Genomic DNA, 55267 nt, shown 5'->3' with positions numbered 1-55267 from the left:
GGGCTCACCGTTTCGCTGAGGCCGATCGTCACGACCCGCTGGCCGTCGTACGTGTATTCGGAATGCGGGCGCGTGACGAGCAGCGAGAAACCGAACCCCTGGCCGACCATCCCGCGCACCATCTCGATCGAAGGCGACCCGAACACGATGTTCGGCGTCAGCCCGAGTTCGTGAAAGAGGCTGACGAAATACGTGCGGCTCGGCTGCACGTCGAGCAGGATCATCGGCTCGACGCAGAGGTCGCGCAACGACACGTGCGCCTGGCCCGCGAACCGGTGGTTCTCCGGCAGCAGCACGTACGGCTGCTGCGGCGGCATCAGCGGCTCGGTCTCGATCGTGCCGTCGAGGTCGTGGTCGTACATGAGCGCGAGATCGAACGTGCCGGACGTCAGGCCCTGCACGAGTTCCTGCTGGTCGCCGTCGCGCAGCCGGATGTTTACGCCCGGGTAGCGCTCGCGAAAACCCGCGATCAGTTGCGGCAGGTAGAGCGGCGCGACCGTCTCGAAGCAGCCGATGTCGATCTGCCCGGTGATCACGTCGTTGTCGGCGAGCGCGTTCTGTTCGAATTCGTGCGAGATGCGCAGCAACTCCTGCGCTTTCCGGTAGAAGCGCGTGCCGCTCGGCGTCAGCGACACGCCCTGCGCGTGATGGCGGATGAACAGCTTCACGCCGAAGCTTTCTTCCAGCCCCTTGATCGCGCTGGAGATCGACGGCTGCGCGATGAAGAGCTGGCGCGATGCCTCGGCGACGCTGCCGGATTCCACCGTCGTCACGAAGTATTTCAGTTGCCGCAAAGTGTAGTGAGCCACACGCACCTCTGATGCACGGCCCCGGCGTGCTGCCGCGGGCGCAATCTGTCCATGGTTTTGGGTAGCACCTTACCTGAAAGCCCCTCGGTGCCGGAGGTTCCGCTGCAGAGCTTTTTCGTATGTCCCGGAAATATTTTTAGTATTTTCCGGCCGCGAGGCACGTGGCGCACCATCGTCTCCAACCTGGATCACGAAGTTCACGACGCGGCCGCGCATGCGCCGGCGGGATAGATCATCCGTCCCCGCCAAGCGCATCGTCCGCTTCGTGCGACACCGCCGCCCGTGCACGCGGTGCGTCGTCGTTCGCGTATCCGGACCCGATTGCAGGCGCGCACCCCGACGCGCGCCGGCTGACACGGCACGCGCGCATCGCCGCGCAGGACAGGAGACATCACCATGACGAACGTGGACCGCAATGCGTCCCCGATGATAGAGAAGCACACGATCGGCTACGTGCCGCCCGCGGAGCGCCACGGCAAGGTGCGCGACCTGTTCACGCTCTGGTTCGGCGGCAACATCGCGCCGCTGCCGATCGTGACCGGCGCGCTCGGCGTGCAGATGTTCCACCTGAACCTGATGTGGGGCATCGTCGCGATCGTCGTCGGCCAGGCGGTCGGCGGCGTGCTGATGGCGCTGCATTCCGCGCAAGGGCCGCAGATGGGCATCCCGCAGATGATCCAGAGCCGCGCGCAGTTCGGTTCGTGGGGCGCGCTGCTCGTCACGGTGATCGCGGCCGTGATGTACGTCGGCTTCTTCGCGTCGAACATCGTGCTCGCCGGCAAGTCGGTGCACGGCATCGCGTCGTCGGTGCCGGTGCCCGTCGGCATCGTGATCGGCGCGGTGGGTTCGGGGCTGATCGGCATCGTCGGCTACCGGTTCATCCACATCCTGAACCGGATCGGCACGTGGGTGCTCGGTATCGGGATCATGGTCGGCTTCTGGATGATCCTGACGCACGTGACGACCGACGATTTCCTGACGCGCGGCGGCTTCAGCTTCGCGGGCTGGCTCGCGACGGTGTCGCTGTCGGCGTTGTGGCAGATCGCGTTCGCGCCGTACGTGTCGGACTATTCGCGCTATCTGCCGGAAAACGTCGGCGTGGCGTCGACGTTCTGGGCGACCTATCTCGGCTGCACAATCGGCTCGACGCTCGCGTTCATCTTCGGCGCGGTCGCGGTGCTCGCGGTGCCGGCCGGCGCGGACACGATGGATGCCGTCAAGCAGGCGACGGGCCCGCTCGGCCCGCTGATGCTCGTGCTGTTCCTGCTGAGCGTGATCAGCCACAACGCGCTGAACCTGTACGGTGCGGTGCTCGCGGTGATCACGTCGGTGCAGACCTTCGCGTACAAGTGGATTCCGACCGCGAAGGCGCGTGCGGTGGTGTCGGTCGTGATCTTCGTTGGTTGCTGTTACGCGGCGATCGGCGCGTCGACGAACTTCGTCGGCAACCTCGTCGATCTCGTGCTCGCGCTGCTCGTCGTGCTGGTGCCGTGGACCGCGATCAACCTGATCGACTTCTACGTGATCCACAAGGGCAAGTACGACATCAAGTCGATCTTCATGGTCGATGGCGGGATCTACGGCCGCTTCAATCCGCAGGCGCTGCTCGCGTATGCGATCGGCATCCTCGTGCAGATTCCGTTCATGAACACGCCGATGTATGCGGGCCCGATTCCCGCGCATCTCGGCGGCGCGGACTTGTCGTGGCTCGTGGGGCTCGCGCTGACGTCGCCGCTGTACTACTGGCTCGCGAAGCGCGACAGCGCGTATCGGCGCCGGCAGACGGGCGCGACGATGCCGCCGACGGCGGTGCGCTGAACGGGGCATGCCCCGACGCGCGCGAGGCGGCCACGGTGGCGTCTCTTGCGCTGCGCTGTCGAGGGCGCGGGCATGGCGGAGGTCGGCATTCCGTGTGGTCGCAGCGTCGCGGCCCCGGCTCTGGCTCTGGCACCGGCACCGGCTCTGACTCTGACTCTGACTCTGACTCCGGGGCTCCGGCTCCGGCTCCGGCTCCCGCTCCGGCTCCCGCTCCTGCTCCCGCTCCTGCTCCTGCTCCTGCTCCCGCTCCCGCTCCTGCTCCTGCTCCTGCTCCTGCTCCCGCTCCCGCTCCCGCTCCCGCTCCCGCTCCCGCTCCTGCTCCTGCTCCTGCTCCGAAAGGCAATGCGCCGGTCGATCGTGACGAGATGGGGAAACCGCCGATGGAGTAGAGTGCATCGGCCGGTCCGGCCGGACGCGCGGGATACGCATCGATTCAGCCGCGCGTACTGCCACACACGACCGGATCGCACCTCTTTCCGCCGACGCCAGTACCCGGCCGACGCGAGCCCGACAAATCGATTGCGGAGCAGGAGCATGCCCCTTCAACTGCATCAACCGGCCGGCGTCGCCGTGCCGTTGTCCCGTTACAGTCATGGCGTCTCGGCACCGGTCGAGGCGCGCTGGCTGCACATCTCCGGCCAGGTCGGGATCGCGCCCGACGGCAGCGTGCCGGAAGACCCGGAGCGGCAGATGGAAATCGCCTGGGACAACCTGTTCGCCGTGCTGGCCGATGCGGGCATGGCGGCTTCGGATCTGGTCAAGGTGGACGGTTTCCTGACCCGTCCCGATCTGGTGCCGCTCTATCGCACGGTGCGCGAGCGGCGGCTGGGCGGCCACGCAAGCGCGTCGACCGTCGTGATCGTCAGCGGCCTGGTCGTGCCGTCGCTGCTGGTCGAGATCCAGGCGGTCGCGGCGAAGTAGCCGGACGAGGCGTTCGGCCCGCATCCGGCCAGACGTTCGCTGCGGTCACGACGTCGCGGGAAACAGGTGCCCGGCCATGAAGTCGACGAATGCCCGTACCCTGGGCAGCAGTTGGCGATTGGACGGCCACAACACCCAGAACGTGCTCGACGCGTTCGTCCATGCGTCGAGCACCGTCGTCAGCGTGCCGTCGTCGATGGCGCGCTGCACCGCGAAATCCGGCAGGCACGCGATCCCGTGGCCGTCGATGGCCATGTGCAGCAGGGTCTCGACATGGTTGCTGGTCATGCTGGCCGGCGGCAGGACGCCGGGGTCGCCGGGCTGCCGGTGCAACGGCCATTTCTCCAGCAGGCCGGTGGTCGGGAAGCGGTGCAGCAGGCACGCGTGCTGCGCGAGTTCCTCCGGCGCGGCAGGGGGCGCATGCCGCCGGAAATACCCGGGCGAGCCGACACACAGGAAGCGGCTCGCGCCCAGGCGCCGGCTCTGCAGCCGGGAATCGCTCAGCTCGCCGGTCCGCACCACCGCATCGAAACCCTCGTCGACCACGTCCACCAGACGGTCGCTGAAATCCAGGTCGAGTTCGATTTTCGGATGGCGTTCGGCGAAGGCGGACAGCACGGGCAGCATCAGTCCGCTGACGAGCGGCAGGCTCACGCGCAGGCGCCCTTGCGGGCTTGCGTGCGTACTGGCCAGTTCGTTCTCCGCGGCAGCGACTTCGGCGAGGATCCGGCGGCAGCGATCGAGGAACAGCGCGCCTTCCGCCGTCACGCTGACGCTTCGGGTGCTGCGCTGGAACAGCCGGACGCCGAGCTTTTCCTCCAGCCGCGCGATGGCCTTGCTGACCGCCGACGCCGAAATGCCGAGCTGGCGCCCGGCCGTCGCGAAGCTGCGCGTGTCGGCCACCTGCACGAAGACGGTCATGCCGTTGAGGCTGTCCATTCGATACTCCGATTCATGACAGATCCGTCATCTTAGTCCTGAAATGAGCGTGGATTATCGGCGACTGGTTCCTCGATAGAATCAATCGCCAGCGCCATCACGCAACTGCCGCCGCGCGATTCCAGATGCCGGGCGGGCGCGGATGGTCCCCGTGACTTGCAGGAGCGCGTCCGATGACGACCACGACTACCCCCGCCACGACGGCCGCCGCGACGCATGTCGCCACCCGCCGCGTGCCGTTGATCCTGACCGGCTGCCTGACGGCGGCGGTCATTCCGTTGAGCATCGCCGGCCCCGCGGTTGCCGTCCCGTCGATCAATCATGCGCTGGGCGGCAGCACGGCCGAGCTGACCTGGATCATCAACGCGTACCTCGTCACCTACGGCAGTGCCACGCCGGCGGCGGGGAGCCTGGCGGATACCTACGGACGCAAGCGGAGCTGGCTGGGCGGCATGCTGGTGTTTGCGCTGGTCACGGCGGCCATTCCGTTCATGCCGTCGGTGCTGTGGCTCGACATCCTGCGGCTGATCCAGGGGCTGGGCGCGGCGGCGGCGTTCGCCGGCGCGATGGCGGCGCTGACCCAGGCGTTCGACGGCCATGCCCGCACGCGCGTGTTCAGCCTGATCGGCACGACCTTCGGCGCGGGCGCGGCGTTCGGGCCGTTCGTGGCCGGCGTGCTGATCGACAGCGTGGGCTGGCAATGGGTATTCCTGCTGCCGGCGGCGATCGCCGCGCTGGTGTCGGTCATGGTCGCGCTGTTCGCGAGCGAATCGCGCGACCCCGATGCCACGGGCCTGGACTGGCCCGGCGCGCTCACCTTCACCGCCGGCCTGGCGGTGTTCACCTACGGCATCGTGCTCGTGCCGGAGAAGGGCTGGGGCGATGCATCGGTCCTGTCCGCGCTCGCGGGCGCCGTCGTGCTGCTGGGCACGTTCGTGTTCGTCGAGCGGCGGCGCGACAAGCCGCTGCTCGACCTGTCGCTGTTCGCGAACGTGCGGTTCGTCGGTGTGCAGGTGCTGGCGGTGGCGCCGGCCTATACCTACGTCGTCCTGCTCATCGTGCTGCCTGCGCGGTTCATCGGCATGGAGGGCCACGGCGCGCTGGAGGCCGGCCGGATGATGATTGCGCTGTCGGCGCCGCTGCTGGTGGTGCCGTTCCTGGCCGGGCAGCTCGCTCGCTGGATCAACGTCGGCGTGCTGTCCGGGATCGGGCTCGTCATCGCGGCGGCCGGCCTGGCGTGGCTCGGCGTCAGCATCCACGACCGCGCCCATGACGGCCGGCTGCTCGCGATGCTGGTGATCGGTACGGGGATCGGCCTGCCCTGGGGGCTGATGGACGGTCTTGCGGTGAGCGTGGTGGCGAAGGAGCGGGCCGGCATGGCGGCCGGCATCTTCAACGCGGTGCGTCTGGCGGGAGACGGGCTGGCGCTCGCGGCGGTGAGCGTGATGCTGTCGGCGCGGATCGGCACGGCGCTGGCGGCGTCCGCGCGCGACGGCGTGCCGGGACTCGCGCCCGGCGGCCGTCTCGTGGAGGTCGCGAACCGGCTCGCCTTGAGCGATCTGAGCAACGCGATGGCCGGCGTGCCCGAGACGGCGCGCGCGGCGCTGCTGCGCGCGTACGAGAGTGCGTTCGGGTTTCAACTGTTCGTGCTGGCGGCTGCGGCAGCCGTGACGGCACTGCTGGTCGTTCTGTTGCTCGGCAAGGTGAGGAATACGAACGACGTGCATCAGGCGCAATAGGCGACAGCCGGCCACGTCGCGTGCGGACGCGGCCGAGCCGCACGCGGCGCGGCGTCGCGCGCCGGCGGCAGACGCGCGGGGTACATCGAGCCGCGCCCGCGCGCGCCCGCCGCTGGATCAGACTACCGCTGACCGCGCGACATGCACCGGCACCGACTTGTACGACGGCGTACCGCTTTCCTTGTCGATGTAGTCGAGCGGCACGAGCACGTTCGCTTCCGGGTAGTACGCGCCGACCGAACCCGGTGCGATGTCGTACTCGATCGCGGTGATCTTCTCGAGACGCAGCGTGCGACCCGATGCGGTGATCGTCTCGATGTCGACGAGGTCGCCGTGTTCGAGCCCGTACTTCGTGAGATCGGCTGGGTTCATGAACAGCACGTCGCGCCGCCCGAACACGCCGCGATAACGATCGTCGAGCCCGTAGATCGTCGTGTTGTACTGGTCGTGGCTGCGCAGCGTGATGAGCCGCAACACCTGCTCGCCGCCGAGCACGTCGGCATCTTCCTTCACGCCCTTGTAGACCGAGAACATCGCCTTGCCGGTCGGCGTCGGCCACACGCGCTCGGTGGGCGGCAGCGGCAGCCGGAAGCCGCCCGGCGTGCGGATGCGCTCGTTGAACGCCTCGAAGCCGGACACCGTACGGTCGATCAGGTCGCGGATGCGGTCGTAGTCGGCGATCAGGTCGAGCCACGCGACCTTGCTCGTCGGCAGCGTCGCATGCGCGATCCCCGCGACGATCGCAGGCTCCGAGCGCAGCTGGTCCGACGCCGGCTTGAGCTTGCCGGCCGACGCATGGACCATCGACATCGAATCCTCGACGGTGATCGACTGCCGGCCGCTTTCCTGCATGTCGAGCTCGGTGCGGCCGAGCACGGGCAGGACGAAGGTTTCCTTCGCGACCAGCAGGTGCGAGCGGTTCAGCTTCGTGCCGAGATGCACGCTCAGGTCGAGCTTCGCCATCGCCGGGAACGACTGCTCGGGATCGGGCAGCGCGACCGCGAAGTTGCCGCCGAGGCACAGCAGCGCCTTCGCGGTGCCGTCGATCATCGCCTGCATCGCCTGCACGGCGTCGTGCCCGTGATGCGCGGGCGGCGTGAAGCCGCACACGTCCTCGATCTTCTTCAGGAACTCGGCCGACGGCTTCTCGGTGATGCCGACCGTACGGTTGCCCTGCACGTTCGAATGGCCGCGCAGCGGGCAGACGCCGGCGCCGGGCTTGCCGATGTTGCCGCGCATCAGCAGCAGGTCGGCGATCAGGCGCACGGTTGCCGTGCCCTTGTTGTGCTGCGTGACGCCCATCCCGTACGTGATGATCGTCGCGTTCGACTTCGCGTAGGCGAGCGCGACCTGTTCGAGCTGTGCCTGGCTGAGCCCGCTCGCGCGCTCGATATCGTTCCACGACGTGGCTTCCAGGTCGGCCGAGAACGCATCGAAGCCGTCGGTATGCTGCGCGATGAAGTCGCGGTCGAGCACGTTGCCGCGTTCGGCTTCGAGCTGCAGCAGCGCCTTCATGATGCCCTTCAGCGCGGCCGCGTCGCCGCCGGCGTCGACCTGGTAGTACGTCGATGCGATCCGCGTCGAGCCGAACGACGCCATCTCGATCATGTCCTGCGGATCCGCGAAGCGTTCGAGCGCGCGCTCGCGCAGCGGGTTGAACACGATGATCGGCACGTTGCGGCGCGAGCACTCGTGCAGCGTGCCCATCATCCGCGGGTGGTTCGTGCCGGGGTTGTGGCCGATCGAGATGATCAGCTCGCACTTGTCGAAATCCTCCAGCGACACGGTGCCCTTGCCGATGCCGATCGACTGCGGCAGGCCGACGCTGGTCGGCTCGTGGCACATGTTCGAGCAGTCGGGGAAGTTGTTGGTGCCGAGCTCGCGCGCGAACAGCTGGTACAGGTACGCGGCTTCGTTCGATGCGCGGCCCGACGTATAGAACTCGACCTGCTCGGGCGGCAGCGCGCGCAGCACTTCGCCGATGCGCGCGAACGCGTCGTCCCATGTGATCTCGCGGAACGTGTCGGTCGCGCGATCGTAGACGAGCGGATGCGTGAGCCGGCCCATGTTCTCCAGTTCGTAGTCCGACATGCGCAGCAGCGACGACACGGTGTTCGCCGCGAAGAACTCGGGCGTCACGCGCTTGGTCGTCGCTTCCCACGTGACGGCCTTCGCGCCGTTCTCGCAGAACTGGAACGTCGACTTGTGTTCCTTGTCGGGCCATGCGCAGCCGGGGCAGTCGAAGCCGTCGGGCTGGTTGGTCCGCATCAGCACGATCGGCGCCTCGATGGTTTCCATCTGGGTGCGCACCGCGTCGGCTGTCGCGCGAAGCGCGCCCCAACCGCCGGCGGGCCCGTCGTACTTCCTGATGCCTGGCACTTCGCGTCGATTTGTCATGTGAATCTCCAATTGCCGGACCCGGTGCGGGCGGCTCGGTTGCGCCATGTCGCGGCGTGGGGCGGCTCCGTCCGTTGGACGGAGCCGGTCATGCATGCCCCGGATTGCAGGGCACGCGTTTTTTAGTGCGCGTCCTTCTTCGCGCCGGACGACTTCTTGCCGGACGGCTTCGCGGCCGGCGCGCGCGGCGGCGCGTCGGCGGGTGCGTTAGCGGGAGCGTCGGCGGCTTTCGCGTCGCCGGCGGCCTTGGCTGTCTTGCCGTTCGGTTTCGCGTTGCCGCCGGCGTCCTGCTTCGTGTCCTTCGCCTCCTTCGCTTCAGGCGCCGCGAGCTTGTTGAACTTCACTTCGTCGCTGGCCTTGTCGTAGTCGACCTCGCATCGGTCGCCCGACTGCAGCCGGTCGGCAAGGATCTCCTTCGCCAGCCGCGTCTCGATGGTCTGGCGAATCTGGCGCTTCAGCTCGCGTGCACCGAACTCCGGCTGGTAGCCGGCTTCGGTCAGGTGCTCGACGAGCGAATCGCCCATCACGAGCGTGATGTCCTGCGCGGCGGCCGTACGCACCACGCGGTCGAGCTGGATCTGGACGATCGAGCGGATGTTTTCCTTCGACAGCGCGTGGAAGACGATCACCTCGTCGATCCGGTTCAGGAACTCGGGGCGGAAATGGCCCTTCAGCACCTGCATCAGTTCCTCGCGGATCGCCTTGTCGGTCTTGCGCGCGGCCTCCGGTTGCGTGAGGTTGTCCATGATGATCGCGGCGCCGAGGTTGCTCGTCGCGATGATGATCGTGTTGCTGAAGTCGACCACGCGGCCCTTGCCGTCGGTCAGGCGGCCGTCGTCGAACACCTGCAGCAGCACGTTGTAGACGTCCGGGTGCGCCTTCTCGATCTCGTCGAGCAGGATCACGCTGTACGGGCGCCGCCGCACGCGCTCGGTGAGCTGGCCGCCTTCTTCGTAGCCGACATAGCCGGGCGGCGCGCCGATCAGCCGCGCGACCGCGTGCCGCTCCATGTACTCGGACATGTCAATCCGGATGATCGCCTGCTCGTCGCCGAACACGGTCTCGGCGAGTGCCTTCGCGAGCTCGGTCTTGCCGACGCCCGTCGGCCCGAGGAACAGGAACGTCGCGATCGGCCGGTTCGTCTGGCCGAGCCCCGCGCGCGACAGCCGCACGGCATCGCTGACGGCCACCACCGCGTCGCTCTGGCCGACCACGCGCTCGCGCAGTTGCTCTTCCATCTTCAGCAGCTTCTGGCGTTCTTCCTGCGTGAGTTCGGACACGGGGATGCCGGTCAGCCGCGACACGACCTCGGCCACCGATTCGACCGTCACCTCGAGCGTCTCGGAGCCCGTCTTGCGCTGCCACGCCTCCATCATCTCGTCGACGGCCTTCTGCTTCGCATTGATCTGCTCCTCGAACTGCTTCGCTTCGTCGAAGCGCTTGCGCGAGGTCGCGTAGTCCTGCTCGCGCTTCAGTTGCGCGATCTGCGCTTCGCCTTCCTGGATGTCGACCGGGCGCGACGTCGCGCCGATCCGCACACGTGCGGCGGCCTGGTCGATCAGGTCGATCGCCTTGTCGGGCAGGAAGCGCGACGTGATGTAGCGGTCGGCGAATTCCGCGGCCGCGACGAACGCGTCGTCGGCGAACGTCACCTGGTGATGCGCCTCGAGGCTGTCGCGCAGCCCGCGCAGGATCACGATCGTCTGCTCGACGCTCGGCTCCGGCACGAACACCGGCTGGAAGCGCCGCTCGAGCGCGGCGTCTTTCTCGATGTACTTCTGGTATTCGTTGAGCGTCGTCGCGCCGATCAGGCTCAGCTCGCCGCGCGCGAGCGCGGGCTTCAGCACGTTTGCGATGTCGAGGCCGCCTTCGCCGCCGCCCTGGCCCGCGCCGACGATCGTGTGCAGCTCGTCGATGAACAGGATCAGTTCGTCCTGCTTCGCAGTCACTTCGTCGATCAGCTGCTTCGCGCGCTCTTCGAATTCGCCGCGATACTTGGCGCCGGCCACCATCGAGTTGATGTTGACTTCGACGAGCCGCTTGCCGCGCAGCACCTCGGGCACGTCGCCGTTGACGATCCGCTGTGCGAGCCCTTCGACGATCGCCGTCTTGCCGACGCCCGGTTCGCCGATCAGCACCGGGTTGTTCTTCTTGCGGCGCGCGAGCACCTCGATCGTGCTCTCGATTTCCTGCGCGCGGCCGAGCACCGGGTCGAGCTTGCCCTGGCGCGCGATCGCGGTGAGGTCGCGGCCGAACTTGTCGAGGTTCGGCGTGCCGGTCGGTGCATCGACGCGGCCGTCCTCGGCACCTTTGCCGACCACCTTCACGACTTTCTGGCGCAATGCCTCGGGCGTCACGCCGTATTTCTTCAGCAGCGTGCCGGCGACGCTGTCCGGCACCGACGCGAGCCCGATCAGCAGGTGCTCGGGGCCGATGTACGAGTGGCCGAGATCGCGCGACGCCTGGAACGCGTACTGCACGGCCTTTTTCACGCGCGGCGAGATCGACAGCTTGTCGAGCGGCGCATCGGCGGCGGCCGTGCCGGTGTGTGCGTGCTCGTCGATGTAAGACCGGATGTCCTGCGGTGACAGCTTCAGTTCCTTCAGCAGCGCGGCGCACACGTCGGTGTCCGCAAGCGCGTAAAGCAGGTGTTCGGAATCGAGCTCGCTGCGACGCAACTCGTGCGCCTTCTCGGCCGCGCGCTGCAGCAGCTCCAGCGTCTGCTCGCTGAACGCGTCGGTCGGGTCGACCGATTCGCGCGGAACCTCGGCGGCGAGCGGCGATTCGTCGCCGAGCCCGCCGAACAGCGACGACGAGCCGCCACCGCCGAGCAGCGAATCGAATGGGTTCAGCATGCTCTGATGCCGCATCAGCTGACGGAAGTGGTAATCGCAGATCGAGATCGTCTTGCGCTCGCCGTCCTGCATCACGGTTGCGCGCGCGACGGCCGGCCGGGCGTGGCAGATATCGCAAAGTGCGGGCATGGTGGTCTGGCTCCTGTCGGTGAAAGTGGGTCGAAGGGTGAAGTCCCGATGCGGTGCGGCGCTTGCGCATCCCGACCGCGAACGCACGTCATGTGGCACGGCGGCGCGGCGGCGCGCGGGCCGCGACCGGGCTGTCGCGCAGCGCGCGCCGACGTCGTGCAAGGTCGCGGTCAGGACGGCAAGCGTGCGTGCCGGGAGGAGCCCACGGCATCGCTTCGACTGCGTTCAAAATAGCGAATCGGCGGAGGCCATCCAAGACACAGTTCCGCGCCGGCTCGGCCGTGAATTGCACCCTCGGATGCGGGTGCGAACGGGTGGCAAGGAGTACAGACGGGCAGGTACGCGGCGGCACGGGCGTGCGCGGCACGCGTAACGTGCGGTGACAGGAAAGAGGGGCGAGTGCCACGCGAACGGCGCGCGGTGCGACATGGGCGCGCAGGGCGCCGGTTGCCGGTGGGTGGAGAGCACCGCGGGTGGGCGGGCGTGACGGAAGCGCCGCAGGGGGGACGTGCGTCGACCGGCCAAATGCGATCACGCACGCACCGCAGACGATGCGTGTGTGGCGGCTGAAGGAGCGGGCGGGTTGCACGGTCCGGGCCGGACACGGCGCAACCGTGGTGTGCCGCGGTCAGTCCGGGAGTGTCATCGCGAGCCGTTGCCGGGCGATCTGTTTCACGTCCGTTGACAGTGCCGCATCCGGCAGGCCATTGGCCCAGACGGAGAACGAATCCTCGATCAGGTTGCGCGTGTCGGGCGGCAACTCGGCCAGGACCAGCGACATGACGGTGAACAGCACGGCGGTGTCGCCGGCCTGGCTGCCCGCGTTCGCGTCGACCGCCTTCTTCAGGTGGTCGACCGACGCCTGCAGCGCCTGCAATGCCTCATTCGACTCGCTCATCACACACTCCATGCAAAGTGGGTTCGATCGGCGACGAACATGCGGCCGGCGGTGCGGCTGGTCGCGCGCGACGCCGGGCGGGCATCGCGCGCAGGCAACCGCGGTCAGGCCGCCGTGCTGCCCTGCGGCGCCACGGCCACCGATGCTTCGCTCGTCAGCATCAGGAACGTGAACGTTTCGCGCAGGTACAGGCGGACGACCTTGTCGGTATGGCTCGTGTAGCCGATCGATACGTCTTCCCCGAGATGCAACTCGTAATCGCCGCCGCGCGTGGACAGCACGCAGCCGCCGCTGATCGCCGGCGCCCAGATGATCTCGCCGCTGACGATCCGCTTGATATGGCCGAGGACCGGATAGCCCTGGTCGCGCGCTTCGCTGAGCGCCGTGTATGCATCCGAGCCGAGCACGACCGAGTAAGGGCCGTCCACGCCGGCCAGCCGCAGTGCCTCGAGCGCGTCGCTGATCGCGTCGGGATACGCGCCGACGTCCGCCGGCAGCGTGAGCTTGCGGTTCGACGTGCCTTCGCGGATGCCGACGATGCCTGCCGCGTGGTAGCCGTCGAAGATCGCGTTGTCTTCGGCGAACGCGAGCCGCTGCGCGGCGTCCTTCGCCGGTTGCCAGTCGGCGTCGCGCGCGCCACGCTCGACGCTGTCGATCGCATCGCGGCTCAGCTCGAACGGCACCGTCAGCTCGACGATCGTGCGCACTTCGCGCAGCCGCGCATGCACGTGCTCGCGCGGCGCGTCGACTGCGACCAGGTGCCCGGTGCCGACGGCCGACAACTCGGGGCCTTCGGGGCCGTCGACATCGACCACGCGGCGGCCGGCCACCGATCGTTTGAACGTGCGTGCCACTTCCTCCTCGATTTGCTCCCAGGCGGAAGACGAGATCGGGGCGAGTTCGCGGTGCAGGTTATTCATGGATTTGGATTGCCTCACGTCAGCGGAAACACTTCATGGCGGGCCGATCGGCTGAGGGGCTGTGCGTGATGTCAGGCCAGCCGATCGCGGATGAAAATGCATATTAGCAGGCTCGATCGACACCACTGCAGCACAAATCGAAACGACACCGTGCGGTGGCGCAACTGTTATGCAATTCGCGCGGCGCGGGTGTGGGCGAGTGCGGAATGCCGCGACTGGATTGCCGCGATACAGGGGGCGTGCCGGTGGCATCGTCGCTCGGGCCGCGTTCGACGCTGTGCGGAATCAATTCCGGTCGACGTCCTGTCGCGAGTCGTGCATTCTTACGAACATTCATCCAGCCGGGTTTCTGCCAGCAGGAGGGGTTGGGCGGTCGTCGGCGCCGGGCCCGGATGAATCATAGACGCAGCCTATTGAAGCTTCACAACAAGTGGAGGTCGTTCATGGCATTACAACTCGTCTCGCCCGAAGACAAATACATGCTGAAGACGGGCGTCATCAATCACGAGGATGTCATCGGGCATTTGCGGCAGGTGTTGAACGCGTTTGCCGCGAAGCCGGAGTACAGCAAGTTCTATATCGGCATCACCAGCGACCTGTACACCCGGCTGGCGAAACATCGCGCCACCAAGCCTGACTTCAAATTGATGGCCCCGATCTATCTCGAAGCGCACAACCTGGTCGGGAACGCGTTCGACCGTCTGGAGCGCAAGGCCATCGAGACATTCCGTACCGGTATCACGCACCCCCAGTCCGGCGAACGGCTGCTGGCATGCAGCAACGGCCCGGGCGGGGCGCTGCCGAAGAACTGGCTCTATATCCTGGTGGGTTGATTCGCGTGGGCGGCGTGCAGGGAATGCAAGCCTGCGCGCGTAGCGGCCCATACGCGGTGGCACGGCGGAAGGGGCTGTTGCGCAGCGCCGCACGCGTGCGCGCCGGCCGACTGAACCGCGGCCGTTCCGGACAAGCCCGGCGCGCGGTTGCGCGCCGGACGGCCATCGGACCCTTGCGTTACGACGGGACGCCTTTCAGCGAGCCGATTTTCAGCGAACCGTCGCGTTGCGGCGCGGACGGCGAGGCTTCCGGCTGAGCGGCATCGGCGGCCGGCGCCGCGCGATCGGCGAGCGCTTCGAGCAGGTCGGCGGACGGCACGAAGAACAGCGAGCCGGTGACCGCGCGGCTGTAGTCGAGCAGGCGGTCGTAGTTGCCGGGCGGGCGGCCGACGAACATGTTCTCGAGCATCTGCTCGATCGGCGCCGGCGAGCGCGCATAGCCGATGAAATAGGTGCCGAATTCGCCTGAACCCGGGCGCCCGAACGGCATGTTGTCGCGCAGGATCTTCACTTCCTGACCGTTCTCGTCGAGCGTGGTCAGCGAGCTGTGCGAGCACGACGGCTTCACGTCCGGTGCGAGTTCGATGTCGGACAACTTGGTGCGGCCGATGATGCGCTCCTGCGTCTCGACCGCGAGCGCGTTCCAGCCGGCCATGTCGTGCAGGTACTTCTGTACGATCACGTAGCTGCCGCCCGTGAATTCCGCGTCTTCGTCGCCGATCACCGTGAAGTCGACCGCCTCGCGGCCTTCCGGGTTCTCGGTGCCGTCGACGAAGCCGATCATCGCGCGCTGGTCGAAATTGCGGAAGCCGTGCACCTCGTCGACCACCGTGACGGCATCGCCGAGCGCGCCGAGCAATTGCGTCGCGAGTTCGAAGCACAGGTCCATCGCTTCCGCGCGAATGTGCAGCAGGATGTCGCCCGGCGTCGCGACCGCGACGCGCTGCCCCGCGCCGAATTCGCGGAACGGATGCAGCGCGGCGGGGCGCGGTTCGCCGAACAGCGCATCCCATGCGTCGGCGCCGAAGCCGCACACGCAGGTGAGGTTGCCGCCCGGCACGCGCTTGCCGACCGAGCGCACGAGCGCGGCGATGTCGCCGCACCATGAACGGATCGTGTCGGCGTGATCGGCGCCGGGATTGATCGTCGCCACGAGGAAGATCGCGCTGCGCGTGATCGTGCTGTGAACGGCCTGGGAGAGCGGGGGAGGTGTCTGCATCGTGGGCTGCCGGTCAGTCATGTCGGGACGGAAGTGCCGTGGCGCGCGCAGGCGAACGGTTGAACTGTGTCATGCGACTGTTCTCTTTGTGTCATGCGGATGAAGGACGTTGCGCGGACCTCGCGCAACGGGCCGCGGCGGTGGCGGCCGGCCGCACGGCGCGTGACCTGCCCGCACCGCGTAACGTCGTCGAGCAAGCAATCTAGCAGCTTCGGCGGGGCTTTGGAACCCGTATCGCCGAACTGTCATGCGAATGCGTCAAACAGGGCCGGATTTTGGGCGGCGCCCGCGCAGCTGTACTCCTGGCGCGCGCGGCGCTGTGCTCTTGAGCGTGCGTGCCGCGTGCAGTAGATTAAGTCCCGCTGCGCCCGCCGACGAGGAGCGTCATCATGAACCTGCTGGAAGCGATGCGTGTGTATGTCGCGGTGGTCGAGCATGGCGGCCTGGCCGGCGCGGCATCCGAATTGCGGCTCGACGAAGCGCAGGTGAGCGAACGGATCGACTGTCTCGAACGGTATCTCGGCTGCCGCCTGCTGCTGTGCCGCGAGCACGACGATGTGGCCTGCACCGATGCGGGCGTCGCGTTCCACGTGTGCTGCCGGCGGACGCTGTCCGCGGTCGATCAGGCGATCGGCGCGGCCGGCCCGCATGCGCCGGCAGTGTCGAACGTGCCGGATGCGCACGATACCGATTCCGGCCCTGCCACCGCGCGCGACGCGACGTTTCCGCCGCCCGGCGCCGTTCAAGCTTCATCACCGCGACTGTCACCTTGAATACGACCACCGTTTCCTGCTCGCCGGCCGAGCGCATTCGCCGCCGCTTCGGCCATTTCCTTCACGCGGCCGAACTGGCCGGGCTGATCGTGATCGGTCTCGCGACCGCGTTCGCGATGACGCAGGAAGCGTGGAAGGTCGTGCTCGCGGGCGAAGTGTCGCTGACCGACCTGCTGCTGATGTTCCTCTATCTGGAAGTGCTCGCGATGGACGTGCGCTACCTGCGGCTCGGCCGGCTGCCGGTGCGGTTTCCGCTGTTCATTGCGATGACGTCGCTCGCGCGCGACCTGATCCTGCGCGGTGCGACCGACAGCCCCGAGCGGATGCTGATGACGACGTTCGGGATCGTGCTGCTCGCGGTAGGTGTGCTGATCCTGAGTTTCGGCCAGCATCGCTTTCCGGCGGACGTCGACGATGTCGAGGACGATGTACATGCGCGCAGGTGAGGGGCGGGCGGCAAGCCGCATGCATTTTCGATGTCCCTGCAAGGAGGGTGCGGGATGAGCACGCGTTCCGTCGAAACGAAACAGGCGATCGCACGGCAGCACGAGGCGTCGGACGCCTACCGGCTGGCGCGCGACGCGTACGATGCCGATCCGGCACACACACGCGCGCCGTCCGTCGCCGGGCTGCAGCGGGCGGCTGCGCACGCGTATGCCGATGCGGTGCGCGCACGTGTTGTGGCCACCGGCATCTGAAGCGAACCCCGGCGTGCCGTATGCGGCGCGGCGATTGCAACTGACCAAACCGATCATTCAACCGAGCGAGGTGTCGAATGACCAAGCAACTGATCGTCGCCGTGTTCGGCAGCGTCGACACGGCCCGCCAGGCCGCGAACGATTTCGAGGCGCTGTCGGACAAGCATGAGGGATTCCACATCGAGAACGGCGTCGTCGTCGAGAAGGACGCCAACGGCAAGCTCGCGGTGCTCGATGCCGAATCGCGGCCGTTCAAGGGCGGCGTGATCGGCGCGATCGCAGGCGGTTTGCTCGGCCTGCTCGCCGGGCCGCTCGGCGTGGTTACCGGCATGGCGGCCGGCGCGGGGGCCGGGATTCTCGCGCAAGCGGCCGGCAACGTGCTGCTCGACGGCACGTTCGTCGAGACGATTGCGGCACGGCTCGTGCCCGGCAGCGTCGCGGTCATCCTCGAAGCGAAGGAGGACACGCCGTTCTCGGTCGACAACGTCGTGACGGGATTCGGCGGCAAGGTCTTCCGCCAGACGCTCGATTGAGGCGCTTCCTTTCGAACTGCTTCGGGAGAACCGCATGCGCATCGATCAATCGTACCGGCGCTTCGATATCGCGGCGACGCTGTCGCCGCTGCCCGGCACCGGCAACCGCGCGATCGCGGCCGTCGACGTGACGACCGACGATCCGGCCCGCCTCGCCGATCTCGGCACCGGGCAATTCCTGCAGATCCGCAAGTGGGTCGAGTCGAACGACATCGCGCTGCTGACGGTGGTGTTCGACGAGTGCAAGGTCGCGATCGACCACTACGCGGACAACGTCGACGACGCTTGAGTTCAAGCGGGGCCCGCGCATGACCGGGCTTCGCGTGACTGCCGCCCGCGGCTGGCGGCAAGCCGCGACGACGCGCGCCGGGATGGTGCCCGGAGAACGGCCTCGCGCGATCGCGCGGGGACCTTCGTTGTCGCGTCCGAATCTGTTCACCCCGCCGGCCGGAATTCACGTTTCCCCGCCAAACTGTCACTTACATTCGTCGAAATGACGCAGTAGGATGCCGAACCTTGTCTAGATGAGATTCGCATTGCTATCCGCCTTCAATTTCGATAACGGACGAGGTTCGCACCGGGATACCCGCGCCCGGGCACGGCTATCCGGCTTCGTGCACCGGCGCGGCCACGCCGCCCATGCATCGCAGGCCGGTTCACCGCTGGCGGGGCGAGGCGGATGAAGCTCTACGAGAAATTTGCAAACGACATAGAGAGACTCATCCGGCAAGGTGTATATCGACACGGCGATCGTGTGCCGTCGGTGCGGCAGGCGAGCCAGCAGCACCGGATCAGCATCACGACCGTGCTGCACGCGTATCTGCTGCTGGAAAGCCGCGGGCTGCTGGAGAGTCGCCCGCAGTCTGGCTATTTCGTGAACCTGCGGCGCGACGACGGCCATGCGCCGGTGCGCGAACTACGGCCGTCGAAGCCGATCGCGATCTCGTCGTCGGTCGACGTGAGCCGGCTCGTGCTGTCGACGCTGCGCTCGATCGGCACCGACGACGCGGTGCCGCTCGGCTCGCCGTATCCGGACCCGAGCCTGTTTCCGTTCGAGAAGCTGAACCGCTACGCGTATGCGGCCGGCCGCGACAAGTCGCTGTGGGGTGTGACGGACGGACTGCCACCCGGGCATCCGCGGCTGATCCGGCAGATCGCGCGACGCTACCTGGAAAACGGGATGTCGGTGGACCCGAACGAAATCATCGTGACTGTCGGCGCGACGGAGGCGATCAACCTGTGCCTGCAGGCCGTGGCGAAGCCGGGCGACACGATCGCGGTGGAATCGCCGACGTTCTACGCGATGCTGCATGCGATCGAGCGGATGGGGATGAAGGCGATCGAAGTGGCGACGCATCCGGAATACGGGATCGACATCGCGGCGCTGGCCGCGATTGCGAAGTCGCAGCCGATCGCCGCGTGCATGGTGATGCCGAACTTCCAGAACCCGCTCGGCTTCCAGATGCCCGACGAGCGCAAGCGCGAACTGGTGGCGTTCGCCGCGAAAGCCGACCTGCCGGTTATCGAGAATGGTGTGTACAACGAACTGTACTTCGGCAACATGCATCCCAGCACGCTGAAGTCGTTCGACCGCCACGACATCGTGCTGCATTGCGCGTCGTTCTCGAAGAGCCTGACGGCCGCGTACCGGATCGGCTGGGCGCTGCCGGGCCGCTATCGCGAGCAGGTCGAGAAGCTGAAATTCCTGAACACGCTCGCGACACCGTCGCTGCCGCAGCTCGCGATCGCGGAGTTTCTCGAACGCGACGGCTACGAGCATCATCTGCGGCGGATTCGCAAGGCGTATGCGCAGCAGGCGAACCTGATGCGTACGATGGTGTCGCGGTTTTTCCCGGAAGGTACGCGCATTTCGAGCCCGGCGGGCGGCTACGTGCTGTGGATCGAGTTGCCCGCGCAGGTCGATGCGATGCGGCTGTACCAGCTCGCGCTGGAGCAGGGGATCACGATCGGGCCGGGCTACATGTTCTCGATCGCGGACAGCTTCCGGAACTTCATCCGTCTGAACTACAGCAGCCCGTGGTCGCCGGAGATCGAGCAGGCGGTGATCACGGTCGGCAAGCTCGCCGCATACTGCCTCGACTGACCGTGCCGCCGCGTATCGTGCGCGGCGCCGGGCGTCACGTCAGCCGGTACGACTGCGCGCCCGTTCCCGCGAGCGTGCCGCCGTCGACGATCAGGTATTCATTGCGGATCGGCTTGCCTTCGAACCAGCATTGCAGGATCTCCAGCGTGCCGGCCGCATAGCGTGCCTGCGCGGACAGCGACGTGCCGGAGATGTGCGGTGTCATCCCGTTGAACGGCATCGCGCGCCACGGGTGATCGGCCGGCGCCGGCTGGGGGAACCACACGTCGCCGCCGTAACCCGCGAGATGCCCGGACGTGACGGCATTCACGACAGCGTCGCGGTCGACCAGCTTTGCGCGCGCGGTGTTGATCAGGTACGCGCCGCGCTTCATGCGCGCGATCATCGCCGCGTCGAACAGGTGCTCGGTCGACGGGTACAGCGGGATCTGCAGGTTGACGATGTCGACGGCGCTCGCGAGCGACGCGGCATCGGCGTGATAGGTGAGCGCGAGTGCCTGCTCGACCGATGCGTCGAGCCGGTGGCGCTGCGTGTAGTGCAGCTGCAGGCCGAACGGCTTCAGCCGGCGCAGCACGGCGAGCCCGATGCGCCCCGCGCCGACCGTGCCGAAATGCATGCCTTCGACGTCGTAGCTGCGCGACACGCAATCGGCGATGTTCCAGCCGCCCTGCTGCGCGATCGCATGCGACGGCAGGTAGTTGCGCACCAGCGCGAGCGTCGTCATCACCACGTGCTCGGCCACGCTGATGCTGTTCGAGCCGGTGACTTCGGCGACGGTGATGTGCGCACGCGCGGCGGCGTCGAGATCGACGTGATCGGAGCCGATGCCTGCCGTCAGCGCGAGCTTGAGCTTCGGCGCGCGGGCGATCCGCTCGGCCGTCAGGTACGCGGGCCAGAACGGCTGCGAGATCACCACGTCCGCTTCGGGCAGCCGGCGCTCGAATTCGGAATCGGGGCCGTCCTTGTCGCTCGTGACGATCAGCGTGTGGCCGTGCGCTTCCAGATAGCCGCGCAACCCGAGCGCGCCGGACACCGAGCCGACGAGTTCGCCGGGCCGGAAGCCGGGCGGGCCGGCCGGCGTCGGCGCGGTTTGCCCGTCCGCGTAGTGCGTGATGACCGGAATCGCATCGCGTACGTAACGCGGCGGATAGCCGTCGACGGGATCGGGGTAGAGCACGCACAGGATGGTGGCCATCGGGTAGCACTCCTGGTGACAGGGTGAAGGGGCGGTATGCGGATTGCTCAGGAGGCGCGATGTGCCCAGCAAGCAGCCGGCGTGTTGCGCCGCAATGTTGATGACGTTCTACGCCCGTCATGGCTCGCGTACAAGCTACAGTCGGTGTTTGCGTGCGCTGCGGGGGCGTCTGTACCTGTTCTTTTCATGGGGGACGCCGATAATGGGATCGTTACCTGACTCTGCGGGAGCGACGTCATGTCCGGAAGCGATTCCTCGTCTTCACGCCCCGATCTCACGCAAGGCGTCGCGCTCGACGATCTCGCCGACGGCGCGATGATCGAGGGCCATGTCGGCGACGCAGCAGTGCTGCTCGTGCGCCGCGCCGACGAACTGTTTGCCGTGGGCGCGCAGTGCCCGCACTACGGCGCGCCATTGGCCGACGGCCTGCTGGAGGGCGACACGATCCACTGTCCGTGGCATCACGCAGCGTTCTGCCTGCGCACGGGCGAACTGCTGCGCGCACCGGCGCTAGACGGCCTGCCGTGCTGGCGCGTCGAACGCCGCGATGGCCGCGCCGTCGTGCTCGATGCTCGGCCGGCCGCCGCGCCGCCCACGCTGGATGCGGCCGGACTGCCCGCGTCGGTGGTGATCGTCGGCGGCGGCGCCGCCGCGATCGCGGCCGCCGTGACGCTGCGGCAGGCGGGCTATCCGCACCCCGTCACACTGCTCACCGCGGATGCCGATCCTCCGTACGACCGGCCGAACCTGTCGAAAGACTATCTCGCCGGCACGGCCGACGCCGACTGGCTGCCGCTGCGCGCGCCGTCGTTCTACACCGACCATCGGATCGACGTGCGGTGCGGCACGCGTGTCGCGCGGCTCGATCCCGCGCAACAGGCGGTCGAACTGGCCGACGGCAGCCGCGTCGGGTACGGTGCGCTGCTGCTGGCAACGGGCGCCGAGCCGAACCGGCTGACCGTACCCGGCGCGGATCTTCCGCACGTGTGCGTGCTGCGCTCGCGCGCCGATTGCGATGCGCTGATCGGCAAACTGAAGACGGCACACCGCTGCGTCGTGGTCGGCGCGAGCTTCATCGGGCTCGAGGCGGCCGCTGCGCTGCGCACGCGCGGGGTCGACGTGCAGGTCGTCGCGCCCGATGCGCATCCGATGGCGCACGTGCTCGGCGAAGCGCTCGGCAGCACGATCAAGGCACTGCACGAGTCGCACGGCGTCGTGTTCCATCTCGGCGCGACGCCGGTGCGGATCACGCCGGACAGCGTGACACTGTCGACCGGCGACGTGCTGCCGGCCGATGTCGTGGTGGTCGGCATCGGCGTGCATCCGAACGTGGCGCTCGCGCAGGACGCGGGGCTGGCCGTCGAGCGTGGCGTGACGGTCGACCGCTTCCTTCAGACGAGTGTGCCCGGCATCTACGCGGCCGGCGACATCGCGCGCTGGCCCGATCCGCTGACGGGCGAGCGCATTCGCGTCGAGCACTGGGTCGTTGCCGAGCGGCAGGGCATCGTCGCGGCGCGCAACATGCTCGGCCAGCAGCGCCCGTTCGATGCGGTGCCGTTCTTCTGGAGCCAGCATTACGACCTGACGATCAACTATGTCGGGCATGCGGAGCAATGGGATCGTGTGGAGATCGACGGCGACCTCGGCGCGCACGACTGCTCGATCGCGTACTGGCGCGGCGACACGCGGCTCGCGGTCGTGACGATCGGCCGGGATCTCGACAGCCTGAAGGCGGAAGCGGCATTCGAGCGGCAGATTGCAGCCGCGTGACAGACGCGCACCCGCCGCGTAACAGCGGTGTGACGACATGATTCGAACCTGGAGGCGAGATGAGTCCCGAAGTCCGTGCACGTTTCGAAACCGAGTTCGCGCCGCGCGTTGCGGCGCGCGTGCTCGGCCTGTATCAGCCTGGTGAAGTGCGCGTGAACGTCGTGCCGCACAACGGGCAGGGGAGCCCGACCTGCGTGGACGTGATCGGCCTCACATCGACGGTCGGGCTGCCGAACCGGCTGAACGCGCGGCTTGCGTGGCGTGACGATGCGATCGATGCGTTGCTGGCCGAGCCTGACCGTAGCCGCTTCGACCGCTATCTCGCGGCGCTGCCGGTCACGATCGAACGCTGGCAGATGGCATTGCCGGTCGACTTCAGTACGCGGACCCAGCGCGACCGCGAGATCCTGATCGGCGATCTCGATTTCGATGCGTGAAACGTGCGGTGTGACGCTGGCCGGCGATGCGCCGATGAACCGCGCGACGTTACCGGTCGCGCGTCTTGACGATCACGCGGCCCTGGTCGATGCCGCCGCGCAGCGCTTCGTCGCACGTGAGCCATTCGGGTGTGACGAGCTCGGGCGCGGGCAGGTCGACCGGCGCGCCGTCGCGGAAGATCCGCACCTGCGCGACCCACGCGCCGTTCGCGTTGCGCGTCGCGTCGACGCGAATCTCGTGATCCATGAAGGTGTCGGTGGCTTGCATCGGTCGGGGCCCTCCGTCGTGCTTGAACGCGGTGCGTCGATCGTAGCAGCATGGCGCGCGAAGTGCGCCGGAAACGAAGCGGAACCTGTGCGCGAATCGACACGCGAATCGACACGCGAATCGACGCGCAAATCGACGCGCAAATCGACACGCAAATCGACACGCAAATCGACACGCAAATCGACACGCAAATCGACATGCACATCGACACATGAGACGGGAGCGAACCTGTGGCCTTCGACCTGACCTTTTCGATCAAGGTGTTCGCGGCGCTGTTCGCGATCATGAACCCGATCGCGAACATCCCGGTGTTCCTGTCGCTGACCGAAGGTGCGGCGGATGGCGTGCGCCGCAAGGTCGCGCTGACGGCCGCGATCGGCGTGACGGTCGGCTGCATCGTGTCGGCCGTCGCGGGTGGCGCGATCCTGCACGTGTTCGGCCTGACGATCGACGATTTCCGCCTCGCGGGCGGGCTGCTGGTGCTGCTGATCGCGCTGTCGATGCTGCACGGTGCGCCGAGCCGCCAGCATTCGCCGGGCGACGACGAAGGCGCCGACCCGGCGGCGGCCGAGAGCGTCGCGATCTATCCGCTGACGATCCCGCTGCTCGTCGGCCCCGGCACGATCGCGACGATGATCGTGCTCGGGCACAGCGCGTTCTCGACCGGGCAGGAACTCGCGTTCGCGCTCGGGCTCGTCGCGTTTCTCGTGTTGCTGGCCGTTTCGTTACTGTCCGCGCCGCTGATCGGCCATTACCTGTCGCCGCGCGTCACGGCGGTGACCCAGCGCCTGATGGGGATGATCCTCGCGGCGATCGCGATGCAGATGATCGTCGCGAGCCTGAAGGCCGCGTTCGGGTTGCCGCATTGAGGCCCGCCAGTTCGGCATGCGCGAGCGCTTTGTTCGAGCTACATCCCTGTTCGCGGTCTTTGCGTGGCCTATCCTCTGCACTACGCTGCTCGCGGGCGTCGCACGTGGCCGCTATCTGATCGACAAGCGCATCGACGACGATTGAGCCGCTCGGTAGTCGCGTGTCGTGACGGCGTGGCGTGGCCTCACGTTGCGCAAACGCGCAACGGCCGTTTGCGGCCGGACGAAACCGGCGGCGATCCCGCGCGGGTGCCGTCGGCGAAGCGGGCGGTTCAGGGGCGCGCCGCAATCTCGTCGAGATGCCACAGCAGATCGGCCGGATCGTCGTACACGCGCAGCGCGCCCGCGCGTTCGAGTTCGTCGCTGCCGTATCCGCCCGACAGCAGCCCGACGCCGAGCGAGCGGCAGCGGGCAGCAGCCAGCATGTCCCAGATGCTGTCGCCGACCACGACCGTGTGTTCGATCGGCACGTTCAGTTGCGCGGCGGCGGTCAGGAACAGGTCGGGGTCGGGCTTCGCGTACTTGACCTGGTCGCGCGTGACCACGACGTTTTTCGCCGGATCGACGCCGAGCGCCTCGAGATTGATGGCGGCCGTTTCCATCCGCCCGCTGGTCGCGATCGCCCAGCGAATGCCCGCCGTCGACAGCGCGGCCAGCAATTCGCGCGCGCCGGGCAGCGGCCGGACCTGCGCGCGCAGCCGCTGGTACGCGGCCGCATGCAGCCGGGCGAGCCGCTCGACGCGCTCGGCGTCGAGGTCGCCCGACGTCTCGCGCAGCAGCTGATTCAGGAACAGGCCGCCGCTCATGCCGATCTTGCGGTGGATCCGCCACACCGACAGTTCGATGCCTTCGGCATCGAGCGCTTCCTTCCACGCGAGCACGTGCTGATAGACGCTGTCGACGAGCGTGCCGTCGAGATCGAACAGAAAAGACGTTTCAATGCGCATGTGAATCTCCTGGTCCGGTGACAATCGGGCGAAGTGTCCGCAAAAAATCCTGGTCGACACATTATCGGCGCACGGCCGTGTCATCGCCATGTCCCGCCGCCGTGCCGTGCCGCGGCGTGTCATGTGCCGCTGGTACAATCGCGCCGATGCGCCGGGCCCGGCCTTCTTCATCGGGGCCGCGCCATACGCACCGTACGCCCCCAACCCTCGTCTCGTCGATTCCACGCATGGCAACACCGGACGCCATCAGTTCCAGGCACTCGTGGTGGGGCGTACTGGCCCTGGCACTGACCGCCTTCATTTTCAACACCACCGAATTCGTGCCGGTCGCGCTGCTCAGCGCGATCGGCGGCAGCCTGCAGATGAAGCCGACCGCCGTCGGCCTGATGCTGACGATCTACGCGTGGGCCGTTGCCGTCGTATCGCTGCCGCTGACGTTCGTCACGCGTCACGTCGAGCGTCGCAAGCTGCTGGTCGGCGCGTTGCTGGTGTTCATCGGCAGCCACATCGTGACCGGCGTCGCATGGAATTTCACGGTACTGATGATCGGCCGGCTCGGCATCGCTTGCGCGCATGCGGTGTTCTGGTCGATTTCCGTCCCGCTCGCGGTGCGGCTCGCGCCGAGCGACCGCAAAAGCCGTGCGCTGAGCCTGATCGCGATGGGCTCGGCGATCGCGATGGTCGCCGGCATTCCGCTCGGGCGCGTGATCGGCGAGGCGTTCGGCTGGCGCGTCACGTTCCTGATCATCGGGGGCGCCGCGGCCGGTGCGGCGCTGTTGCTGCGCGCCACGCTGCCGGTCCTGCCGAGCCAGGGCGCCGGGTCGCTGAGCAGCATCGGTGTGTTCCTGCGCAAGCCCGCGCTGGTGGCGCTTTATGCGATCACCGTACTGGTCGTGACCGCGCACTTCACGTCGTACACGTACATCGAGCCGTTCGTCCAGAGCGTCAACCACGCGAGCAGCAGCCGGATCACGTACGTGCTGATCCTGTTCGGCATCGCCGGCCTGCCGGCGGCGATCTGTTTCAATCGCGTGTACCCGCGCGAGCCCGACAAATTCCTGCTCGGGTCGATCGTCGCGCTGGCGGGATGCCTGCTGATCCTGTTCCCGTGCGCGCTGAACATCGTCACGCTGTCCGTGCATACGCTGGTGTGGGGCGGGGCGATCGTCTGTTTCGGCCTGGCCATGCAGGCGTGGGTGCTGAAGCTGGCGCCGGAGGGAACGGACCTGGCCGTGTCGATCTTCTCCGGGCTGTACAACGTCGGCATCGGCGCCGGTGCGCTGATCGGCAACCATATCGCCGGTGACTTCGGGCTGCCGTGGGTCGGCACCTTTGGCGGTGTGGTCGGCGCGGTTGCGGTCGGGATCGCGTGGCTCGCATTGCGCCTTCACGCGAAGCGGGCGGTAGCGGAGCCAACAATAGCCACCGGCGGGCAGTGAAGGCGGCATGGCTCGAGGCATTGGCTTCCCGTGTGAACAGGGGGGCGCGAACCGATAGCGCGCAGGCGGTTCGCACAGTCAGTTCGAGCTGTCGGTTCGCGCGGTTGGGTCGGTTATGCAACGATGAGCGGTCACGGCATGCCGGATCGCGCTTCAGGTGTCATGCAACCGAGTAGCCGCCGTCGGCCACGTGCGCATGCCCTGGCACATAGCTGAAGTTCGCCAATCCGACGGGCTGGGCGCCTGATATCGACGGCATCGACGGCATCGGTGCACCGGCCAAGCAGTAACGTGCGCGTGGCCCGGCGACCCTGCCACGGGTGACCGCGCCCTTCGCAGGAACACATGCGGAAAGCCGACATAATGCGGCATCATCATGGTGCCGCCGCACCCGCACGCGGTGCCCGATATTCGACTGGAGACCCTGCATGCCGATAGCCCGGATTGAAACCCGCGACGCGATGGGCGACCCCGACGAGGTCTATCTGAACCCGCACCACGTGCTGTGGATGTCGCTGCCGAGCGCCGCGCAGCGGCGGCCGGGCGGCATGGCCATCCGCGTGGACGACCGCGTGAAGGGCGGGTCGTTGCTGATGGCCGACCATCCGCCGGCCGCCCGGCTCCTTCAGGATCTCGGCCCGTTCGTGACGGTGACGCTGGCGAACCCGTCGTCCGACTATCCGGACGGTCTCGTGCATATCCGCGCGCATGCGATCGTCAAGATCGCGACGGACAACGATGACAAGCCGCTGGCCGAGCGCACGCTCGGCTGGGTCCATGTCCACGACGGCTCCGCTTTCAAGGTCAGGAATTACGCCGCCGTGGCCGCGCAATGGCAGGCGTCGGTCGCGGCGGCGTCATGAACCTTTCCGTATCCGATATCACGCCGGAGGAACTCCGGCTGTTCGGCGACATCGTCTCCCGCCTCGAGGAACTGGGGCCGGTCGTCGACGTGAGGACGGTCGTGCTGCCCGCGATCACGCAACTGATGCGCGCGGATTTCGCCGCGTCGTTCGATTGCGACGAACAGACCGGCCTGTGGTGCAACGGGTTCTCGTACAACGTCGATCCGTTGCAGATCGCGCGGTACGAAGCGTGGTTCCAGCATATCGACCCGGTCACGTCGCAATTGCGCGCGCGCCGCGTGGCGACCTGCGTCGACGAGGTGGTGAGCCGGCGCGAGCTGGAACGGACCGAGTTCTACAACGATTTCCTGTGCCGCGACGGCATGCACCACGGCATCAACGTCTACGCGTTCGACGGCGCGACCCACGTGGGCGACCTGCGCATCTGGCGGGCGCAAGGGCGGCCCGATTTCACCGAACGCGACAAGCTGCTGCTGAACGGCATCGAGCCGTTTTTCCGGCGCGCGCTGCTGCGGCGGCGTCACGCGTGCGCCGGGCTGACCGATCGCGAGAGCGACGTCGCGCGGCTCGTCGCCGCCGGTTATACCGACAAGGACGTTGCGCGCACGCTCGGTATCGGGCTGTCGACGGTCCGCACGCATCTGCGGCGCGTGATGGCGAAGAAGGGTGTCGCCAACCGCGCGAGCCTGGCGGCCGCATTGGCGTGACCGGCTGCGCGGCCGTCGGCCGGGGTCATCCATTGTGATGATGGGCGTCAAAATCGGCGCATCCTACCTTGTGACGATCCCCCGTGACGAGGAACGACGACGATGCCCACCCTGGGACCCCTGACGCTCACCGAAGCCCGGAACGCGATCCTGCGCCGGGAATTTTCCTGTGTCGAATACGCGTACGCGTTGATCGAGCGGCACGCACGCTGGCGCTACCTGAACGGCTTCACGTGCGTCGACGATGCGCGGCTGCTCGCCGAAGCGGCACGCTGCGACCGCGACCTCGCGACGTCGGCCACCCCGCACGCGCTGCTGGGCCTGCCGATCGCGATCAAGGACAACATCGACACCGCCTGCCTGCCGACCGGCAACGGTACGCTGGCGCTGCACAACCGCGTGCCGCCGCAGCATGCGCCGGTCGTGGCGCGGCTGCTGGCGAACGGGGCGCTGATCGCCGGCAAGGCCAACCTGCACGAACTGGCATTCGGCGTGTCGGGCAACAACCGCGTCACCGGCGCGGTACGCAACCCGTACGACTTCAACCGGATTCCGGGCGGCAGCAGCAGCGGCTCGGGCGTGCTGGTCGGCGCGGGCGTGGTGCCCGCCGCGCTCGGCACGGACACCGGCGGCTCGGTGCGGATTCCGGCCGCGTTGTGCGGCGCCGTCGGCCTGCGGCCGACCGTGGGGCGCTACCCGTCGGGCGGCGTGGCGCCGATTTCGCGCACGCGCGACACCGTCGGCCCGATCGCGCGGTCGGTCGAGGACATCGCGCTGCTCGACGCGATTCTGTCCGGCACCGGCGTGCCGACGTCGATGCCGACCCGCAGCACGACGCGCCCCGTGCGCCTGGCGGTCCCGCGCACGACGTTCTGGCGCGGCCTCGCGCCGGACGTCGACGCGGTGGCGAATGCCGCGGTGGCAAAGCTGGAGCAGGCGGGATTCGAGTGCGTCGACCTCGACCTGAACGACTATCCGGGGTTCTTCGACGACGAGCCGGCCATCATCGCGATGTACGAATTCCGTTCGTCGATGCACGCGTATCTGGTCGAGAACGGCTACGACCTGTCGGTCGACGACATCGTCGCGAACGTCGGAAGCCCGGACGTCGCGCAGATCGCCCGCCATATCACCGGCCCCGGCGGTATCGGCGAAGCGGCTTATCGCACCGCGCTCGACCGGCGGACGCGTTCGCGTGCGGCGTACCGGCAGTGCCTCGCCGACAGCGGCGCTGATGCGCTGGTCTTTCCGACCACGATCGCGACCGCGTGCCCGATCCCGTCGGGCGACACGATGATGCTCAACGGCGAGCCCGCCTCGGTGTTCTCGACCTACATCCGGAATACCGAGCCGGGCAGCAATGCGGGTGTACCGGGCATGACCGTCCCGGCCGGCCTGACGGCAACCGGGCTGCCGGTCGGCCTCGCACTGGACGGGGCGGCCGACACCGATCGCGAACTCATCGCGGTTGCGCTGGAGGTCGAGCGGGTGCTCGGGCGGCTGCCGCTGCCGGACGACGGATTTGGGGTCGAGGGCAAGCTGGCCGGGTACCCGGGCTGACACCATGCCGCCGGGCCACCGAGCCGCCGGGCCGCTGCACCGCCGTGTCGCCGCGCCGGGGACGTGGACGGGCCGGCGGCTGAATCGCCGAAGCAGGCAGCGCTCGCCGCGAAGCCGGCCGGCATGCACGACCAGCGGATTCCCGTGACGCCGAACTGCCGTGGATCGGCACCTTGGGCGGTGGGGGCGGCGCGGTCGCGGTCGGGATCGCGTGGTTCACGTTGCGGCCGCATGAGAGGCGGGCGGTGGCGCAGGCGCTATCGCCGCACGCAATATCAAGGCGCGCCGGCGTTCGTGATTCCCGCTGCATCGAGCTGCCTGAGCTTCGCATACAGCGTGGTGCGCGAGATGCCCAGTTGCCGCGCAGCGGCCGACACATTGCCGTCGTGCTCGTCGACCGCACGGCGGATCGCGTCGAGCGACTGCTCGTGCAGGCTTGCCTGCGGGCTGGCGGCCGGTGCCGTGCTGCACACGTCGGCGGCGTCTTCCAGCGCATCGGATTGCCGCCGCATCGTCGCCCGATCGAGCGGCGCGCGCACGGCCCGCACCCAGACGTGACTGCCGTCGTCGCGCGCGATCCGCTGCGGCGTACGCGCCGGTGTCAGCAAACGACGCTGCTGCGCGGGCGTCGCGCCGGGAAAGAGTTGTCGGAGATCGCGTGGTTCGATCGGCCCGGCAGGCGCGAGCTCGAGCATCTGCCGCGCGAGCCGGCTCGCCGCGCGCACGCGGCCCGCCTCGTCGAGTGCGACGACGCCCGCGAGCGGCGTGCCGAGCCAGCGCGGATCGTACTGCACCTGCAGCAGATGGCAGTCGCGCAGCATCGCATACAGCCGCTGCTCGGCGGACAGCGCCGCATGCCGGAACCGTTCGCGCAACTGCACGACATTGCGCCGGCCGATACCGGTGATGTCCAGCGCGCCGATCACTTCCCCGTCGAAACCGACCAGCGGCACCGCGAGACAGAACACGCGCGACAATTCGTCGAGATAGTGCTGGGCGCCCGCGACGACTGCCTCGGTGCCGTCGTGAATCACGCAGCTCGGTGCGGTCGTACCGATGTTCGGCTCGACGATCCGGCGCCCGGCGACGATCGGCGTCAGCAGCGTGTCGTCGCAATGCGGGCTGCGCCGCGCGTGGACGATCGTGCCGCGCGGATTGACGCAGAAGATCGTCCACTCGCTGCCGCCGAACGCGGCCCACAGCTGCTCGATTTCCTGCGCGACGCAGCGGGTCAGCCGCCGGTCCGCGCGCGACGCGTCGAGTTCGCGCTGCATTTCGTAGCGGGCGGTTTGCCACGGCCGGAGCCCGGCGTCGCGCGAACGCAGCCACGAGCGCGCGACGCCGGCCGGCAACGCCGTTTCCGGCAGCGGCTCGCCCGCCGCGAAGCGGGCGCGGAGCCGGGCCAGGTCGAGGTCGAGGTCGACCGGCCGCGAGGGGGATTCGGGTGCCGTGTTCACGCTGCGCTCCATTGAGGGTCGAAGGTCCGGGCCGGGCGTACCGGCGCGGTGTGTCGCGCGAATGCGTAATATAGCCCGGCGCCCGAAGCGGGGTATTTTCCCGAAGGGGCGCCGCCGTGTGTCGCCGGGCGGTGCCCCCGCGCTCAATGCGGCAAACGCAGGATCGGCTTGAGCGTGATGCCGCTGCTGCTGTCCTCCGCGGCCTGGTTGATCTGGTCGAGCGGATAGAACTTCACCAGCCGGTCGAACGGAAACCGTCCTTGCAGATGCAGCTGGACGAGCTGAGGAATGAACGTTTGCGGCACGCTGTCGCCTTCGACGATGCCGCGGATCGTGCGGCCGCCGAGCAGCAGGTTGTTGACGTCGAATTCCGCCTTCGTCCCGAGCTTCGGCGCGCCGACCACGCCCATCGTGCCGCGCGAGCCGAGCGCTTCGATCCCTTGCGACAGCACGGCGGGCAGCCCGGTCGATTCGAGCGCGAAGTCGACGCCGCCGCCGGTGATCGCGCGGATCGCGTCGACGACATCGACTTCCTTGCTGTTGATCGTGTGCGTCGCGCCGAGCTCGAGCGCCAGCGCGAGCCGCGACGGCACGATGTCGACGGCGATGATGGTCGTCGCGCCGGCGACGCGCGCGGCCATCACGGCGCTCATGCCGACTGCGCCCGCGCCGAAACTCGCGAAGCTGCTGCCCGGGCGCACCGCGAGCGAATGGATCACCGCGCCGGCGCCGGTCTGGATCCCGCAGCCGAGCGGCCCGAGCAGTTCGAGCGGTGCTTCCGGCGGCACCTTGATCGCGTTGTTCTCGCGCGCGAGCGCATAGCTGGCGAACGACGACTGCGCGAAGAAATGATCGTGCAGCGGCTGCCCGTGTTCGTCGCGGATCGCGGTCTGTCCGTCGGCGTCGGCGCCGCCGAAATTCAGCCCGAAGAAGTGCCGGCAATACGCGCCGTGACCGCCGACACAGGACGGGCAGTGGCCGCACGCACCGTAGGTGAGCACCACGTGATCGCCCGCGGCGAGCGCCGTCACGTTCGGGCCGACCGCCTCGACCACACCGGCGCCCTCGTGACCGAGCACGGCCGGCAGCGGCACCGGGTAGTACTGGTCGCGCACGATCAGGTCGGTGTGGCACAGGCCCGTCGCGACGACGCGCACCCGCACCTCGTCGCCGCGCGGCGCGCGCAGGCGGGCGGACTCGATCGAGAAGGGCGCGCCGGCCGCACGCGCGACGGCCGCGGTGACGACGCGTGTATCGTTTTCGGTGTACATGTTCGGTCTCCTTGTCAAATCGGATACAGCGGCGCTTCGCCCTTGATCGTCAGCCACTGCCACTGCGTGAACTCCTCCCAGTTTGCCGCGCCGCCGATGCTCGATCCGTTGCCCGATGCACCGACGCCGCCGAACGGGTTGATCACTTCGTCGTTGACCGTCTGGTCGTTGATGTGCAGCAGCCCGGTGTTCAGGCGCTCGCCGATCCGGAGCGCCCGGCCGACGTCGGCGGACAGGATCGCCATCGACAGCCCGTATTCGGTGCGGTTCGCGAGCGCGATGGCGTCCTCGTCCGTATCGAACGGCACGACGACCGCGACCGGCCCGAAAATCTCCTCGTCGAACGCCGGGTTGCCCGGCGCGACGCCGCTCAGCACGGTCGGCTCGAAGAACAGGTCGCGATGGCCGCCGCCCGTCTCGACGCGCGCGCCCGCGCGACGGGCCGCGTCCACCAGGCTCGCCGCGTGGTCGAGCTGTGCGGCGTTGATCAGCGGCCCGAGGCCGACGTCCGCGCTCGCAGGATCGCCGACGCGCAGGCTTCGGGCCTTCTCGACGAGCTTCGCGACGAAGCGGTCGTGAATGCCGCGCTGCACGAGCACGCGGCCGGTTGCCATGCAGATCTGGCCTTGATGCAGATACGCGCCCCACGCGGTATTGGCGACGGCGCGCTCGAGGTCGGCGTCGTCGAGCACGATCAGCGAGTTCTTGCCGCCGAGCTCGAGCGACACCTTCTTCAGGTGGCGGCCGGCGGCTTCGCCGACCTTGCGCCCCGCCGCGGTGGAACCGGTGAACTGGATCATCGCGATGTGCGGATCGGCAACCAGCGCGGCGCCGGCCGCGCCGTCGCCGGGCAGGACGTGCAGCACGCCTTCCGGCAGGCCGGCGAGCTCGAACACGCGCGCGATCGCGACGCCGCCGCACACGGCGGTACGCGGATCGGGCTTCAGCACGACCGCGTTGCCCAGTGCGAGCGCCGGCGCGACCGCGCGCATCGCCAGGTACAGCGGGAAGTTGAACGGCGAGATCACGCCAACGACGCCGCGCGGGCGCCGCCGCGCAAGCGACAGCCGGCCGGCCGCTGACGGCAGCACTTCGCCGGCCGCGCGCGACGGCAACCCCGCCGCCTCGTGAAGCGCCTTGATCGTGACGGACGTTTCGAACGATGCTTTCGCGCGCGTCGATCCGCTTTCGCGCACGAGCCAGTCGACGATCGAATCGAAGTGTGTTTCCGCGACGGCCGCCGCGCGGCGCAGGACGGCCGCGCGATCGTCGTACGGCAGGCCGAACCACGCCGGCTGCGCGCGATGGGCGGCGGCTGCCGCGTCGGCCACCGCCGTGCCGTCCGCGAGGCCGAGGCGGCCGAGCGTGTTGCCGGTCGCGGGTTCGATCACGTCGGCCGCGTGCGGGCTGGCGTGCCAGCGTCCGTTGAAAGTCTTGCCGTGCCAGACGTCGGCGTCGAACAGTGCCGTGTTGCTGCTGCTATCCATGTACGCTCCTGATGAAATTCCGACTCGCCGGATCGGGCCTTGCATCGTCCCGACCGGCATGCGCGCGAGGGTAGGCGGCCGGGAGGAAGCGGAGCTATCCGGGTTTGTTCCCACCCGCCGCGCCCGCGCCGGTCGGTGGGGGCACGCGTCGACGTGTGCGGAAACTGAACACGCCGATACCGCCGGGCGAACGGCGTGTCGTTTCCGCCCTCACGGCGACAGGGACGCCAGGGACGCGCGCCGGCGAGCGAAACAGTAGGTGTCGCCGCACGAATCGGCGGGGCGTCGATATCCGCGTACCGACTTCCTTCCGATCCTTCACCGAAGTCGAAGTCGAAGTCGCAATCCGGAAGGCCAGCCACGCCGTTGTTCCATCAGGAAAACCCTGATCCCCTCCCGGCCGGCCGCGGATTTCGGCCGGATTCCCCGGCTCGGGGAGCCGCCGCGACACGCTCCCGCGCAAGCAGCGGCCCGAGCGCGCGCCCCCCGTGCCATCAAGCCTTCTGGCTCATATGCCTAGCCGAATCAGGTATGGCGCATCGCAATATTTCGCGTATCCAGTCTTATTTCAATACCTGTTAGGTATCGAAAATCACGCCCAAAAGTATTGGACGGTGCATTTGAGCGGCGCGTATAAATCCGTCCCATGAACTCCCCACACGCAGCGTGCCCCATGTCCTCCGTCACCATCGAACGTATCGAAACCCGCCTCGTCGACCTGCCGACGATCCGTCCGCACAAGCTGTCGGTGGCCACGATGCACGGCCAGACGCTGATGCTCGTGAAGGTGTTCTGCAGCGACGGCGTGACGGGCCTCGGCGAAGGCACGACGATCGCCGGCATGGCGTATGGCCCGGAAAGCCCGGAAGCGATGAAGCTGGCGATCGACGCGTACCTCGCGCCGGCGATCGTTGGCAAGGACGCGACGCGCATCCAGACGCTGATGGCGTTCCTCGGCAAGCTCGCGAAGGTCAACCACTTCGCGAAGAGTGCGCTCGAAACCGCGCTGCTCGACGCGCACGGCAAGCGGCTCGGCGTGCCGGTCAGCGAGCTGCTCGGCGGCCGCCGTCGCGATCGCCTGCCGGTCGCGTGGACGCTCGCGTCGGGCGATACGGCCACCGACATCGCCGAAGCCGAGCGGATGCTCGACCTGCGCCGCCACAACGTGTTCAAGCTGAAGATCGGCGCGAAGTCGCCGGAGACGGATATCCGGCACGTGGCCGAGATCAAGCAGGCGGTCGGCGATCGCGCGTCGGTGCGCGTCGACGTGAACATGGCGTGGAGCGAAACGCAGGCCGCGCGCGCGATCCCGGCGCTGGCCGATGCCGGTTGCGAACTGGTCGAGCAGCCGGTGGCCTCGGCCGCGGCGCTGGCGCGCCTGATGCGCCGCTTCCCGGTCGCGCTGATGGCCGACGAAATCCTGCAAGGCCCCGACAGCGCATTCGAGATCGCGAAGCATCACGGCGCGGACGTGTTCGCGATCAAGATCGAACAGAGCGGCGGCCTGTTCGCCGCGCAGCGCGTGGCCGCGATCGCGGATGCGGCCGGCATCGAACTGTACGGCGGCACGATGCTCGAAGGCGCGTTCAGCACGGTCGCCTCCGCGCACCTGTTCGCGAGCTTCGCGAACCTGCAGTGGGGCACCGAACTGTTCGGGCCGCTGCTGATCACCGAAGAGATCCTGACGCAGCCGCTCGATTACAGCGACTTCGAACTGACCGTGCCGGACGGCCCGGGCCTCGGCATCGAACTCGACGAAGACAAAGTCAGGCGTTTCACCCGCGACGGACTCACGAGAGTCGCGCGGTAGCCCGAGTCAGGCACAGCCGTCATTCCCCCCAAATACACGTGGAGACACCATCATGAGCGTCAAAGTTTTCGAAACCCGGGAAGTGCAGGACCTGCTGAAGGCCGCGTCGAACGCGGGCGCGGACAGCACGAAGGGCGGCAACGCGCGGACGCAGCAGGTCGTGCTGCGCCTGCTCGGCGACCTGTTCAAGGCGATCGACGATCTCGACATCACGCCCGACGAAGTGTGGGCCGGCGTCAACTACCTGAACAAGCTTGGTCAGGATGGCGAAGCAGCGCTGCTCGCGGCCGGCCTCGGCCTTGAGAAGTATCTCGACATCCGGATGGACGCCGCGGACAAGGCGGTCGGCCTCGACGGCGGCACGCCGCGCACGATCGAAGGGCCGCTGTATGTGGCCGGCGCGCCGGTGCGCGACGGCGTCGCGAAGATCGACCTCGACGCGGACGAAGGCGCGGGCCCGCTCGTGATCCACGGCACGGTCACGGGCCTCGACGGCAAGCCGGTCGCGGGTGCCCTGGTCGAATGCTGGCACGCGAACTCGAAGGGCTTCTATTCGCACTTCGACCCGACCGGTGCGCAGACCGACTTCAACCTGCGCGGCGCGGTGAAGACGGGCGCCGACGGCAAGTACGAATTCCGCACGCTGATGCCGGTCGGCTACGGCTGCCCGCCGCAGGGCGCGACGCAGCAACTGCTGAACGGCCTCGGCCGCCACGGCAACCGCCCGGCGCACGTGCACTTCTTCGTCGACAGCCACGACCACCGCAAGCTGACGACGCAGTTCAACATCGACGGCGATCCGCTGATCTGGGATGACTTCGCGTATGCGACGCGCGAGGAGCTGATCCCGCCCGTGGTCGGGAAGACCGGCGGCACGGCGCTCGGCATGAAGGCCGATGCGTACCAGGACATCGAGTTCAACTTTGTGCTGACACCGCTGGTGCAGGGCAAGGACAACCAGATCGTCCACCGCCCGCGCGCAGCCGCGACGGCGTAACCGCCTGACGGCGCGGCGCGCATGCGCCGCCGCCGGCCGGGTTCCCGCGAGATTCAACCGATACCGATGCGAGCGTGCTTGCAGGACGCGGCACGCGCATGGAAGGAGCCAACATGTCCGCCACGATCGACCAAGCCAACGACCTGGATCACCTGCTCGCCACTGCCGTGCAGGACGACAAGGAGGCCGGCGTATTCCGCTGCCGCCGCGACATCTTCACGAACGCCGAGCTGTACGAGCTCGAGATGAAGCACATCTTCGAGAGCAACTGGGTGTACCTGGCGCACGAAAGCCAGGTTCCGGACAACAACGATTACTACACGACGTGGATTGGTCGCCAGCCGATCGTGATCACGCGCGACAAGACCGGCGAGCTGCACGCGGTCATCAATGCCTGCGCGCACAAGGGCGCGATGCTGTGCCGCCGCAAGCACGGCAACAAGGGCAGCTTCACGTGCCCGTTCCACGGCTGGACCTTCTCGAACACCGGCAAGCTGCTGAAGGTGAAGGACGAAAAGACGACCGAGTATCCGGTGCAGTTCAACACGCACGGCTCGCACGACCTGAAGAAGGTCGCGCGCTTCGCGAACTATCGCGGCTTCCTGTTCGGCAGCCTCAGCGCCGACGTGCTGCCGCTCGAGGACTATCTCGGCGAGGCGCGCGTGATCATCGACCAGATCGTCGACCAGGCGCCGAACGGGCTCGAAGTGCTGCGCGGCAACTCCTCCTACATCTACGAAGGCAACTGGAAGATGCAGATGGAGAACGGCTGCGACGGCTACCACGTGAGCACCGTGCACTGGAACTACGCGGCGACGATGGGCCGGCGCAAGGAAGACGGCACCAAGGCCGTCGACGCGAACAGCTGGAGCAAGTCGGTCGCGGGCGTGTACGGGTTCGACCACGGCCACATCCTGCTGTGGACGCAGACGATGAACCCGGAAGTGCGGCCCGTGTACCAGCATCGCGATGAAATCAAGGCACGCGTCGGCGACGTGCAGGCCGATTTCATCGTGAACCAGACGCGCAACCTGTGCGTGTACCCGAACGTGTTCCTGATGGACCAGTTCAGCACGCAGATTCGCGTGGTGCGGCCGCTCGGCGTCGACAAGACCGAAGTCACGATCTTCTGCTTCGCGCCGAAGGGCGAGAGCGAGACCGACCGTACGGTCCGCATCCGCCAGTACGAGGATTTCTTCAACGTGACGGGCATGGGCACCGCCGACGATCTCGAAGAGTTCCGCGCCTGCCAGGCCGGTTATGCGGGCATCACGGCGATGTGGAACGACCTGTCGCGCGGCGCGCCGCTGTGGGTCGACGGGCCCGACGACAACGCGAAGAAGATGGGGCTGAACCCGCGCATCTCGGGCGAGCGCAGCGAGGACGAAGGGCTGTTCGTGTGCCAGCACGAACACTGGGTGCAGGTGATGCGCGATGCGCTGAAGAAGGAACGCGGGGAGGTGGCAGCATGAGCTTCGATTACCGGACCATTTGCGCGGCGCTGTATCGCGAAGCGCGCCTGCTCGACGATCGCCAGTGGGACGAGTGGCTGACCTGCTACACGGAGGACGTCACGTACTGGATGCCCGCGTGGGACGACGACGATCGGCCGACCGACGATCACCAGAGCCAGATCTCGCTGATGTACTACCCGGATCGCGGCGGCCTCGAGGATCGCGTGTTCCGGATCAAGACCGAGCGCAGCGGCGCATCGACGCCCGAGCCGCGTACCAGCCACAACGTGACGAACGTCGAGGTGCTGGCCGAGCGCGACAGCGAAGTGGACGTGCGCTACAACTTTCACACGCTGAACCACCGTTACCGCGTGACCGATCACTTCTTCGGCACGATGTTTGTCACGATGCGCCGGGCGGGCGATGAACTGCTGATCTCGCACAAGAAGATCGTGCTGAAGAACGACTACATCCGGCAGGTGCTCGACGTGTATCACGTCTGACACCCGTTGCCTTGTCATGAAAAGAAGTGGAGGTGACACCATGTCCAGCTACACGATTGCACTGAATTTCGAGGACGGGGTAACCCGCTTCATCGACTGCAAGGCCGGCGAGAAGGTTCTCGACGCGGCCTTCCGCGCGAAGATCAACCTGCCGATGGATTGCTCCGACGGCGTGTGCGGCACCTGCAAGTGCCGCGCCGAAAGCGGCCGCTACGACCTCGGCGACGACTACATCGACGATGCGCTCACCGAAGACGAAAAGGACGGCGGCCTCGTGCTGACGTGCCAGATGGTGCCGCAAAGCGATTGCGTGATCGCGGTGCCGACGTCGTCGGTCGCGTGCAAGACCGGCCAGAGCGGGTTCGCCGCCACGGTGACGAAGGTCGAGCAGCACAACGATGCGGCCGTCGTGCTCGAACTCGACGTCGGCGCGGCAGCACCCGTGTTCCTGCCGGGCCAGTACGTGAACATCGACGTGCCGGCGAGCGGCCAGCATCGTTCCTATTCGTTCTCGTCGGCGCCGGCCGACGCGAAGGTCAGCTTCCTGATCAAGAAGATCCCCGGCGGCGTGATGAGCACGTGGCTCGAATCGGCGCAGCCCGGCGACACGCTGGAACTGCACGGGCCGCTCGGCAGCTTCTACCTGCGCGACGTGCAGCGGCCGCTGCTGTTCCTCGCGGGCGGCACGGGGCTCGCGCCGTTCCTGTCGATGCTCGAGGTGCTCGCGCGCACCGGGTCGCAGCAGAAGGTGCACCTGATCTACGGCGTGACGCGCGATCTCGACCTCGTGCTGGTCGAAGCGATCGAAGCCTACGCGGCGAAGCTGCCGAACTTCAGCTTCGCGACGGTCATCGCAGATGCGGAGTCGAGCCATCCGCGCAAGGGCTGGGTCACGCAGCACATCCCGGCCGATGCGCTGAACGACGGTGACGTCGACGTGTATCTGTGCGGGCCGCCGCCGATGGTCGACGCGGTGCGCAAGTATTTCGACGACGAAGGCGTGAAGCCGAACAGCTTCCACTACGAGAAGTTCACCCCCAACGTCACGGCAAAGGCGGCATGACCATGCAACGATTCTCCGGCAAGGTCGTCGTCGTCACCGGCGCGGCGCAGGGCATCGGCCGAGGCGTCGCGATGCGCGCGGCGGCCGAGGGCGGCAGGGTGCTGTTCGTCGATCGCGCGGATTTCGTCACCGAGGTGGCGACCGAGGAGACCGGTTGCGAGACGGCCGGATTCGTCGCCGATCTCGAAACCTACGAAGGCGCGCACGCGGCGATTGCGTACGCGGTGCAGACGTTCGGCGGCATCGACATCCTGATCAACGGCGTCGGCGGCGCGATTCGCATGCGCCCGTTCGCCGAATTCGAGCCGGCGCAGATCGATGCGGAAATCCGCCGCTCGCTGATGCCGACGCTCTATACCTGTCATGCGGTGCTGCCGCACCTGCTCGCGCGCGGCGGCGGCACGATCGTCAACGTCTCGTCGAACGCGACGCGCGGCATCCGCCGGGTGCCGTACTCGGCGGCGAAAGGCGGCGTCAACGCGCTGACGTCGGCGCTCGCGATGGAATACGCGGCGCACAACATCCGCGTCGTGGCCACCGCGCCGGGCGGCACCAGTGCGCCGCCGCGCCGCGTGCCGCGCAATGCGGCCGGCGACAGCGAACAGGAACAGGCATGGATGGGCGAAGCCGTGCGCCAGGTCACGGAATCGACGTTCTTCAAGCGCTACGGCAGCCTCGACGAACAGATCGCGCCGATCCTGTTCCTCGCGTCCGACGAGGCAAGCTACATCACCGGCACGGTGCTGCCGGTCGCGGGCGGCGATACGGGTTGAGCGGCGCGCCGCGACGCCGCTTGCCCGTGTTCGAGATGTTCATCGACAACCAACCCACCAACCAACCGGCCGGCGCGAAGACGCCGGCCACGGAGACCGTCATGCGTGATCGCAAAGCCATCGTTCCGGCGGGAATGGAAGCGGTGTACGAGAAGATCGGCTACGCGCCCGGCCTGAAGGTCGGCGATACGCTGTACGTATCCGGCCAGATCGGCCGCGATGCGGCGATGCAGCTCGTCGAAGATCGTGAAGCACAGATCGTGCAGGCGTTCGAGAATCTGAAGGCCGTGCTGGAGGCTGCCGGCGCATCGTTCAACGACGTGGTCGACCTGACGACCTTCCATACCGACATGCGCGACCTGCCGGTGTTCATGCAGGTGCGCGACCGCTACCTCGATGCACACCCGAAGCCGGCGTGGACGGCGGTCGGTGCGCACATGCTGGGCGGCGCGCCCGGCTATATCGTCGAGATCAAGGCAGTGGCGGTGTTGCAGGCGTGATGCGCGTTGACGGGAGGCGGGCGCGAGGAGCCGCATTCCACGCATCGAATCGACTCGTCGCGGGCTGAAATGGAGCGGGAGACTTCGCAATCCACCGCGCAATCCTGACGAAATGCTTTCTCGCGAGCTCGAGCGTGCATCGTTGCTCCGCCGTCAGCGACAAGTCACGCGAGTTCGTTTATGGTGCGAGGGAACGCAGCATCGTCTCTTTCCTTCCGCCGAGAATCCGCGATGAAATGCCTGCCACGCGCCATCTTCGCCGCCCTCGCTTTCACCGTCGCACAAGCCGCGCTCGCCCAGGTGCCCGCAACGGTGCGGCTCGAAGACCTGACCTGGACCGAACTGCGCGACAGCATCCGGGCCGGCAAGACCACCATCCTGATTCCGATCGGCGGCACCGAGCAAAGCGGGCCGTACGTCGCACTGGGCAAGCACAACGCGCGGGTCGGGGTACTGTCCGAGCGGATCGCGGAAGGCCTCGGCAACGCGATCGTCGCGCCCGTCATCGCCTATGTGCCCGAGGGGGGCTATGCGCCGCCGACGTCGCACATGCGCTTTCCGGGCACGATCACCGTGCCCGACGACGTCTTCGAAAAGACCCTCGAATCCGCCGCCAACAGCTTCCGGGTTCATGGCTTCACGAACATCGTGTTTCTCGGCGACCACGGCGGCTACCAGAATGACATCAGGCAGTCGGTAGCCCGGCTCAACAAGTCGTGGGCCGGCACGGGCGCGCGCGCGTTCGTGCCGGCCGAGTATTACGGCACCAGTTCCGACGGTTACGACCAGATCCTGCGCGAGCACGGTGTGCCGGCCACGGATATCGGCACGCATGCGGGGCTTGCCGATACGTCGCTGCTGCTGGCGGTCGCGCCGCGCATGGTCAGGGTCGACAAGCTGCGCAACGCCGCGAAGCCCGGCGCTGTCGACGGCGTTTACGGCGGCGACCCGCGTCATGCGAGCGTCGAACTCGGCCGGCTGGGCACCGACGCCATCGTGGCGCGCACCGTCGACGCGATCAGAAAGGAAGTCGCCGGCCGTTGACGCAACCGCGCCACCGCGCCACCGCGCCACTTTTGCCGTCGTTCCATTCAATCGAACCGGGACATCGTCATGCCACTGCGCTTTGCCCGTCACATCCGCTTCCCCCGTCCCGCGATCGTCATCGCGGCAGTGCTGGCCGGTTTCGGTGCGCATGGTGCGATCGCGGCGTCCGCCGTCGCGGCCGTACCCGGCATGCCGCCCGTCATCCACCCCGACAACCTGTACAGCGAGGCCCAGGCCGGCCGCATGAGCGCGGCGGTGTCGGGCGCGTTGCCGCGCATCTATGTGCCGAACCTGAGATCGAACGACGTCTATGTGATCGACCCGGCCACGTACAAGGTCGTCGACCGGTTTGCCGTCGGCCGCAGTCCGCAGCACGTCGTGCCGGCGTGGGACCTGCAGACGCTGTGGGTCGCGAACAATGCGGAAGGACGGACCGACGGCAGCCTGACGCCGATCGATCCGAAGACGGGCAAGCCCGGCCCGGAAGTGAGCGTCGACGATCCGTACAACATGTATTTCACGCCCGACGGCAAGGATGCGATCGTGGTGGCCGAGGCGCATGCACGGCTCGACTTCCGCGACCCGAAAACGATGGCGCTGAAATCGAGTCTCGAGGTGCCGCAATGCAAGGGCATCAACCATGCCGACTTCTCGATCGACGGCCGGTATGCGCTCTTCACGTGCGAGTTCGGCGGCAAGCTCGCGAAGATCGACATGGTGGACCGCAAGGTGATCGGCTACCTCGAACTGGACCGGAAAGGGATGCCGCAGGACATCCGCGTGTCGCCGGATGGCAAGGTGTTCTATGTCGCCGACATGATGGCGAACGGTATTTACGTCGTCGATGGCGACCGCTTCACGAAGGCCGGTTTCATCCCGACAGGTGTCGGCACGCACGGGTTGTATCCGAGCCGCGACGGCACGAAGCTCTATATCGCGAATCGCGGCTCCAATCTCGTCCACGGGCCGCGCCACGGCAAGGGCAGCGTGTCGGTGCTCGATTTCGCGACGCGCAAGGTGGTCGCGACCTGGCCGATCCCCGGTGGCGGTAGCCCCGACATGGGCAACGTCAGCGCGGACGGCAAGACGCTGTGGCTGTCGGGCCGCTTCGATGATGTCGTCTACGCCATCGACACCACGAGCGGCGCGGTTCGATCGATTCCCGTCGGCATGGAGCCGCACGGCCTGACGGTGTGGCCGCAGCCGGGCCGCTATTCGCTGGGCCATACCGGAAACATGCGGTAGGGCGGCGGCCGGTCGGCGCGTATCGACGCGTATCGGCGCGGCCGTTCGACAGGCGGGCCGCACGGCGCGCCGATGAAAAGGGCGCGCGGTTCGCGTGCCTGCCCGGCCCGTTGCCGCGCATGGCGGCCGCTGCTGCCGGGCACACGGGGGCGGACGAACGAGACGCATCCGGCGCGCGCGGCAACCGTCGCGGCGGCCGCGCGGCGCCCCAACCGGAGAAAGCCGATGACCGAACGTCAGTCCCCCGACACGACGCCGCCGCATGCGGAGCCCGGTGCGCACGACGCGCTCGAGCACTTGCTCGGCAGCCTGCACCGGCATGGATTCCTGCATCTGGCGAGCGAGGTCGTCAGCGCGAATGCGCGGCTGGCCGACACGTTCGTCGATGCGCTCGACAAGCCGGGCATGCAGAGCGGCATGCAGAATCTCGCGGTGCTGCTGATGGCGCTGTCGCGCATTCCACCCGAGCAGTTCGGCAAGGCGGTGTTCGCAGCCGCCGACGCGCTGCACCACGTCGGCGCGTGGCAGCCGGCGCAGCACGAGCATGTCGCTCCCGGCGTGCGCGGCGCCTACCGGCTGCTGCACGACGAAGCGCTGTGGGACGCGTTGACGCCGTTGCTCGAAGGATTGAAGGTGTTCGCGCAAGGGCTTGCGCGCGATCCGGAGACGCCCGTCACCGCGCCCGGCGAGAAGACGAACGGCTCGTGACGGTGTCCGGTGGCGTGCCGGCATCGACGTGCACGAACCCGAGCGGCAAAGGTCGTGGGGGCCGTGCACGCGCAATCGTCGGCGGGCAACCGGTCAATGCGAGCGGTCGAGCGGTGTGTGACGCGACAGGCTGCATGTGATGCAGCACGTCATTCCCACGCGTGCTTGCTGAACTGATAGCCCTTGCAGCGGATCGTCTTGATTCGCTTCGGTTCGGTCAAGTCGTCACGCAGCTTGCGGCGCAGCTTCGAGATGCGGCCGTCGATCGAGCGGTCGAAGCCGTCGAACTCGATGCCGCGCATCAGCTGCGTCAGGTCTTCCCGGCTGACCACCTCGCCGGCGCGGCAGACCAGCGCCCACAGCAGGTCGAATTCGGTTGAAGTCAGGCGCGGCGCGCTACCGTCGGGAAGGCGAATCTTGCGATCCGCCCGGTCGATCGAGAACTTGCCGAACTCGAATCGCTGGGGCGATGCCGGCGCGCTGTCGGCCGGGCGCACGCGCATCCGTCGCAGGTGGGCCTTGATCCGCGCGAGCAGAATGCGCGGCTCGACCGGCTTGCGGAGAAAGTCGTCCGCGCCGAATTCCAGGCCGAGCAACTCGTCGAACTGTTCGTTGCGGGCCGTCATCATGATGACGATGCCGTCGTACTGCAGGCGTGCGTCGCGGCAAATCTCGAAGCCGTCCTTGCCCGGCAGGTTGATGTCGAGCAGCACCAGGTCCGGGCGACGCGCGACGATCGTGGACACGGCGTCGGTGCCGTCGAACAGGGTGTCCACCTCGTACTGATGCATGCGCAGATAGTCTGCGATCAGCGAGGACAGGTGGACGTCGTCTTCGACGAGCAGGATTCGGATGGGCATCGCTAAACGAGGGGGTGAAACGGGAAAGTGGCGAGCGCTCAGGCCCGGTCCGAACATGGGGCAGCCGAAGAGAGGCGCATGATACTGAGAAACATTCCGGCGGAATGTGGCGAAATATGCATCGGTCGGTGAGCCCGTCTGCATGCACCGCTTCGCCGCCGTGCAAAGAAGCGGATGCATGAAGGTGCGGAGTCGTGTCGTCGTCGAGCGACGCGACGACGGGTGAACGGGCTCGGAGCGATATCCGGCGCGCAACCGGCAGGGATGCCGGGCGACGTTTCGGTCGCGCGAAAACGTTTGCGAAATGAGTGCGCACGCGGGGCGTCGCACACGCCGCCAGACCCAAGCCCGGTAAAGGTTACTCCACATATCATTACAAAATATTACCTACTCGGCGACGCGGGGCTCCCTACAATCGTCGCAACTGATTCGCGAGCGTGGCGCACACTGGTTTCCGCATGATTTCAAAGGGCTTTCATCGACGAAGGCGGCCACCGATCGCGCGCCGTTGCCCCTCGGTCATCCCCATTCGGCGCACCGCTGCTGGTGTCGAACGCGTGCGGATCGGTGTTGACATCGTGCTGGCCCTGGCCTTTCAGGAAAACGGCACAATGTTCTGATAGGAATGCGAAATGATACCGCTTGAAATCATCCAGAATCTCGATTCACTCACGAACGCGATCGAAGTCGCGGTCGCCCGTGCCGACTGGAGCGAAGCCGTCCGGGCCGCAGAAACGCGTTCGAAGTTCCTGATGACGCTGGTACCCGATCAACCGGACGAGGTTCGTCTGGCGATCGGCAGAATGCAGGAAACCGATATGCGGATCTCCACCGCCGCACGGGAAATGCTGGAAGCGCTCGTCGCCGAGGGCTGGCAGGCGCTTTACGAAACCCGGCTGGCGACGAAGGCGCTGGCGGCTCAGTCGCTGTCGCCCGGGGCGGGAGCCATGGCGTCCCGATCGCCTTCTTGGCCCGCATGAATTTCACGGCCCCTCGCGGGGCTCATGCTCAATACGCGGACGGGTCTTTGGACGTGCCTGTCAGGTCTCAACGTTTCGGTGGCGGTATGCGATTTCGAAAGCGCATCAGTTATGTCGATGCAACACGATGGTTCGCCGATGGCGATCATGACCGGGTGGCGAACCGTCAAGGCGGACGGGCGGTCGCTACCCCGGAAGGCTGGCGCCCGGTGAAGCCGGGCGACTGGATATTGATTGATGACTGCGGCAACTGCTGGCCGATGGACAACGGGCTCTTTACCAGTCTTTATGAAGCGGTCATGGAGTGAGCGGGGGTGAAGCATCGGTGCAGCAAGCCGATGCGGCACGCCCGCGATAACCGGTTGACCGGTACGCCGTTCAGCCTACCGGCTCGCGCGCGAAAACAGCAATGAGTCGGTGTCGTTGAACCGGATCCCTATCGGCTCGCCATAACCGGCTTTCTCCGCGACACGGATCGACGCGACGTTGGTCGGCGCGATCACGCACACGCTGCGCTCGAACTGCTGTTGTCCGTCGAGCCATGCGAGCGCGGCCGCGAGCGCCTCGGTCGCGTAGCCCTTGCCGTGCGCCCATGTCGCGAGGGCCCAGCCGGCTTCCGGCACGCCGCGAATCGACGGCTCGATGAGCCGGTGGAAATCGGCGAAGCCGAGATCGCCGACATAGCGGCCCGACGCCTTCTCGCGAATCGCCCAGTAGCCGTAGCCGAGCAGCGGCCACAGCCCGCGATACGCGAGCATGCGCATCCACGAGTCGCGCGGCGCGGACGGCTCGCCGTTGAAAATGTGCTCGACAACCTTCGGCTCGGCCCACATCGTGGCGAGCGCATCGAAGTCGCCGAGCGGATGGCCTTCGAGGATGAGGCGCGGCGTGTCGAGAACGGGTGGGGATGAGACAGGCGGCATTGTGGTTTCCGGAAAGAAGGGGGGAACGGCCTGGACGTCAACATGTCGATGCCGCGCTGGTTGGGACCCGTTCACGCACCCGTTGGCAGATCGGGTAGCGATGTTGCTCGGCGAGCGGCGGCGTGCGATCGACGGCACGCGACGGCGACACGCTACGAGCGGGCATGTCCAATGCGGCAAGACAGGGAGCCGGAATGATAGCAAAACGCTTGCCGGGACGGGCGGTGCGTCCGGCGGCCTGGAGTGGCGCCGGTGCATCGACGACGTCGAGCAGCAAACCTGCGCGATTGCATCGGCTTACCGCGCGATAATCGGACTTTCATGCGGTATGCGCCGCACGTCCGATGTGCCTTCACCACTCGACATGACACGCGAATCCGACTGGCTGAGCCGCTTCATGGCGCTCGTCACGGTTACCGGGAAGCTCGAAATCCGCTGCGCGTTCGGCGCGCCGTGGGCGGTCACGTATGAACGATCGCCTGCGTGCGAGATCCCGTATCACGTGGTGCTGCGCGGCCGCGCGATCCTCGAGAATCCCGACGACGGCACGGTGCGCGAACTCGGTGGCGGCGATCTCGTGCTGCTGCCGCACGGTTCCCCGCACGTGCTGCACGACGGCAGCGGGTTGCCGCCGGTGCCGGCGGTCAAGCGGCCCGGCGGTCACGTCTTCATCGGCGAGAACGCGGGCACCGGCGAGCGGCTGGACATGCTGTGCGGGCGTTTCGTGGTTGCGCCGCCGCACGACCGGCTGATCCGGCGCCACCTGCCGGCCGATCTCGTCGTGCGCGCGGTGGCGGATAGCCGCACGCCGGACGCGCTGGCCGCCACCGTGCGGCTGACCGCCCTCGTGGAGCTGATGCGCGCCGAGTCGCTCGAGCAGCAGCTCGGCGGCCTCGCGATCCTGAACGCGCTGTCGGCGGCGCTGTTCGCGCTCGCGCTGCGCGCAATCAGCGATTCGGGGCAGGCGCCGACCGGCCTGCTGGCGCTGGCCGGCCAGCCGCGCCTCGCGCCCGCGATCGTCGCGATGCTCGACGATCCGGCGAAGCCGTGGACGCTGCCCGAACTGGCCGCGCTGTGCAGCATGTCGCGCGCGACCTTCATGCGCCACTTCCAGTCGAAGCTCGGGCACTCGGCCGCGGATCTGCTGACGGATATCCGGATGAGCCTCGCCGCTAATGCACTGCGCCAGCCGTCGGCCAGCGCGGAGGCCGTATCGGCCGACGTCGGGTATCAGTCGGTGGCGTCGTTTCGCCGCGTGTTCACGCGCTGGGCCGGCATGACGCCCGGCGACTGGCGGCGCCAGTCGCTCGGTGGCTCGCGCGATGCGGTGGCGGATGAGGGTGTTGCCGACGATGCGGAGTAGGCGGGAAGGAGGGCGTCGTATCCGAGGGTGTTCGCGAACACGGCAGGCGCGGGCGGATGTGACGGGCTGCCAGGCAGCATCTCGACCTGCGCTCGGTTCGACGAACCAGAATTTCACCGCAGGACGATCGCATCGCAGCGCCGGGAAATCGGCGCGGATCCGGCGAATGTCCTGATGCCCGGTTATTCCTCATGTCATTGCGCGATCATGGTGAATCTTCCGACGGGCAGTTCGACTCCGTTACGTGGCGACGCTGCGCCACGTTCCGCGCGACGGGCCACCGGCCGGCCGAACACGCACGCCGTACTAGAATTTGCGCGGACGGCTGCCGACTTGCGCGGCACGTGCAGCATGGCAGCACGGCAGGGCCGCACGGAACCAGGATACGGAGACGCAGCGCATGGATCGACTCGCCGCAATGGAAACCTATGTGAGCGTCGTGGAAGCGGGTTCGTTCTCGGCGGCCGCGAAGCGGATGAATCTCGGCCAACCGGCGATCTCGAAATCGATCGCGCAGCTCGAGGAGCGGCTTGGCGTGCGTCTGCTGTTGCGCTCGACACGCGGGCTGACGCCGACCGACGCCGGACAGCGCTTCTACGAACATGCGAAGCGGGCGATCCGCGAAGCCGACGAAGCCGAGCACGTCGTGCGCGACGCGTCCGCGAGCCTGTCCGGCAGGCTGCGCGTGAGCGCCGCCGTGAGCTTCGCGTGCCTGCACGTGCTGCCGCGACTCGACACGTTCCTGAACCGTCATCCCGATCTGGAAATCGACCTTGCGCTCGATGACCGCAACATCGACCTGCTCGAAGAGGGCACCGACGTCGCGCTGCGGATGGGTACGCTGATCGACTCGTCGATGATCGCGCGCCGCATCGCGCGCAGCCCGCGGCTCGTCGTCGGCACGCCGGCGTATTTCGAGCGGATGGGCACGCCGGCCTCGCCGGCCGATCTCGCGCGCCACCAGGCGATCGTGTATTCGCAGCGCGGGGGCGGTGAAGCCTGGTCGTTCAGCCGGAGCGGCACCGAAGTCGCGGTAGCGGTGTCCGGGCGCTTGCGCGTGAGTGCGGCCGAAGGAATGCGGACCGCCGTGCTCGGCGGCATGGGGCTGGCGGTCGCGTCGCGCTGGATGTTCTCGCCGGAGCTCGCGTCCGGTGCGGTACAGGCGGTGCTGACCGACTGGGCGCTGCCGCCGGTCGACCTGTGGGCCGTGTTCCCGTCCGGCCGGCTCGTGACGGCGCGCGCCCGCGCATTCGTCGAATTCGTCGAGCAGGTGCTTGCGGAAGGCGAACCTGTGGCAGAACAATAACGGCGTACGGGCAGGGCCACTGTCGCCGCCGACACTCGGCCGTCGCCCGGCACGACGCGTCGCCGGAAGCGCGAGCGCCGATGCGCCGAGCCGTCCGGCAAGCGAGCGTCCGATCCGCTTGGTCGTGCCGGCGGGGAGGAACGTACACGTAGTCGTGCAGGACGCCCAACGGTACAGCGAAGCGGGAAAGGGCCGCCGCGTCGCGTGCGGCGGCGCGGCGGCTTGCGCTCACGCGTGCACGGCCTTTTCGATGACCGGGAGCATGTCGGACGGATCGGGGCGATGCGTGTAGTCGGGATTGACTTCCGAATACAGCACGATGCCGTCCTGGCCGATCACGTAGCGTGCCGGCATCGGCAGCGTCCAGCCTGGATCGTTGTTGAACGCGGGCAGGTCGTTCTTCAGCATCTTGTACAGGTCGACCAGATAGTCGGGCAACTGGAAGCGCAGGCCGAACGCTTCGCCCGTCTCGCCGTTCACGTCGCCGAGCACCGGGAAATCGAGGTGATTCGTGCGGACGGACTTGCGGCTGTTGACGGCCGTCTGCGGTGAAATGGCCACCACGTTCGCGCCGAGCGCGGCGAGTTGCGGCAGCGCCTCGTTCAGCGCCTGCAGTTCGAGGTTGCAGTACGGGCACCAGACGCCGCGATAGAACGTGACGACAAGCGGCCCCTTCGCGAGCAGGTCGACTGACGACACTTCGTTGCCGTCCTGATCCTTCAGGCGGAACGTCGGCGCGCGATCGCCGGCCTTGATTGCGCGGGCGGCCTGGCCGCTCGCGATCAGTTCGGCCGTCGCGCGCTCCATGATCGGGTGGATTTCCGGCGGCGCGTAGTACGGCGGCTTGCCGGCCTTGAAGTCGGCCTTGAAAGCGTCGAGCTTGTCCTGGAGCGACATGGCGATTCTCCTTCGAGTGACGTAACGTCGGGTTGCGTGGCGGGCGAGCGTCGGCTCGTCGTGGAACCCATGTTCGGCGAAGCGCTGTCGCGTCGGTAGCAGGCGCGCACGCATAACTTCCATTCCCGGCGGGAATGGCGCGGCGCGATCGCGTGCGCGCCGCCGTGAACGCCACGCGCCCGTCACGGCAGCGGTGCCGGCGACGGGCGCAATCGAAATGCCGCTGCGGGCCGGCATCGCGACAGCATGCCGGCACTGCCGCGATGCTTACTTCACGGGCGGGAAATCGACGACCGTGTCGTTGATGCGGTTGAACGTGTTGGTGAAGATCGTCAGTGCGATCGCGAGCGAGATTTCCGCGAGTTGCGTGTCCGTGTAGCCGGCTTCGCGGATCGCCGCGAATTCGTCGTCGGTGATCGTGCCGCTCGACCGTTGCAGGTTCAGCACGAAACGGATCAGTGCGTCGCGCTTCGCGTCGCCGGTGTTCGGCTCGCGCGAACGGATCGCGCGCAGTGCGTCGGCCGACAGGCCGGTCATCTTGCCGAGCAGGTTGTGCGCGGCGACGCAGTAGTCACACCCGGTGTCGGCGCTGACGAGCAGCTTGATCGTTTCGAGATCCTGCCTGGAGAGCGTGCCGCCGGCGAGTACACCTTCGGCATTGAGCACCGCCGCGAGCGCGTTCGGCGCGAGATGGCCGACGGCGGCGAACAGGTTGGGGACGGTGCCGCCGGCGACCTTGCGGACTTGTGCGTACACGTCGGCAGTTGCACCGGTGGCGGTTTCGATGGCGGGGATGGCGATGCGGCTCATGACTGGCTCCTTGATCGGAAAGTGGGCACCCGTTCGTTCGGGGTGACTCCACTTTAGAAGCGCAGGGCGATCCTCATAAGGCGCACAATCGCCATTGTGATGCTCAAAAGGATCAAGCTGATTCGCTGCCGCTTGCGATCTACTTCCGGCTTTTCAGGAAAGTCCGCCCTTCGGGCGTGATCGACGCGCCGGAGCGGCCGTGTGCGGAATGGCTGACGAAGCCCGCGCCGACGAGCTCCCGCGCGATCGACCAGCCGAGCGCGGGCGCATCGCGCCCGTAGCGGACGTCGGCGAGGCGCTCGAGCGCCCAGATGGCGGAGGCCGACAGGTTCGGGGTGTTGGACGTGAAGTTGTCGCTCATCGCTTCCTCGTGAAAAGGGGATTCGGGGTGGGCGGGATGCCGTGACGTCGGGTGGTGCACGGGTCAGCGGGCCTGCAGGACGGGCAGCAGCGCCTGCAGTGCCGCCTGCTCGTCGGGGCCGGTGGCCAGTACCTGCGCGGACGTGCCGCCGTGCACCTGCAGCGCCGCGACGGCGGCGCTGTCCTTCGCATCGCTGCTGATCCCGTTCGCGATCAGCAGGATGTCGCTTTCGAAGCCGCGCGCCGCGTCGACGGCTGCTTCTCGTGCGGCTCCGCCGCGGTTGCGGTTCCATGCAGGGCCGATTTCAACGTACACAACGGTTGCCACGATGTCGGAAAGCCTCTGGACGGGGGAATCGGTGTGCGGCGCCGGGCCGGCAGTACGCCAGGCACGCGTGAAATACGCTTTCCGGCACGACTCAGGGGCGCCGGCAGCGAGGCCGGGGTGTGTCATCCTGCTTGGATGTGCCGGCATTCTCGGTGAAACGGGGCGCAAGTCCGGCGAATTGCGCGAAAGCGGTGATTATAATACAGCGTTTAAGATATGTGTATTGCATTATAATGCCGTGTGCGCCGATGGCGGCCCGCCGATCCGTCGGCGCGCGCCGCCAGGCCGGCCGGGCGACGCTGCGAGCCTCGCCCGGCATTTTTATCGACGATCCACCTCCTCCTGAATGGAAGCTGCAATGAACGCCGCCCCCGCCTGCCCGCAATGCGCGATGGAAAACACTTACCCGGACGGCACGCTGACCGTATGCGCGGACTGCGGCCATGAATGGTCGGCCGGCGCCGGCGCCGAAACGGGCGACGAGCCGGCGGGCGACGTCGTCAAGGACGCGAACGGCAACGTGCTGTCGGATGGCGACTCGGTCGTGCTGATCAAGGACTTGCGCGTGAAGGGCTCTTCGATCACCCTGAAGATGGGAACCAAGGTCAAGAGCATCCGGCTCGTCGGCGGCGATCACGAGGTCGATTGCAAGACCGACATGGGCGGCTTCATGCTGAAGGCCTGCTACCTGAAGAAAGTCTGAGCGCTCACGCCCCGATCGACCGTTCGCAATCGACTGCCCACCCATGGCTGAGGAACGAATTTCCTACGATGCGTTCGTCAGGTTCCTGGCGACGCCGCTGAACGACGGCCGGCCTTTCGTGCTGGAGACGCAGCACGCGCTTTCGCTGCACTTCGACCATTTGGGCACGCAGAGCTTCATGTCGCTGCGGGATCCGGGCCGGCTCGAGCTCGGCTATACGCGCGTGATGATGGGCTTTCTGCTGCTGCAGCCGGTGCCCGCGCACATCTGCATGCTCGGGCTCGGCGGCGGTTCGCTGGCGAAGTACTGCTACCGGCACCTGCCCGGCGCGGCGATCGACGCGGTCGAGATCAACGCGGACGTGATTGCGCTGCGAGACGTATTCAGGATTCCTGCCGATGACGGCCGGTTCACGGTGGTGTGCGCCGACGGCGCGGATCATCTGGAAAGGACGGATGTCAAGACGGACGTGATCCTGCACGACGCATTTGTCGCGGACGGCATGCGGGGCCGGTGTACGGGCGCCGCATTCCTCGCGGCATGTCGGGAGCGCCTGAGCGAAAACGGCGTACTGGCGATCAACTTCATGGACGACGATCCGGCGTTGCCGCAGCATCTCGAGCAACTGCGAGCGGTGTTCGGCGCCTCGTATACGCTGGTGCCGTGCGGCGACGACAACAACTTCATCGCGTTTGCGTGGAAGAACGGCAACCGGCTGCCGTCCTTGCGTATCCTGCTCGAGCGCGCACTTGCGTTCACACAGGCCGGCGAGCTCAAGCTGGCGGCCACGGCGAGGCGGATGAAGGCCGGCGAGGGCGTCGAGCCGCGGCGGCTGGTGCTGCGTGCGCAGCCGCACGGGCGGTGGGAGATTGGCGCGTAATCGGCACGTAATCGGCGCCGCGCGCGTGGCCGGTGCGGCCGCGCTTACTTCACGCGCTTGCCGAGCGCGCTCTTGGTCTTGTACGTCACGCCGTGACGGTCGAGATACTCGCGGATCAGTTGCCGCACGACTTGCGAAGGCGTGAGATCCTGCTCTGCGCAGAGCATCTCGAAGGCTTCCTTCTTCGCGGGGTCGATCAGGACGGTCAGGCGGGCGGTTTTCGTTTCCATTGCGAGGCGAGGGTGGTCGGTATGTTAATCAAATTATAATCGATCAGCCTGCTGCGCCGCTGCCGGAAACGCTGCCGGATGTGCGGTCAACGCTTGCTTCGGAGCAGCACGAGCAGGTCGTCGATCACCGGTACGATCGCGAGCGTGACGAGCACCGCGGCGAGCGGCACGGTCGATACGTAGCCGGCATGCTTGAAGCCGATCGCGCCGGCCAGGCCGCCGATGAAGAACGATGTGAGCATCGTGGCGTGAATCCGCAGTTTCGAACGGTTGGCGACCACCGCATGCGCGTCGACGTCGATCGCCGCCCGGTTCCAGTAGAACAGCTTCCCGAGCTCGATGCCGAGGTCGGTCACGATGCCGGTCATGTGCGTCGTGCGGATCTCCGCGCCCGACAGCTTCGTGATCGTCGCATTCTGCAGCCCCATGATGAAGCACAGCAGCGTCACCGTCACCGGCACGAAGAAGGTTTCCCACAGCGCGAGGTGGCTGCCGAGCAGCCCGAACAGGAGCAGCAGCGCGGCCTCGACCAGCAGCGGCAGCATGAACTGGCTGTGCAGGCCGCGGCGGCGGCCCCAGTTGACGAGGATCGCCGAGCAGCTGGCGCCGATCAGGAACGATCCCAGCGAGCTGATGCCGGCCAGTGCGAGCCGCACGTCGCCGAGTGCCGTCTGGTCGGCGATCGCCGATACGATGCCGCTCATGTGCGATGTGTATTGCTTGACCGCGAGGAAGCCGCCGGCATTGGCCGCGCCGGCGACGAACGCCAGCGAAAACCCGAGCTGACGGTTCGCGGTCGTGCTGCGGTGTTTTCCGGTCAGGTTTCGAAAGTACTGCGCTGGCATAGGGGCTTCGCTCAATCGCCGCGGATCGCGGGCACGGACGTGAAGACCGGCGCCGGGCGGCAGGGCGGGCAGGCCGCCTGCGCGCAGGCACCGGGTCTCTCGAATCATGTGATGAACATGATAATGCCATTATCATACTCTGTTGGCCCGATGGGGCTTTCAGTACAATGTCATGCGGCGCGGCCTGACGGCGGATTCGCTGCCGCATTGCCGCGCCGCCCGCATTCGCGATCACCTCTGCCTACCGTTTCATGACCCCGATCAAGTTCATTCTTCGCTACACGGCGATCCCGTTCACGGCCATCGTGGCCGTGGTGATCTGGACTGTCATACCATCGTCGAAAGAGATCGATGCGAGACAATACGCGGCGCTGTCGCGTGCGTACGCGAGTTTCCCGCTGCCGTTCCGGCGCGAGATCTCGGAAACGATGGACCACGGCCGGATCAACGACCGGCGCTACCAGGCGCTCGTGCGCGATTCGCTGGGCAATGGCGTCGCGCTGGACTGGCCGGCGTCGGGCGTCGGCGAGCTCGCCGACGAGCGGCAAAAACTGGCCGAACTGATTCAGGCCGATTCCGATCTTCAAGGGCATCACCAATGAAAACTCTGCTGGTTTCCGTGGCATTCGCGATGATCATCGCAAGCCTGATCTTCGCGCTGTATTTCATGAATCATGATCGCGGCAAGTCCAAGCGGATGGCATGGTCGCTCGCGGCACGCGTCGGGCTGTCGGTCTCGCTGTTCCTGTCGCTGCTGATCGCTTACAAGCTGGGCTGGATCGAGCCGACGGGGTTGCCGATCGGGCGCTGAACGACGGACGCCC

56 protein-coding genes (1 of these 56 cut by a window edge) are annotated in these 55267 nt (G+C 67.4%); 35 read left to right on the top strand and 21 right to left on the bottom strand.

The annotated features are described in order from the left end of the window. Positions 1–809, bottom strand: the 5' portion of a protein-coding gene (locus ACPTTF_RS36285) for a LysR substrate-binding domain-containing protein (RefSeq protein WP_166959574.1). It extends 115 nt beyond the left edge of the window; the window shows 809 of its 924 coding nt (coding positions 1–809); the start codon lies at positions 807–809; its stop codon lies beyond the left edge, outside the window. 396 nt (positions 810–1205) lie between these two features. Here ACPTTF_RS36285 and ACPTTF_RS36280 point away from each other — a divergent pair, with 396 nt between their 5' ends. Both ACPTTF_RS36280 and ACPTTF_RS36275 read left to right on the top strand, forming a co-directional pair. Beyond that, positions 1206–2627, top strand: a complete 1422-nt coding sequence (locus tag ACPTTF_RS36280) for a purine-cytosine permease family protein (RefSeq protein ID WP_423372344.1) — start codon at positions 1206–1208, stop codon at positions 2625–2627. A gap of 534 nt (positions 2628–3161) precedes the next feature. Beyond that, positions 3162–3548 (top strand): RidA family protein, encoded by a 387-nt coding sequence (locus ACPTTF_RS36275; protein WP_166959580.1) that lies wholly within the window; start codon positions 3162–3164, stop codon positions 3546–3548. A 45-nt stretch (positions 3549–3593) separates the two neighbouring features. On the opposite strand, the gene ACPTTF_RS36270 is transcribed toward ACPTTF_RS36275, so the two are convergent. Continuing rightward, a complete protein-coding gene (locus tag ACPTTF_RS36270) occupies positions 3594–4487 on the bottom strand; it encodes a LysR family transcriptional regulator (RefSeq protein WP_423372343.1) in 894 nt (297 codons plus the stop codon). Between the two features lie 173 nt (positions 4488–4660). Between ACPTTF_RS36270 and ACPTTF_RS36265 the strand changes: the two genes are divergently transcribed. After that, a complete protein-coding gene (locus tag ACPTTF_RS36265; RefSeq protein WP_423372342.1) occupies positions 4661–6226 on the top strand; it encodes an MFS transporter in 1566 nt (521 codons plus the stop codon). Between the two features lie 117 nt (positions 6227–6343). Here ACPTTF_RS36265 and ACPTTF_RS36260 read toward each other — a convergent pair whose 3' ends face one another. From ACPTTF_RS36260 to ACPTTF_RS36245, 4 genes are all read right to left on the bottom strand, one after another. Beyond that, entirely contained in the window at positions 6344–8623 is a 2280-nt protein-coding gene (locus tag ACPTTF_RS36260; protein ID WP_423372341.1) for an FdhF/YdeP family oxidoreductase, read from the bottom strand. A 122-nt stretch (positions 8624–8745) separates the two neighbouring features. Further along, positions 8746–11607 (bottom strand): ATP-dependent Clp protease ATP-binding subunit, encoded by a 2862-nt coding sequence (locus ACPTTF_RS36255; RefSeq protein WP_423372340.1) that lies wholly within the window; start codon positions 11605–11607, stop codon positions 8746–8748. A gap of 628 nt (positions 11608–12235) precedes the next feature. Further along, entirely contained in the window at positions 12236–12505 is a 270-nt protein-coding gene (locus tag ACPTTF_RS36250) for a hypothetical protein (RefSeq protein WP_423372339.1), read from the bottom strand. 104 nt (positions 12506–12609) lie between these two features. Then, a complete protein-coding gene (locus ACPTTF_RS36245) occupies positions 12610–13425 on the bottom strand; it encodes a family 1 encapsulin nanocompartment shell protein (protein WP_423372338.1) in 816 nt (271 codons plus the stop codon). A gap of 443 nt (positions 13426–13868) precedes the next feature. On the opposite strand from ACPTTF_RS36245, the gene ACPTTF_RS36240 reads away from it, so the two are divergent. Beyond that, on the top strand, positions 13869–14258 hold the full coding sequence (locus ACPTTF_RS36240; protein WP_021157953.1) for a GIY-YIG nuclease family protein: 390 nt from the start codon (positions 13869–13871) through the stop codon (positions 14256–14258). 178 nt (positions 14259–14436) lie between these two features. Here the strand turns inward: ACPTTF_RS36240 and ACPTTF_RS36235 are convergent, their stop codons facing one another. Further along, positions 14437–15498: a Dyp-type peroxidase gene (locus ACPTTF_RS36235; RefSeq protein ID WP_423372337.1), complete on the bottom strand. Its 1062-nt coding sequence runs from the start codon at positions 15496–15498 to the stop codon at positions 14437–14439. A 368-nt stretch (positions 15499–15866) separates the two neighbouring features. On the opposite strand from ACPTTF_RS36235, the gene ACPTTF_RS36230 reads away from it, so the two are divergent. The 6 genes from ACPTTF_RS36230 (at position 15867) to ACPTTF_RS36205 (ending at position 19585) form a co-directional block, all read left to right on the top strand. Continuing rightward, positions 15867–16250 (top strand): LysR family transcriptional regulator, encoded by a 384-nt coding sequence (locus tag ACPTTF_RS36230; protein WP_423372336.1) that lies wholly within the window; start codon positions 15867–15869, stop codon positions 16248–16250. Then, positions 16247–16696, top strand: coding sequence for a phosphate-starvation-inducible protein PsiE (locus ACPTTF_RS36225; RefSeq protein ID WP_166959604.1), 450 nt, complete (start codon positions 16247–16249; stop codon positions 16694–16696). The genes ACPTTF_RS36230 and ACPTTF_RS36225 overlap by 4 nt, the downstream gene beginning before the upstream one ends. Before the next feature lie 54 nt (positions 16697–16750). Continuing rightward, positions 16751–16948: a hypothetical protein gene (locus ACPTTF_RS36220; RefSeq protein ID WP_423372335.1), complete on the top strand. Its 198-nt coding sequence runs from the start codon at positions 16751–16753 to the stop codon at positions 16946–16948. A gap of 77 nt (positions 16949–17025) precedes the next feature. Then, positions 17026–17481: a DUF1269 domain-containing protein gene (locus tag ACPTTF_RS36215; protein WP_166959610.1), complete on the top strand. Its 456-nt coding sequence runs from the start codon at positions 17026–17028 to the stop codon at positions 17479–17481. A 34-nt stretch (positions 17482–17515) separates the two neighbouring features. Then, positions 17516–17770: a hypothetical protein gene (locus tag ACPTTF_RS36210; RefSeq protein ID WP_166959613.1), complete on the top strand. Its 255-nt coding sequence runs from the start codon at positions 17516–17518 to the stop codon at positions 17768–17770. Positions 17771–18160: 390 nt separating this feature from the next. Then, on the top strand, positions 18161–19585 hold the full coding sequence (locus ACPTTF_RS36205) for a PLP-dependent aminotransferase family protein (RefSeq protein WP_423372334.1): 1425 nt from the start codon (positions 18161–18163) through the stop codon (positions 19583–19585). A 34-nt stretch (positions 19586–19619) separates the two neighbouring features. Here ACPTTF_RS36205 and ACPTTF_RS36200 read toward each other — a convergent pair whose 3' ends face one another. Further along, positions 19620–20780: an NAD-dependent formate dehydrogenase gene (locus tag ACPTTF_RS36200; protein WP_423372333.1), complete on the bottom strand. Its 1161-nt coding sequence runs from the start codon at positions 20778–20780 to the stop codon at positions 19620–19622. Between the two features lie 237 nt (positions 20781–21017). Between ACPTTF_RS36200 and ACPTTF_RS36195 the strand changes: the two genes are divergently transcribed. Together ACPTTF_RS36195 and ACPTTF_RS36190 are read left to right on the top strand one after the other, a co-directional pair. Next, complete coding sequence (locus ACPTTF_RS36195) at positions 21018–22550, top strand: FAD-dependent oxidoreductase (RefSeq protein ID WP_423372332.1); 1533 nt, start codon at positions 21018–21020, stop codon at positions 22548–22550. Positions 22551–22609: 59 nt separating this feature from the next. Continuing rightward, on the top strand, positions 22610–22987 hold the full coding sequence (locus tag ACPTTF_RS36190) for a DUF5594 family protein (protein WP_423372331.1): 378 nt from the start codon (positions 22610–22612) through the stop codon (positions 22985–22987). 49 nt (positions 22988–23036) lie between these two features. On the opposite strand, the gene ACPTTF_RS36185 is transcribed toward ACPTTF_RS36190, so the two are convergent. Further along, positions 23037–23255: a DUF6566 family protein gene (locus ACPTTF_RS36185; RefSeq protein ID WP_166959627.1), complete on the bottom strand. Its 219-nt coding sequence runs from the start codon at positions 23253–23255 to the stop codon at positions 23037–23039. Between the two features lie 230 nt (positions 23256–23485). Between ACPTTF_RS36185 and ACPTTF_RS36180 the strand changes: the two genes are divergently transcribed. After that, a complete protein-coding gene (locus ACPTTF_RS36180) occupies positions 23486–24124 on the top strand; it encodes a MarC family protein (RefSeq protein ID WP_423372330.1) in 639 nt (212 codons plus the stop codon). Between the two features lie 272 nt (positions 24125–24396). Here the strand turns inward: ACPTTF_RS36180 and ACPTTF_RS36175 are convergent, their stop codons facing one another. After that, positions 24397–25071, bottom strand: a complete 675-nt coding sequence (locus ACPTTF_RS36175) for an HAD family hydrolase (protein ID WP_423372329.1) — start codon at positions 25069–25071, stop codon at positions 24397–24399. A 227-nt stretch (positions 25072–25298) separates the two neighbouring features. On the opposite strand from ACPTTF_RS36175, the gene ACPTTF_RS36170 reads away from it, so the two are divergent. The 4 genes from ACPTTF_RS36170 to iaaH all read left to right on the top strand — a co-directional run bounded on the left by ACPTTF_RS36170 (position 25299) and on the right by iaaH (position 29643). Beyond that, the gene (locus ACPTTF_RS36170) at positions 25299–26510 is read left to right on the top strand and encodes a sugar transporter (RefSeq protein ID WP_423372328.1); all 1212 of its coding nucleotides are present in this window, start codon (positions 25299–25301) and stop codon (positions 26508–26510) included. Between the two features lie 428 nt (positions 26511–26938). Further along, on the top strand, positions 26939–27373 hold the full coding sequence (locus ACPTTF_RS36165; RefSeq protein ID WP_423372327.1) for a hypothetical protein: 435 nt from the start codon (positions 26939–26941) through the stop codon (positions 27371–27373). After that, complete coding sequence (locus ACPTTF_RS36160) at positions 27370–28083, top strand: helix-turn-helix transcriptional regulator (protein ID WP_423372326.1); 714 nt, start codon at positions 27370–27372, stop codon at positions 28081–28083. The genes ACPTTF_RS36165 and ACPTTF_RS36160 overlap by 4 nt, the downstream gene beginning before the upstream one ends. A 102-nt stretch (positions 28084–28185) precedes the next feature. After that, positions 28186–29643 (top strand): indoleacetamide hydrolase, encoded by a 1458-nt coding sequence (iaaH, locus tag ACPTTF_RS36155; RefSeq protein WP_423391204.1) that lies wholly within the window; start codon positions 28186–28188, stop codon positions 29641–29643. A 275-nt stretch (positions 29644–29918) separates the two neighbouring features. Here iaaH and ACPTTF_RS36150 read toward each other — a convergent pair whose 3' ends face one another. The 3 genes from ACPTTF_RS36150 to ACPTTF_RS36140 all read right to left on the bottom strand — a co-directional run bounded on the left by ACPTTF_RS36150 (position 29919) and on the right by ACPTTF_RS36140 (position 33858). Continuing rightward, positions 29919–31100, bottom strand: coding sequence for a helix-turn-helix domain-containing protein (locus tag ACPTTF_RS36150; RefSeq protein WP_423372324.1), 1182 nt, complete (start codon positions 31098–31100; stop codon positions 29919–29921). Positions 31101–31243: 143 nt separating this feature from the next. Further along, on the bottom strand, positions 31244–32371 hold the full coding sequence (locus ACPTTF_RS36145; RefSeq protein WP_423372323.1) for an NAD(P)-dependent alcohol dehydrogenase: 1128 nt from the start codon (positions 32369–32371) through the stop codon (positions 31244–31246). 14 nt (positions 32372–32385) lie between these two features. Further along, complete coding sequence (locus tag ACPTTF_RS36140) at positions 32386–33858, bottom strand: benzaldehyde dehydrogenase (protein ID WP_423372322.1); 1473 nt, start codon at positions 33856–33858, stop codon at positions 32386–32388. Positions 33859–34531: 673 nt separating this feature from the next. On the opposite strand from ACPTTF_RS36140, the gene ACPTTF_RS36135 reads away from it, so the two are divergent. The 10 genes from ACPTTF_RS36135 to ACPTTF_RS36090 all read left to right on the top strand — a co-directional run bounded on the left by ACPTTF_RS36135 (position 34532) and on the right by ACPTTF_RS36090 (position 43958). After that, the gene (locus tag ACPTTF_RS36135; protein WP_423372321.1) at positions 34532–35668 is read left to right on the top strand and encodes a muconate/chloromuconate family cycloisomerase; all 1137 of its coding nucleotides are present in this window, start codon (positions 34532–34534) and stop codon (positions 35666–35668) included. Between the two features lie 52 nt (positions 35669–35720). After that, the gene (gene catA / locus ACPTTF_RS36130) at positions 35721–36665 is read left to right on the top strand and encodes a catechol 1,2-dioxygenase (RefSeq protein WP_423372320.1); all 945 of its coding nucleotides are present in this window, start codon (positions 35721–35723) and stop codon (positions 36663–36665) included. 113 nt (positions 36666–36778) lie between these two features. Then, the gene (locus ACPTTF_RS36125) at positions 36779–38137 is read left to right on the top strand and encodes a Rieske 2Fe-2S domain-containing protein (protein ID WP_423372319.1); all 1359 of its coding nucleotides are present in this window, start codon (positions 36779–36781) and stop codon (positions 38135–38137) included. Further along, positions 38134–38622, top strand: a complete 489-nt coding sequence (benB, locus tag ACPTTF_RS36120; protein ID WP_423372318.1) for a benzoate 1,2-dioxygenase small subunit — start codon at positions 38134–38136, stop codon at positions 38620–38622. The genes ACPTTF_RS36125 and benB overlap by 4 nt, the downstream gene beginning before the upstream one ends. Before the next feature lie 40 nt (positions 38623–38662). Beyond that, a complete protein-coding gene (benC, locus tag ACPTTF_RS36115) occupies positions 38663–39685 on the top strand; it encodes a benzoate 1,2-dioxygenase electron transfer component BenC (protein ID WP_423372317.1) in 1023 nt (340 codons plus the stop codon). After that, positions 39682–40458, top strand: coding sequence for a benzoate diol dehydrogenase BenD (benD, locus tag ACPTTF_RS36110; RefSeq protein WP_423372316.1), 777 nt, complete (start codon positions 39682–39684; stop codon positions 40456–40458). The genes benC and benD overlap by 4 nt, the downstream gene beginning before the upstream one ends. 101 nt (positions 40459–40559) lie before the next feature. Then, positions 40560–40958 (top strand): RidA family protein, encoded by a 399-nt coding sequence (locus ACPTTF_RS36105; protein ID WP_423372315.1) that lies wholly within the window; start codon positions 40560–40562, stop codon positions 40956–40958. A 231-nt stretch (positions 40959–41189) separates the two neighbouring features. Beyond that, entirely contained in the window at positions 41190–42002 is an 813-nt protein-coding gene (locus tag ACPTTF_RS36100) for a creatininase family protein (RefSeq protein WP_166959806.1), read from the top strand. Positions 42003–42071: 69 nt separating this feature from the next. Next, a complete protein-coding gene (locus ACPTTF_RS36095) occupies positions 42072–43250 on the top strand; it encodes a YncE family protein (RefSeq protein ID WP_423372314.1) in 1179 nt (392 codons plus the stop codon). Positions 43251–43475: 225 nt separating this feature from the next. After that, complete coding sequence (locus tag ACPTTF_RS36090; protein WP_423372313.1) at positions 43476–43958, top strand: DUF1641 domain-containing protein; 483 nt, start codon at positions 43476–43478, stop codon at positions 43956–43958. Between the two features lie 149 nt (positions 43959–44107). Here ACPTTF_RS36090 and ACPTTF_RS36085 read toward each other — a convergent pair whose 3' ends face one another. After that, a complete protein-coding gene (locus ACPTTF_RS36085; protein ID WP_423372622.1) occupies positions 44108–44818 on the bottom strand; it encodes a response regulator in 711 nt (236 codons plus the stop codon). Positions 44819–45450: 632 nt separating this feature from the next. Between ACPTTF_RS36085 and ACPTTF_RS36080 the strand changes: the two genes are divergently transcribed. Then, on the top strand, positions 45451–45798 hold the full coding sequence (locus ACPTTF_RS36080) for a hypothetical protein (protein WP_423372312.1): 348 nt from the start codon (positions 45451–45453) through the stop codon (positions 45796–45798). Between the two features lie 86 nt (positions 45799–45884). Continuing rightward, entirely contained in the window at positions 45885–46106 is a 222-nt protein-coding gene (locus tag ACPTTF_RS36075; protein WP_166959695.1) for a hypothetical protein, read from the top strand. 75 nt (positions 46107–46181) lie between these two features. Here the strand turns inward: ACPTTF_RS36075 and ACPTTF_RS36070 are convergent, their stop codons facing one another. Continuing rightward, positions 46182–46721 (bottom strand): GNAT family N-acetyltransferase, encoded by a 540-nt coding sequence (locus ACPTTF_RS36070; RefSeq protein ID WP_423372311.1) that lies wholly within the window; start codon positions 46719–46721, stop codon positions 46182–46184. 364 nt (positions 46722–47085) lie between these two features. Here ACPTTF_RS36070 and ACPTTF_RS36065 point away from each other — a divergent pair, with 364 nt between their 5' ends. Together ACPTTF_RS36065 and ACPTTF_RS36060 are read left to right on the top strand one after the other, a co-directional pair. Continuing rightward, positions 47086–48084 carry a cupin domain-containing protein gene (locus ACPTTF_RS36065; RefSeq protein ID WP_423372310.1) on the top strand — a complete coding sequence of 333 codons (999 nt, stop codon included), beginning with the start codon at positions 47086–47088 and terminating at the stop codon, positions 48082–48084. Between the two features lie 400 nt (positions 48085–48484). Then, the gene (locus ACPTTF_RS36060; RefSeq protein WP_423372309.1) at positions 48485–49390 is read left to right on the top strand and encodes a LysR family transcriptional regulator; all 906 of its coding nucleotides are present in this window, start codon (positions 48485–48487) and stop codon (positions 49388–49390) included. Positions 49391–49618: 228 nt separating this feature from the next. Here the strand turns inward: ACPTTF_RS36060 and ACPTTF_RS36055 are convergent, their stop codons facing one another. From ACPTTF_RS36055 to ACPTTF_RS36040, 4 genes are all read right to left on the bottom strand, one after another. Then, positions 49619–50287 (bottom strand): peroxiredoxin-like family protein, encoded by a 669-nt coding sequence (locus ACPTTF_RS36055; RefSeq protein ID WP_423372308.1) that lies wholly within the window; start codon positions 50285–50287, stop codon positions 49619–49621. 267 nt (positions 50288–50554) lie between these two features. After that, a complete protein-coding gene (locus ACPTTF_RS36050; protein WP_423372307.1) occupies positions 50555–51097 on the bottom strand; it encodes a carboxymuconolactone decarboxylase family protein in 543 nt (180 codons plus the stop codon). A 139-nt stretch (positions 51098–51236) separates the two neighbouring features. Further along, a complete protein-coding gene (locus ACPTTF_RS36045) occupies positions 51237–51458 on the bottom strand; it encodes a hypothetical protein (RefSeq protein WP_166966196.1) in 222 nt (73 codons plus the stop codon). A 63-nt stretch (positions 51459–51521) separates the two neighbouring features. Continuing rightward, positions 51522–51785 (bottom strand): HPr family phosphocarrier protein, encoded by a 264-nt coding sequence (locus ACPTTF_RS36040; protein WP_347814802.1) that lies wholly within the window; start codon positions 51783–51785, stop codon positions 51522–51524. Positions 51786–52143: 358 nt separating this feature from the next. Between ACPTTF_RS36040 and ACPTTF_RS36035 the strand changes: the two genes are divergently transcribed. Continuing rightward, positions 52144–52488 (top strand): zinc ribbon domain-containing protein YjdM, encoded by a 345-nt coding sequence (locus ACPTTF_RS36035; RefSeq protein WP_021158207.1) that lies wholly within the window; start codon positions 52144–52146, stop codon positions 52486–52488. Positions 52489–52531: 43 nt separating this feature from the next. Continuing rightward, positions 52532–53368, top strand: a complete 837-nt coding sequence (locus ACPTTF_RS36030) for a spermidine synthase (protein WP_423372306.1) — start codon at positions 52532–52534, stop codon at positions 53366–53368. 44 nt (positions 53369–53412) lie between these two features. On the opposite strand, the gene ACPTTF_RS36025 is transcribed toward ACPTTF_RS36030, so the two are convergent. Beyond that, the gene (locus ACPTTF_RS36025; RefSeq protein ID WP_021158209.1) at positions 53413–53598 is read right to left on the bottom strand and encodes a ribbon-helix-helix protein, CopG family; all 186 of its coding nucleotides are present in this window, start codon (positions 53596–53598) and stop codon (positions 53413–53415) included. 86 nt (positions 53599–53684) lie between these two features. Then, complete coding sequence (locus tag ACPTTF_RS36020) at positions 53685–54443, bottom strand: YoaK family protein (RefSeq protein ID WP_423372305.1); 759 nt, start codon at positions 54441–54443, stop codon at positions 53685–53687. 251 nt (positions 54444–54694) lie between these two features. On the opposite strand from ACPTTF_RS36020, the gene ACPTTF_RS36015 reads away from it, so the two are divergent. Beyond that, positions 54695–55045 (top strand): hypothetical protein, encoded by a 351-nt coding sequence (locus tag ACPTTF_RS36015; RefSeq protein WP_041492597.1) that lies wholly within the window; start codon positions 54695–54697, stop codon positions 55043–55045. Then, a complete protein-coding gene (locus ACPTTF_RS36010) occupies positions 55042–55254 on the top strand; it encodes a twin transmembrane helix small protein (protein WP_423372304.1) in 213 nt (70 codons plus the stop codon). The genes ACPTTF_RS36015 and ACPTTF_RS36010 overlap by 4 nt, the downstream gene beginning before the upstream one ends. Positions 55255–55267 lie beyond the last annotated feature (13 nt).

The sequence above is a fragment of the Burkholderia crassaminum genome (genome assembly GCF_964265005.1).
Taxonomy (GTDB): domain Bacteria; phylum Pseudomonadota; class Gammaproteobacteria; order Burkholderiales; family Burkholderiaceae; genus Burkholderia.
Note: the sequence above shows the minus strand (reverse complement) of the source record. Positions and strands in the feature narration are given on the sequence as shown.

Coding starts and splice junctions, on each gene's coding strand:
- ACPTTF_RS36280 (WP_423372344.1), top strand. CDS start 1,206: ATGACGAACGTGGACCGCAATGCGTCCCCGATGATAGAGAAGCACACG.
- ACPTTF_RS36275 (WP_166959580.1), top strand. CDS start 3,162: ATGCCCCTTCAACTGCATCAACCGGCCGGCGTCGCCGTGCCGTTGTCC.
- ACPTTF_RS36270 (WP_423372343.1), bottom strand. CDS start 4,487: ATGGACAGCCTCAACGGCATGACCGTCTTCGTGCAGGTGGCCGACACG.
- ACPTTF_RS36265 (WP_423372342.1), top strand. CDS start 4,661: ATGACGACCACGACTACCCCCGCCACGACGGCCGCCGCGACGCATGTC.
- ACPTTF_RS36260 (WP_423372341.1), bottom strand. CDS start 8,623: ATGACAAATCGACGCGAAGTGCCAGGCATCAGGAAGTACGACGGGCCC.
- ACPTTF_RS36255 (WP_423372340.1), bottom strand. CDS start 11,607: ATGCCCGCACTTTGCGATATCTGCCACGCCCGGCCGGCCGTCGCGCGC.
- ACPTTF_RS36250 (WP_423372339.1), bottom strand. CDS start 12,505: ATGAGCGAGTCGAATGAGGCATTGCAGGCGCTGCAGGCGTCGGTCGAC.
- ACPTTF_RS36245 (WP_423372338.1), bottom strand. CDS start 13,425: ATGAATAACCTGCACCGCGAACTCGCCCCGATCTCGTCTTCCGCCTGG.
- ACPTTF_RS36240 (WP_021157953.1), top strand. CDS start 13,869: ATGGCATTACAACTCGTCTCGCCCGAAGACAAATACATGCTGAAGACG.
- ACPTTF_RS36235 (WP_423372337.1), bottom strand. CDS start 15,498: ATGACTGACCGGCAGCCCACGATGCAGACACCTCCCCCGCTCTCCCAG.
- ACPTTF_RS36230 (WP_423372336.1), top strand. CDS start 15,867: ATGAACCTGCTGGAAGCGATGCGTGTGTATGTCGCGGTGGTCGAGCAT.
- ACPTTF_RS36220 (WP_423372335.1), top strand. CDS start 16,751: ATGAGCACGCGTTCCGTCGAAACGAAACAGGCGATCGCACGGCAGCAC.
- ACPTTF_RS36215 (WP_166959610.1), top strand. CDS start 17,026: ATGACCAAGCAACTGATCGTCGCCGTGTTCGGCAGCGTCGACACGGCC.
- ACPTTF_RS36210 (WP_166959613.1), top strand. CDS start 17,516: ATGCGCATCGATCAATCGTACCGGCGCTTCGATATCGCGGCGACGCTG.
- ACPTTF_RS36205 (WP_423372334.1), top strand. CDS start 18,161: ATGAAGCTCTACGAGAAATTTGCAAACGACATAGAGAGACTCATCCGG.
- ACPTTF_RS36200 (WP_423372333.1), bottom strand. CDS start 20,780: ATGGCCACCATCCTGTGCGTGCTCTACCCCGATCCCGTCGACGGCTAT.
- ACPTTF_RS36195 (WP_423372332.1), top strand. CDS start 21,018: ATGTCCGGAAGCGATTCCTCGTCTTCACGCCCCGATCTCACGCAAGGC.
- ACPTTF_RS36190 (WP_423372331.1), top strand. CDS start 22,610: ATGAGTCCCGAAGTCCGTGCACGTTTCGAAACCGAGTTCGCGCCGCGC.
- ACPTTF_RS36185 (WP_166959627.1), bottom strand. CDS start 23,255: ATGCAAGCCACCGACACCTTCATGGATCACGAGATTCGCGTCGACGCG.
- ACPTTF_RS36175 (WP_423372329.1), bottom strand. CDS start 25,071: ATGCGCATTGAAACGTCTTTTCTGTTCGATCTCGACGGCACGCTCGTC.
- ACPTTF_RS36170 (WP_423372328.1), top strand. CDS start 25,299: ATGGCAACACCGGACGCCATCAGTTCCAGGCACTCGTGGTGGGGCGTA.
- ACPTTF_RS36165 (WP_423372327.1), top strand. CDS start 26,939: ATGCCGATAGCCCGGATTGAAACCCGCGACGCGATGGGCGACCCCGAC.
- ACPTTF_RS36160 (WP_423372326.1), top strand. CDS start 27,370: ATGAACCTTTCCGTATCCGATATCACGCCGGAGGAACTCCGGCTGTTC.
- iaaH (WP_423391204.1), top strand. CDS start 28,186: ATGCCCACCCTGGGACCCCTGACGCTCACCGAAGCCCGGAACGCGATC.
- ACPTTF_RS36145 (WP_423372323.1), bottom strand. CDS start 32,371: ATGTACACCGAAAACGATACACGCGTCGTCACCGCGGCCGTCGCGCGT.
- ACPTTF_RS36140 (WP_423372322.1), bottom strand. CDS start 33,858: ATGGATAGCAGCAGCAACACGGCACTGTTCGACGCCGACGTCTGGCAC.
- ACPTTF_RS36135 (WP_423372321.1), top strand. CDS start 34,532: ATGTCCTCCGTCACCATCGAACGTATCGAAACCCGCCTCGTCGACCTG.
- catA (WP_423372320.1), top strand. CDS start 35,721: ATGAGCGTCAAAGTTTTCGAAACCCGGGAAGTGCAGGACCTGCTGAAG.
- ACPTTF_RS36125 (WP_423372319.1), top strand. CDS start 36,779: ATGTCCGCCACGATCGACCAAGCCAACGACCTGGATCACCTGCTCGCC.
- benB (WP_423372318.1), top strand. CDS start 38,134: ATGAGCTTCGATTACCGGACCATTTGCGCGGCGCTGTATCGCGAAGCG.
- benC (WP_423372317.1), top strand. CDS start 38,663: ATGTCCAGCTACACGATTGCACTGAATTTCGAGGACGGGGTAACCCGC.
- benD (WP_423372316.1), top strand. CDS start 39,682: ATGACCATGCAACGATTCTCCGGCAAGGTCGTCGTCGTCACCGGCGCG.
- ACPTTF_RS36105 (WP_423372315.1), top strand. CDS start 40,560: ATGCGTGATCGCAAAGCCATCGTTCCGGCGGGAATGGAAGCGGTGTAC.
- ACPTTF_RS36100 (WP_166959806.1), top strand. CDS start 41,190: ATGAAATGCCTGCCACGCGCCATCTTCGCCGCCCTCGCTTTCACCGTC.
- ACPTTF_RS36095 (WP_423372314.1), top strand. CDS start 42,072: ATGCCACTGCGCTTTGCCCGTCACATCCGCTTCCCCCGTCCCGCGATC.
- ACPTTF_RS36090 (WP_423372313.1), top strand. CDS start 43,476: ATGACCGAACGTCAGTCCCCCGACACGACGCCGCCGCATGCGGAGCCC.
- ACPTTF_RS36085 (WP_423372622.1), bottom strand. CDS start 44,818: ATGCCCATCCGAATCCTGCTCGTCGAAGACGACGTCCACCTGTCCTCG.
- ACPTTF_RS36080 (WP_423372312.1), top strand. CDS start 45,451: ATGATACCGCTTGAAATCATCCAGAATCTCGATTCACTCACGAACGCG.
- ACPTTF_RS36075 (WP_166959695.1), top strand. CDS start 45,885: ATGCGATTTCGAAAGCGCATCAGTTATGTCGATGCAACACGATGGTTC.
- ACPTTF_RS36070 (WP_423372311.1), bottom strand. CDS start 46,721: ATGCCGCCTGTCTCATCCCCACCCGTTCTCGACACGCCGCGCCTCATC.
- ACPTTF_RS36065 (WP_423372310.1), top strand. CDS start 47,086: ATGACACGCGAATCCGACTGGCTGAGCCGCTTCATGGCGCTCGTCACG.
- ACPTTF_RS36060 (WP_423372309.1), top strand. CDS start 48,485: ATGGATCGACTCGCCGCAATGGAAACCTATGTGAGCGTCGTGGAAGCG.
- ACPTTF_RS36055 (WP_423372308.1), bottom strand. CDS start 50,287: ATGTCGCTCCAGGACAAGCTCGACGCTTTCAAGGCCGACTTCAAGGCC.
- ACPTTF_RS36050 (WP_423372307.1), bottom strand. CDS start 51,097: ATGAGCCGCATCGCCATCCCCGCCATCGAAACCGCCACCGGTGCAACT.
- ACPTTF_RS36045 (WP_166966196.1), bottom strand. CDS start 51,458: ATGAGCGACAACTTCACGTCCAACACCCCGAACCTGTCGGCCTCCGCC.
- ACPTTF_RS36035 (WP_021158207.1), top strand. CDS start 52,144: ATGAACGCCGCCCCCGCCTGCCCGCAATGCGCGATGGAAAACACTTAC.
- ACPTTF_RS36030 (WP_423372306.1), top strand. CDS start 52,532: ATGGCTGAGGAACGAATTTCCTACGATGCGTTCGTCAGGTTCCTGGCG.
- ACPTTF_RS36025 (WP_021158209.1), bottom strand. CDS start 53,598: ATGGAAACGAAAACCGCCCGCCTGACCGTCCTGATCGACCCCGCGAAG.
- ACPTTF_RS36020 (WP_423372305.1), bottom strand. CDS start 54,443: ATGCCAGCGCAGTACTTTCGAAACCTGACCGGAAAACACCGCAGCACG.
- ACPTTF_RS36015 (WP_041492597.1), top strand. CDS start 54,695: ATGACCCCGATCAAGTTCATTCTTCGCTACACGGCGATCCCGTTCACG.
- ACPTTF_RS36010 (WP_423372304.1), top strand. CDS start 55,042: ATGAAAACTCTGCTGGTTTCCGTGGCATTCGCGATGATCATCGCAAGC.